The sequence below is a fragment of the Thalassobacillus sp. B23F22_16 genome (genome assembly GCF_043496955.1).
Lineage (GTDB): Bacteria > Bacillota > Bacilli > Bacillales > Halobacillaceae > Thalassobacillus > Thalassobacillus devorans_A.
Genome location: NZ_JBIEKD010000002.1, coordinates 1 through 57,671, shown reverse-complemented (window position 1 = coordinate 57,671; position 57,671 = coordinate 1). Strand labels below are relative to the sequence as shown.

General features: G+C 45.0%; 53 protein-coding genes and 1 other annotated feature (1 of these 54 running past the window's edge). Of the genes, 2 read left to right on the top strand and 51 right to left on the bottom strand.

The window, feature by feature from the left end; all coding sequences use genetic code 11:
- The 7 genes from fmt to ACGTNI_RS02815 form a co-directional block, all read right to left on the bottom strand.
- On the bottom strand, window positions 1–322 hold the 5' end (the start) of the coding sequence (gene fmt / locus ACGTNI_RS02845; RefSeq protein WP_394459937.1) for a methionyl-tRNA formyltransferase. 626 nt of this gene lie to the left of the window's left edge; the window shows 322 of its 948 coding nt (coding positions 1–322); it begins with the start codon at window positions 320–322; the stop codon falls past the left edge of the window.
- Between the two features lie 18 nt (window positions 323–340).
- Window positions 341–2,758, bottom strand: a complete 2,418-nt coding sequence (priA, locus tag ACGTNI_RS02840) for a primosomal protein N' (protein WP_394459935.1) — start codon at window positions 2,756–2,758, stop codon at window positions 341–343.
- Complete coding sequence (coaBC, locus tag ACGTNI_RS02835) at window positions 2,751–3,947, bottom strand: bifunctional phosphopantothenoylcysteine decarboxylase/phosphopantothenate--cysteine ligase CoaBC (protein ID WP_394459933.1); 1,197 nt, start codon at window positions 3,945–3,947, stop codon at window positions 2,751–2,753. The genes priA and coaBC overlap by 8 nt, the downstream gene beginning before the upstream one ends.
- 148 nt (window positions 3,948–4,095) lie before the next feature.
- Window positions 4,096–4,317, bottom strand: a complete 222-nt coding sequence (rpoZ, locus tag ACGTNI_RS02830; protein ID WP_085508149.1) for a DNA-directed RNA polymerase subunit omega — start codon at window positions 4,315–4,317, stop codon at window positions 4,096–4,098.
- Window positions 4,314–4,934, bottom strand: a complete 621-nt coding sequence (gmk, locus tag ACGTNI_RS02825) for a guanylate kinase (protein ID WP_394459931.1) — start codon at window positions 4,932–4,934, stop codon at window positions 4,314–4,316. The genes rpoZ and gmk overlap by 4 nt, the downstream gene beginning before the upstream one ends.
- 11 nt (window positions 4,935–4,945) lie before the next feature.
- Window positions 4,946–5,209 (bottom strand): extracellular matrix/biofilm regulator RemA, encoded by a 264-nt coding sequence (gene remA / locus ACGTNI_RS02820; RefSeq protein ID WP_028782721.1) that lies wholly within the window; start codon window positions 5,207–5,209, stop codon window positions 4,946–4,948.
- A gap of 173 nt (window positions 5,210–5,382) precedes the next feature.
- Window positions 5,383–6,318 (bottom strand): YicC/YloC family endoribonuclease, encoded by a 936-nt coding sequence (locus ACGTNI_RS02815; protein WP_394459928.1) that lies wholly within the window; start codon window positions 6,316–6,318, stop codon window positions 5,383–5,385.
- Window positions 6,319–6,411: 93 nt separating this feature from the next.
- On the opposite strand from ACGTNI_RS02815, the gene ACGTNI_RS02810 reads away from it, so the two are divergent.
- Window positions 6,412–8,133 (top strand): Rqc2 family fibronectin-binding protein, encoded by a 1,722-nt coding sequence (locus tag ACGTNI_RS02810; protein WP_394459926.1) that lies wholly within the window; start codon window positions 6,412–6,414, stop codon window positions 8,131–8,133.
- Window positions 8,134–8,177: 44 nt separating this feature from the next.
- Here the strand turns inward: ACGTNI_RS02810 and ACGTNI_RS02805 are convergent, their stop codons facing one another.
- The 43 genes from ACGTNI_RS02805 to ACGTNI_RS02595 all read right to left on the bottom strand — a co-directional run bounded on the left by ACGTNI_RS02805 (window position 8,178) and on the right by ACGTNI_RS02595 (window position 55,793).
- Entirely contained in the window at window positions 8,178–8,447 is a 270-nt protein-coding gene (locus ACGTNI_RS02805) for a hypothetical protein (RefSeq protein WP_085508144.1), read from the bottom strand.
- Between the two features lie 207 nt (window positions 8,448–8,654).
- Complete coding sequence (gene pyrE, locus ACGTNI_RS02800) at window positions 8,655–9,278, bottom strand: orotate phosphoribosyltransferase (protein WP_394459923.1); 624 nt, start codon at window positions 9,276–9,278, stop codon at window positions 8,655–8,657.
- Window positions 9,271–9,984 carry an orotidine-5'-phosphate decarboxylase gene (pyrF, locus tag ACGTNI_RS02795; RefSeq protein WP_394459921.1) on the bottom strand — a complete coding sequence of 238 codons (714 nt, stop codon included), beginning with the start codon at window positions 9,982–9,984 and terminating at the stop codon, window positions 9,271–9,273. Before pyrF ends, pyrE begins: the two co-directional genes overlap by 8 nt.
- A complete protein-coding gene (locus ACGTNI_RS02790) occupies window positions 9,981–10,892 on the bottom strand; it encodes a dihydroorotate dehydrogenase (RefSeq protein WP_394459919.1) in 912 nt (303 codons plus the stop codon). The genes pyrF and ACGTNI_RS02790 overlap by 4 nt, the downstream gene beginning before the upstream one ends.
- Entirely contained in the window at window positions 10,889–11,656 is a 768-nt protein-coding gene (locus ACGTNI_RS02785; RefSeq protein WP_394459917.1) for a dihydroorotate dehydrogenase electron transfer subunit, read from the bottom strand. Before ACGTNI_RS02785 ends, ACGTNI_RS02790 begins: the two co-directional genes overlap by 4 nt.
- Window positions 11,653–14,853, bottom strand: a complete 3,201-nt coding sequence (gene carB, locus ACGTNI_RS02780) for a carbamoyl-phosphate synthase large subunit (protein ID WP_394459915.1) — start codon at window positions 14,851–14,853, stop codon at window positions 11,653–11,655. The genes ACGTNI_RS02785 and carB overlap by 4 nt, the downstream gene beginning before the upstream one ends.
- Window positions 14,832–15,947: a carbamoyl phosphate synthase small subunit gene (locus ACGTNI_RS02775; RefSeq protein ID WP_394459913.1), complete on the bottom strand. Its 1,116-nt coding sequence runs from the start codon at window positions 15,945–15,947 to the stop codon at window positions 14,832–14,834. Before ACGTNI_RS02775 ends, carB begins: the two co-directional genes overlap by 22 nt.
- Window positions 15,948–15,950: 3 nt before the next feature.
- On the bottom strand, window positions 15,951–17,222 hold the full coding sequence (pyrC, locus tag ACGTNI_RS02770; RefSeq protein WP_394459911.1) for a dihydroorotase: 1,272 nt from the start codon (window positions 17,220–17,222) through the stop codon (window positions 15,951–15,953).
- Window positions 17,222–18,100, bottom strand: coding sequence for an aspartate carbamoyltransferase catalytic subunit (locus ACGTNI_RS02765; protein ID WP_394459909.1), 879 nt, complete (start codon window positions 18,098–18,100; stop codon window positions 17,222–17,224). The genes pyrC and ACGTNI_RS02765 overlap by 1 nt, the downstream gene beginning before the upstream one ends.
- Before the next feature lie 167 nt (window positions 18,101–18,267).
- Window positions 18,268–19,659 (bottom strand): solute carrier family 23 protein, encoded by a 1,392-nt coding sequence (locus ACGTNI_RS02760; RefSeq protein ID WP_394459907.1) that lies wholly within the window; start codon window positions 19,657–19,659, stop codon window positions 18,268–18,270.
- Window positions 19,660–19,822: 163 nt separating this feature from the next.
- Window positions 19,823–20,368 (bottom strand): bifunctional pyr operon transcriptional regulator/uracil phosphoribosyltransferase PyrR, encoded by a 546-nt coding sequence (gene pyrR, locus ACGTNI_RS02755; protein ID WP_394459905.1) that lies wholly within the window; start codon window positions 20,366–20,368, stop codon window positions 19,823–19,825.
- A gap of 172 nt (window positions 20,369–20,540) precedes the next feature.
- A complete protein-coding gene (locus ACGTNI_RS02750) occupies window positions 20,541–21,449 on the bottom strand; it encodes an RluA family pseudouridine synthase (RefSeq protein ID WP_394459903.1) in 909 nt (302 codons plus the stop codon).
- A complete protein-coding gene (gene lspA, locus ACGTNI_RS02745; protein ID WP_394459901.1) occupies window positions 21,446–21,919 on the bottom strand; it encodes a signal peptidase II in 474 nt (157 codons plus the stop codon). Before lspA ends, ACGTNI_RS02750 begins: the two co-directional genes overlap by 4 nt.
- 156 nt (window positions 21,920–22,075) lie before the next feature.
- Complete coding sequence (ileS, locus tag ACGTNI_RS02740) at window positions 22,076–24,832, bottom strand: isoleucine--tRNA ligase (protein WP_394459899.1); 2,757 nt, start codon at window positions 24,830–24,832, stop codon at window positions 22,076–22,078.
- Window positions 24,833–24,953: 121 nt separating this feature from the next.
- Window positions 24,954–25,183, bottom strand: a binding site (T-box leader).
- Between the two features lie 72 nt (window positions 25,184–25,255).
- Complete coding sequence (locus ACGTNI_RS02735) at window positions 25,256–25,765, bottom strand: DivIVA domain-containing protein (protein WP_394459897.1); 510 nt, start codon at window positions 25,763–25,765, stop codon at window positions 25,256–25,258.
- Window positions 25,766–25,853: 88 nt separating this feature from the next.
- A complete protein-coding gene (locus tag ACGTNI_RS02730; protein WP_394459895.1) occupies window positions 25,854–26,627 on the bottom strand; it encodes a YlmH family RNA-binding protein in 774 nt (257 codons plus the stop codon).
- A 723-nt stretch (window positions 26,628–27,350) separates the two neighbouring features.
- Window positions 27,351–27,614, bottom strand: a complete 264-nt coding sequence (locus tag ACGTNI_RS02725) for a YggT family protein (RefSeq protein WP_062445759.1) — start codon at window positions 27,612–27,614, stop codon at window positions 27,351–27,353.
- A 4-nt stretch (window positions 27,615–27,618) separates the two neighbouring features.
- Window positions 27,619–28,065, bottom strand: coding sequence for a cell division protein SepF (locus ACGTNI_RS02720; protein ID WP_085508106.1), 447 nt, complete (start codon window positions 28,063–28,065; stop codon window positions 27,619–27,621).
- A 26-nt stretch (window positions 28,066–28,091) separates the two neighbouring features.
- Window positions 28,092–28,760 (bottom strand): YggS family pyridoxal phosphate-dependent enzyme, encoded by a 669-nt coding sequence (locus ACGTNI_RS02715; protein WP_394459892.1) that lies wholly within the window; start codon window positions 28,758–28,760, stop codon window positions 28,092–28,094.
- Between the two features lies 1 nt (window position 28,761).
- Window positions 28,762–29,586, bottom strand: a complete 825-nt coding sequence (gene pgeF, locus ACGTNI_RS02710) for a peptidoglycan editing factor PgeF (RefSeq protein WP_394459890.1) — start codon at window positions 29,584–29,586, stop codon at window positions 28,762–28,764.
- Window positions 29,587–29,649: 63 nt separating this feature from the next.
- A complete protein-coding gene (locus tag ACGTNI_RS02705) occupies window positions 29,650–29,916 on the bottom strand; it encodes a YlmC/YmxH family sporulation protein (protein ID WP_062445755.1) in 267 nt (88 codons plus the stop codon).
- 308 nt (window positions 29,917–30,224) lie between these two features.
- Window positions 30,225–31,004, bottom strand: coding sequence for an RNA polymerase sporulation sigma factor SigG (gene sigG, locus ACGTNI_RS02700; RefSeq protein ID WP_062445754.1), 780 nt, complete (start codon window positions 31,002–31,004; stop codon window positions 30,225–30,227).
- A 118-nt stretch (window positions 31,005–31,122) separates the two neighbouring features.
- A complete protein-coding gene (gene sigE / locus ACGTNI_RS02695; RefSeq protein ID WP_085508100.1) occupies window positions 31,123–31,842 on the bottom strand; it encodes an RNA polymerase sporulation sigma factor SigE in 720 nt (239 codons plus the stop codon).
- A gap of 16 nt (window positions 31,843–31,858) precedes the next feature.
- Entirely contained in the window at window positions 31,859–32,770 is a 912-nt protein-coding gene (gene spoIIGA / locus ACGTNI_RS02690) for a sigma-E processing peptidase SpoIIGA (protein ID WP_394459887.1), read from the bottom strand.
- 789 nt (window positions 32,771–33,559) lie between these two features.
- On the bottom strand, window positions 33,560–34,729 hold the full coding sequence (ftsZ, locus tag ACGTNI_RS02685; protein ID WP_085508095.1) for a cell division protein FtsZ: 1,170 nt from the start codon (window positions 34,727–34,729) through the stop codon (window positions 33,560–33,562).
- Between the two features lie 74 nt (window positions 34,730–34,803).
- Complete coding sequence (ftsA, locus tag ACGTNI_RS02680) at window positions 34,804–36,108, bottom strand: cell division protein FtsA (protein ID WP_085508093.1); 1,305 nt, start codon at window positions 36,106–36,108, stop codon at window positions 34,804–34,806.
- A gap of 183 nt (window positions 36,109–36,291) precedes the next feature.
- Complete coding sequence (locus tag ACGTNI_RS02675; protein WP_394459885.1) at window positions 36,292–36,660, bottom strand: small basic family protein; 369 nt, start codon at window positions 36,658–36,660, stop codon at window positions 36,292–36,294.
- Window positions 36,660–37,385, bottom strand: coding sequence for a DUF881 domain-containing protein (locus ACGTNI_RS02670; RefSeq protein ID WP_394459883.1), 726 nt, complete (start codon window positions 37,383–37,385; stop codon window positions 36,660–36,662). Before ACGTNI_RS02670 ends, ACGTNI_RS02675 begins: the two co-directional genes overlap by 1 nt.
- Window positions 37,386–37,390: 5 nt before the next feature.
- A complete protein-coding gene (locus tag ACGTNI_RS02665) occupies window positions 37,391–38,092 on the bottom strand; it encodes a DUF881 domain-containing protein (RefSeq protein WP_085508087.1) in 702 nt (233 codons plus the stop codon).
- The gene (locus tag ACGTNI_RS02660) at window positions 38,076–38,903 is read right to left on the bottom strand and encodes a cell division protein FtsQ/DivIB (protein ID WP_085508085.1); all 828 of its coding nucleotides are present in this window, start codon (window positions 38,901–38,903) and stop codon (window positions 38,076–38,078) included. Before ACGTNI_RS02660 ends, ACGTNI_RS02665 begins: the two co-directional genes overlap by 17 nt.
- A 1,108-nt stretch (window positions 38,904–40,011) precedes the next feature.
- Window positions 40,012–41,094, bottom strand: a complete 1,083-nt coding sequence (gene spoVE, locus ACGTNI_RS02655; protein ID WP_085509219.1) for a stage V sporulation protein E — start codon at window positions 41,092–41,094, stop codon at window positions 40,012–40,014.
- Between the two features lie 93 nt (window positions 41,095–41,187).
- Window positions 41,188–42,537: a UDP-N-acetylmuramoyl-L-alanine--D-glutamate ligase gene (gene murD, locus ACGTNI_RS02650; protein WP_394459880.1), complete on the bottom strand. Its 1,350-nt coding sequence runs from the start codon at window positions 42,535–42,537 to the stop codon at window positions 41,188–41,190.
- Window positions 42,534–43,520 (bottom strand): phospho-N-acetylmuramoyl-pentapeptide-transferase, encoded by a 987-nt coding sequence (gene mraY / locus ACGTNI_RS02645; RefSeq protein WP_085508078.1) that lies wholly within the window; start codon window positions 43,518–43,520, stop codon window positions 42,534–42,536. Before mraY ends, murD begins: the two co-directional genes overlap by 4 nt.
- 35 nt (window positions 43,521–43,555) lie before the next feature.
- Window positions 43,556–44,917, bottom strand: a complete 1,362-nt coding sequence (locus tag ACGTNI_RS02640) for a UDP-N-acetylmuramoyl-tripeptide--D-alanyl-D-alanine ligase (RefSeq protein WP_394459878.1) — start codon at window positions 44,915–44,917, stop codon at window positions 43,556–43,558.
- Window positions 44,917–46,389 carry a UDP-N-acetylmuramoyl-L-alanyl-D-glutamate--2,6-diaminopimelate ligase gene (locus ACGTNI_RS02635; RefSeq protein WP_394459876.1) on the bottom strand — a complete coding sequence of 491 codons (1,473 nt, stop codon included), beginning with the start codon at window positions 46,387–46,389 and terminating at the stop codon, window positions 44,917–44,919. The genes ACGTNI_RS02640 and ACGTNI_RS02635 overlap by 1 nt, the downstream gene beginning before the upstream one ends.
- A 204-nt stretch (window positions 46,390–46,593) precedes the next feature.
- Window positions 46,594–48,516 (bottom strand): stage V sporulation protein D, encoded by a 1,923-nt coding sequence (locus ACGTNI_RS02630; protein ID WP_394459874.1) that lies wholly within the window; start codon window positions 48,514–48,516, stop codon window positions 46,594–46,596.
- 78 nt (window positions 48,517–48,594) lie between these two features.
- On the bottom strand, window positions 48,595–50,802 hold the full coding sequence (locus ACGTNI_RS02625) for a penicillin-binding protein (protein ID WP_394459872.1): 2,208 nt from the start codon (window positions 50,800–50,802) through the stop codon (window positions 48,595–48,597).
- A 23-nt stretch (window positions 50,803–50,825) separates the two neighbouring features.
- The gene (ftsL, locus tag ACGTNI_RS02620; protein WP_085508065.1) at window positions 50,826–51,188 is read right to left on the bottom strand and encodes a cell division protein FtsL; all 363 of its coding nucleotides are present in this window, start codon (window positions 51,186–51,188) and stop codon (window positions 50,826–50,828) included.
- On the bottom strand, window positions 51,188–52,165 hold the full coding sequence (gene rsmH / locus ACGTNI_RS02615; protein WP_394459869.1) for a 16S rRNA (cytosine(1402)-N(4))-methyltransferase RsmH: 978 nt from the start codon (window positions 52,163–52,165) through the stop codon (window positions 51,188–51,190). The genes ftsL and rsmH overlap by 1 nt, the downstream gene beginning before the upstream one ends.
- 26 nt (window positions 52,166–52,191) lie before the next feature.
- Window positions 52,192–52,623, bottom strand: a complete 432-nt coding sequence (mraZ, locus tag ACGTNI_RS02610) for a division/cell wall cluster transcriptional repressor MraZ (protein ID WP_062447906.1) — start codon at window positions 52,621–52,623, stop codon at window positions 52,192–52,194.
- Window positions 52,624–52,821: 198 nt separating this feature from the next.
- Complete coding sequence (bshC, locus tag ACGTNI_RS02605; RefSeq protein WP_394459867.1) at window positions 52,822–54,447, bottom strand: bacillithiol biosynthesis cysteine-adding enzyme BshC; 1,626 nt, start codon at window positions 54,445–54,447, stop codon at window positions 52,822–52,824.
- Between the two features lie 82 nt (window positions 54,448–54,529).
- The gene (locus ACGTNI_RS02600) at window positions 54,530–54,913 is read right to left on the bottom strand and encodes a DUF3397 domain-containing protein (protein WP_176224026.1); all 384 of its coding nucleotides are present in this window, start codon (window positions 54,911–54,913) and stop codon (window positions 54,530–54,532) included.
- Window positions 54,906–55,793, bottom strand: a complete 888-nt coding sequence (locus tag ACGTNI_RS02595; protein WP_394459865.1) for a 2-dehydropantoate 2-reductase — start codon at window positions 55,791–55,793, stop codon at window positions 54,906–54,908. The genes ACGTNI_RS02600 and ACGTNI_RS02595 overlap by 8 nt, the downstream gene beginning before the upstream one ends.
- A 164-nt stretch (window positions 55,794–55,957) precedes the next feature.
- Here ACGTNI_RS02595 and ACGTNI_RS02590 point away from each other — a divergent pair, with 164 nt between their 5' ends.
- A complete protein-coding gene (locus ACGTNI_RS02590; RefSeq protein WP_394459863.1) occupies window positions 55,958–56,452 on the top strand; it encodes an N-acetyltransferase in 495 nt (164 codons plus the stop codon).
- A 135-nt stretch (window positions 56,453–56,587) separates the two neighbouring features.
- Here ACGTNI_RS02590 and ACGTNI_RS02585 read toward each other — a convergent pair whose 3' ends face one another.
- Window positions 56,588–57,058 carry an RsfA family transcriptional regulator gene (locus ACGTNI_RS02585; RefSeq protein WP_394459861.1) on the bottom strand — a complete coding sequence of 157 codons (471 nt, stop codon included), beginning with the start codon at window positions 57,056–57,058 and terminating at the stop codon, window positions 56,588–56,590.
- Window positions 57,059–57,671: the final 613 nt, after the last annotated feature.

Here is a 57,671-nt window from a genome sequence, read left to right as displayed (position 1 = left end):
AGGCATGCACATTGATACATCCATGCTTCGGTGCTTCAAGCAAATCTTTCGGCAATATTTGACCGAAAGCTGCGGTTACAATGAGATCCGGCTCATACGCCAGCACCTTCTCGTACTCCTTTTTTATTTTTTCCGGCTGAAATACAGGGATGCCGTGCTTCTCGGCTGCTGTTTTGACTGGAGGGGGTGTCATTACCCGCTTTCTCCCTTTTGGCCGATCCGGCTGTGTAACTGCCAGTACAACCTCATAACCGTCTGTGATTAATTGTTCTAAAACGGGAACAGCGAAGTCTGGTGTTCCCATGAATGCGATTTTTGTCATGATTGGCGGCTCCCTTCTTTACATGAGCTGGTATGGTTGAAAATCAATCGAAATCTGCAGCTCATTCTTTCTTATATCTTCATCGTAATAATGTAGCACTTTTTTTAATAATTTCCGCTGCTCTGGTTCTTGCTTGTATTTTATCATGCATTGGTAACGATATCTATCTTTGATACGGGCGAGCGCAGAAGGAGTCGGACCAAGGATGGTGGAACTGTCTGATAATTTCCCTTTCAGGAACTTGCATATTTTCTGAGTGACCTCCTGTGCCTTCAATTGATTAGGATGAGACACGGTAATCAGGGTCAAATAATAAAAAGGCGGATATTGAAATGCCTTCCGCAGCTTCATTTCATGATTGAAAAATTGATCATAGTCATACTGGCTCGCCAGTTCAATGCTATAGTGTTCTGGGGTGTACGTCTGTACCACTACCTCCCCTGGTTTCAAATGCCGTCCTGCACGGCCGCTGACCTGGGTCAACAGTTGAAATGTTTTTTCAGCTGAACGAAAATCCGGGAGGTTCAGCAGCGAATCTGCGGTCAATACCCCGACCAGTGTCACATTTTGAAAATCAAGTCCCTTCGCAATCATTTGCGTTCCTAACAGGATATCCGCTTCTCCTCGCCCAAACTGGGAGAGCAGTTTTTCGTGGGCGCCTTTTCTTCTGGTGGTATCGACATCCATCCGAACGACTTTCGCCTCAGGGAGCAGCTGCTGGAGGTTTTCTTCCACCTTTTGTGTCCCTGTGCCAAAATAGCGGATCGATTCACTTTCACATTCTGGACAGCGGCTAGGCAAAGGTTCTTCAAAGCCACAATAGTGGCATTTTAAACGCTCCTGCTTCCGATGATAGGTGAGAGCAATGTCGCAATGAGGGCACTCGCTGACATAACCGCAATCCCGGCACATGACGAAGGTCGAATAGCCGCGCCGGTTTAAAAACAGGACAACCTGCTCCTTACGATGTAACCGTTCCTGGATTTTTTCCATCAACGCCCGTGAAAACATGGACCTGTTACCGGCATGGAGCTCTTCTCTCATATCGACCAGTTCCACTTCCGGCATGGAAGCATCATTCATTCGTTTGGAAAGCGTCAACAGACGATAATTCCCTTTCTTCGCGCGTGCGAAGGTTTCGAGTGTAGGCGTGGCACTCCCAAGCACGACCGGGCAGTTATGCCGCTCCCCACGATAGATAGCCACATCCCGGGCATGGTAACGCGGGTGGTCCTCCTGCTTGTAACTGGTCTCGTGTTCTTCATCGATGATAATGATGCCCAGGTTCGTAAACGGGGCGAAAATAGCCGAACGGGCGCCAACGACCACTTGCACTTCTTTCCGCTGGATCTTCCGCCACTCATCATATTTCTCTCCTGCAGACAACGCACTATGCATGACCGCTACACGTGAACCGAAACGCCCCTTGAAGCGCTCGACCATTTGCGGAGTCAAAGCGATTTCCGGAACAAGCATAATCGCTTCTTCTCCCTTATCGATCACTTCCTGGATCGACTGGAGATAAATCTCGGTTTTTCCGCTGCCAGTCACCCCGTGAAGCAGCATGACTTCATGGCTATTCGTCTCGATATCCTTAAGTACAGGCGTTATCGCAACTTGTTGCTCCTCTGTCAGTGGAAAGGGGTCTGTTCGTTCAAATTCTCTGTTCTTATAAGGGTCCCGGTAGACTTCCTGTTTGAATTCCGCGAGTAACCCTTTTTCTAACAATGGTTTCAAGGAAGCCCTTGTGGTTTTCAGCTCAGCCAACAAATGTTTCTGGGAGACCGGTTCAGGATTTTCGATGAAGTAATGGATGACTTCTTTTTGTTTCACTGCCTGTTTCGGGAGGTCAACGGCAGCTTCTTCAAGTCCAAAGGAGCTTTTTCCCGGCTGTATCATCCGGGTCGTCTTTTTCGTTTCCTTGCTTTTCACTTCATAATGCACATCGATCAATCCATCATGAATCACCTTCTGCAATTGATGGTAGCTGATGCCAGCCTGTTCAAACTCTTCAAAATCGATGACATCACGGCCGGCGAAGAGCTGCTCTAACGCCTGAGGCAGTTCCTCTTCGTCCAGGCGCCATAGTTCTTTTTTGTATTTAGCTTTCAGCACCTGGGGCAGCATCACTTGAAACGATGAAATGTAAAAGCTCAGCGTCTTATCGGTCAGCCACTTACCAAGATTAAGCAGTTCACTGGTAAGAATCGGGGTCAAATCAAGAACGTCCGAGACCAGCTTTAATTTGTCAAATTCACTTTCATCCGTCAATGCAACGACATACCCCATCACTTTACGGGGACCGAACGGAATGATGACTCGCACTCCAGGCTGGACGATCCCCTGATACTTGTCCGGAATACGATAATCGAAGGGACGATTCGTCTGGGATGAGGGTACATCGACAACAACCCGGGCAATGTTCTGGCTACTCATGAGTGATATCCAACTTTATCTGATTGAAAATATGTTGAGCCAATTGTTGCTTACTCATCATCGGGAGCTCCGTTTCCTCAAAATTACGGTTTATATATACTGCGGCATTAGTATCATAACCAAACCCCGCCCCTTCAACTGCGACGTTGTTCACGACGATGGCATCCAGATTTTTCTTTTCCAGCTTCTCTTTGCCATAGTCTAAAGGATTGGTTGTTTCCGCGGCAAACCCTAATAGGAATTGATGCTCTTTTTCATCACCGAGGGTTTTTAGAATATCTTTGGTGCGTTCCATTTCTACTACATAATTGCCAGGCTGCTTTTTCATCTTTTGTTCGTAAGTGACTGCCGGCCGGTAATCTGCCACTGCGGCCGATTTGATGACAATATCCTGGGCACCAAAACGATCGTAGACAGCCTGATACATCTCTTCCGCAGTAGTGACATCTACCCGCTTGACCCCTGGGGGTGTATCAAGCTGGACTGGACCTGCAACCAGTGTTACGGCAGCTCCCAGCCTCGCCGCTTCCTCTGCCAGGGCAAAGCCCATTTTTCCGGTGGATGGGTTGGTGAAATACCGGACGGGGTCGATTTTTTCTTGTGTTGGGCCTGCTGTTACCAGCACGCGCTTCCCTTCCAGCCAGCCTGGACGATCGATATTCTCCAACACAGATACAATCGTTTCCGGCTCTTCCAGCCGCCCTTTGCCAACATAGCCACAGGCAAGATAGCCTTCACCAGGTTCAATGAATTTATAACCCCACTGTTCCAGTGTCTTCATATTTTTGATGACAGCGGGGTGGGCATACATATGTACATTCATTGCCGGGGCTACATAAACCGGAGCTTCTGTAGCCAGCAGGGTTGTGGAGAGCATATCATCTGCAATCCCATTGGCCAGCTTTCCAATGATATTTGCGGTCGCAGGTGCAATTAAAAACAAATCCGCCCAATCCGCTAAATCAATGTGGGCAATATACCGGGGATCTTTTTCATCAAACGTATCGGTATAGACCGGATTTCGTGACAACGCCTGGAAGGTGAGGGGGGTGACAAATTCCATCGCGCTCTCTGTCATGATTACTTTTACCTCAGCCCCCGCCTGTACGAGTTTACTTGTCAATGCACTTGCTTTATAAACGGCAATACCCCCGGAAACACCGAGCACAATCCGCTTTCCCTTCAGCATAACCATCTTCTCCCTTTAGCTCTTAATCGTTTAGTCCTTATCTATAGGGAAAGCCGCGCTAAGTACAGCATTGAGCGCGGCTTTCTTTCATACTAAAAGTTTTCAGCTTTCCACTGAATTGTTTTCATGAACGTTTAAGTTTTTGAGATTAGAATTGACGTTCCTGAATTTCATCCGCGAATGAATAGGTAAGTTTCCCTTCACGAATTTCTTCCAGGGCTACTCCAACGAACTTATCAGACTGAGGTTTTTGAATCATCGGTTCGCCCTCCTGTTGAAGTTCGCGTGCTCTGCGAGCGGATAGTGTTACTAACGTATACTTGGACTTGATTTGCTTTTGCAATGAATCAATAGATGGTTCGAGCATCATGATTTACCAGCCTCCAGTGCTTTTTTATATTGTTTGGCGACACGTTCCCGTTTGCAATGTTCACTCATGACGATGGATTGTACTTTTTTGACCGCATGATCAACCTCATCGTTAACGACGACATAATCATAGGCATCCATCATTTCAATTTCTGTTCTCGCCTGATGCAGACGGTTTTTGACCTTCTCTTCCGTTTCCGTACCACGGCTTACAATCCTGTCTTTTAAATCTTCCAGGCTCGGTGGAATCAGGAAAATGAATACGCCTTGCGGAAAGTTCTCTTTCACCTGAAGAGCTCCCTGGACCTCAATTTCCAAGAATACGTCTTTCCCTTGCTCCAGTGTCTCTTCCACATAATCCCGCGGTGTTCCATAATAATTGCCTACATATTCAGCATGCTCGAGCAATTTACCCTCTGCTATCAATCTTTCAAATTCTTCACGGCTTTTGAAAAAATAATCGACACCGTCAGTTTCCCCTTCCCGGGCGCCCCGAGTGGTCATAGATATCGAGTACCTCAGATCTGTCGATTGTTCGAAAAGAGATTTCCTGACGGTTCCTTTCCCGACACCGGATGGACCTGAGAGTATAAATAAAATGCCTTTCTCTTCAATCACTTTGTGTCCTCCTAGTTTTCATCAGATATATCGTCATGACTGATCACCCGTTGCCCTACTGTTTCTGGTTGAACAGCGGAGAGGACGACGTGGTCACTATCCGTAATGATGACCGCTCGTGTACGGCGGCCATATGTAGCATCTACTAATTTATTATTGTCTCTTGCAACGGTAATAATACGTTTAATCGGAGCAGACTCCGGTGATACGATTGAAATCACCCTATTTGCAGAGACGACATTACCGAATCCTATGTTGATCAATTTCAGACTCAAAACTGTTCCTCCTTCATGACACGTTCTCTTTGCATTACTTATATTATAAGGAAAAAATGCAAGCAGTGTAAATTGTATGATTCCTGTCGGTATTTTTCAAGCTGGTGAAGGAGGTGACTCCCAATCCGCTTGTGAAAAATCACTTCGTCAAAGCTGAGGACAGCTCTCCATCCTCATTCTACATTTTGGACTTGTTCTTTGATTTTTTCAATTTCACTCTTTAATAATACCACCCATTCGCTGATTTTGGCATCATTTGATTTAGAACCGATGGTATTTACTTCCCGATGCATTTCCTGCACGATGAAGTCCAGACGACGGCCAATGGCATCCGTCTTTTCCATTGTAGCGCTAAATTGTTCGATATGGGAACGAAGCCGCGTTAATTCTTCTGTAATATCCCCTTTTTCAGCGAGCAGAGCGACATCCTGCAAAATCCGGGATTCCTCCGCCTTCAATTCTTCCTGAACATATTGTTCAATCCGTGCTTTAATCCTTTCCCGGTAGGACTCGATGACTATTTCCCGTCTATCGGACAGTTTGTCAATGACCTGGTGAATCCGGGATAAACGATCAAGCATATCCTGTTTTAAAGCAGCACCTTCCTGTTCCCTCATTTGCACTACTTTTTCGACTGCAGACCCGAGTGTCGTCAACAGGGTACTTTCCAGCCGGCTTTCATCCTGCTCTTCTTCCTGCACGGTAAAGACATCTTCCAGCTTTGTTACAAGATCGACTGTCAATTCGCCGGACAACCCATATCGCGCCTGCATTTCCTCCAGACGTTCCATATATTGATCCACCAGGCTCCAATCCACCTTCAGTTTTTGGCAGCCCAGTCCTTCACCTTCAACCGTGACGAAAATATCTATTTTTCCACGCTGAATCGACTGTTGTACTACTTTTTTCATTTTATCTTCTAAGAATAAAAATGACCGTGGCATTTTCGTCGATATATCCAGAAATCGATGGTTCACTGCCCTGACTTCCAGACTTATCCGCGTTTCTTCCAGATCGACTGTTTCTCTTCCATATCCTGTCATACTTGTTACCATTACCATCACACCCGTCAACTCATTATCTTTCCATGCTGTTCTCCATTTTATCAAAAAGACTTCCTCCATGGCTACGAAAAACACGCAGGATGATAGAGAACCCCCCCATAAACATGCTATACTAGCAACATTGAGAGGTGAACGCACATGTCATTTGATGGAGTTGTAACTCGAGCCGCAACCAATGAATTGAATGAAACGTTAGCAACAGGAAGAATCATGAAAATCTATCAGCCAACAGAAACAGAATTGGTTTTTACGGTGAGATCCTATCGCAAAAACCATTCGTTATTATTATCTGTGCATCCAAGCTATGCCAGATTTCACCTGACCGATGATAATTACTACAACCCGAAGGAACCCCCGATGTTCTGCATGTTATTGCGCAAGCATCTGGTCGGTGGTTTCATTGAAGAAATTGAGCAGGTCGAGATGGAGCGGATTGTCCGTTTCCGTATCAAAAGCAGGAATGAACTGGGAGATGAAACGACCAAAATACTGATCATCGAAGTGATGGGAAAACACAGCAACATCATCCTCGTTGATGAAGAAAAAGGCCATATCCTGGACAGTATCAAGCATCTTCCGCCGTCCCAAAACCGCCACCGGACGGTCATGCCCGGCCAGCCCTATAAATTTCCGCCGGAACAAGGGAAAATCAACCCGCTTAAAATCGACGGTGACTCATTCGTCCGGAAACTTGATTTCAATGCAGGAAAAATGGACAGGCAGATATTGAATATTTTGATGGGGTGCTCCCCATTGATTACCAGGGAACTCGCCCACCAGGCAAGGCTGGGGTCAGTGGATAGGTACAAGGAAGCTTTCCTATCATTTAAACAGCAATTGGCAAACCATGATTATACGCCAAGCATTTACTATGGAAACAAGGAGCAATTCTATGTGCTCCCTCTTTCAACGCTGGAAGGAGAACGCGAAACTTTCGACCGGGTAAGTGATATGCTGGACGCCTTCTATTCAGGTAAAGCAGAACGGGACCGTGTCAAACAGCAGGCCGGTGATTTATACCGCTTCCTGAAAAATGAACGGGATAAAAATATCCGAAAGATCAAAAAGCACCAGCAGACATTGAAAAAAGCGGAGAAGGCGGATGATTATCAAAAAGAAGGGGAACTGTTGACAGCTCACTTACACCTTGTAAAACAGGGTGATAAAAAAGTAGATGTCGTCGACTACTATGACCCGGAACAGCCGACGATTTCCATCGAGCTGAACCCGAATAAAACACCAAGTGAAAATGCCCAAAGCTTATTCCAAACCTACCAAAAGATGAAAAAATCAAAACAAGTGGTCCAGGAAGAAATTAATAAAGCGGAAACAGAAATCAGTTATCTGGATCAGTTGATTGAACAGGTAGAGAAAGCCAGGGAACAGGATATCGATGAAATCAGAGAAGAACTGCGCGAGGAAGGCTATCTGAAGAAGAAACCTCAGACGCAAAAACACAAAAACAAACCAAAGACACCGGAACCGGAAACATTCCATTCCAGTGACGGCACCACAATTTACGTGGGACGTAACAATAAGCAAAATGAATATTTGACCAACCGGCTGGCGAACAAAAATGATGTCTGGCTTCATACGAAAGACATCCCAGGCTCCCATGTTGTCATACGGTCGAATGATCCATCGGAAGATACATTGTTGGAGGCAGCACAGCTTGCCGCTAATTTCAGTAAGTCTTCCCAGTCATCTTCCGTACCGGTCGACTACACGCTGATCAAGCATGTCAAAAAACCTTCAGGCGCTAAACCAGGGTATGTCATCTATGATAACCAGCAGACATTGTTCGTCACTCCAGATCCGACGTTTATTAAGAAACTAAAAAAGGATGGCTCCTCCCAATAGGGAGAACCATCCTTTTTTTGCTTGTAGCAAGTCTGTAAAGCTTATTATTTTGTTAAGAAGTAGATGAATACGAGGATGGTTGCTCCATAGGAAAAAACCGCCTGGAGCCAGTATCTATTTTTTTCTCTCCGGAGCAGCCATTTGTTCCACAGAAAAAAAACTCCCACTCCTGCCACCAGCGTCAAAACCGGTGGCCAGGACCACATGCTTTCCATAAAAGAATAAGTAAACCATACATAAAGATAGCCAAAACATGTAATCAATCCAAGAATGGCATTTGTAAGTATGAACATGGAATGTTTACGTGATTTCATTATGCACCACCATTGTCGCTCTGATGTCTATATACACTATATGGTACATAACTCAAGCCCTCAGCACAACTCAACTGTCTCTATCACCAGTAAATATTTGTTGGTTTAATTAAAGGGCCGAAAAGTCGAAGACTTTGATTTCGAGATGTTTACCTGCCGTTACTAACGTAACGGAAACAGGGAGTTTTACTGTAAGAGGGCTTGGTATTAAAAGGCGGATGGTTCGCGCTGCCATTGTTCTAATTTCGCTTCGGCTTCTTCATCCAGCTGACCGTCTTCCCTCATATAAGCAATCAGTTCCTGGAAATCAGTGAGGGTCTGGTAAGTAAAACCTGCTTTTTCAAAAGCCTCTGCGGCTTTCGGAAGGCCGTAGCTGAAAATTGCCAGCACTTGAACAACTTCTGCTCCCGCTTCTTGCATTGCTTTAGCAGCTTCAATGGATGACTTTCCTGTGGAAATTAGATCTTCAATGACCACAACCCGATCCCCTGGATTAATCTTTCCTTCAATCTGGTTTCCTTTCCCATGCTTTTTTGCAGACGATCGGACATACACCATAGGTAAATCCATCGCTTCTGCAATAAAAGCTGCATGAGGAATGCCAGCTGTCGCACAGCCGGCAATGACATCAACAGTTGCATCCATTTCTTTGATGCGCGCGACAAACTTATCTCTGATTTCCCGTCTGATTTCAGGATAGGACATCGTCAGACGGTTATCACAATAGATTGGCGACTTCAGTCCAGATGTCCACGTAAATGGCTGATCTGGACGAATCTGGACCGCTCCTATTTCCAAGAGACTTTTACTAATATTTTGGTTATCAGTCATGTTTCCACTCCTCGACTATTTGCTGATAGCTTTTTCCGGGATGTTCAGCGGCCGTGATTGCCCTTCCGACAACGATAGCGTCTGTACCTTCCTGCTTTGCTTCTTTTGGCGTGGCAGCCCGCTTCTGATCGTTGCGATCACTTCCCTCCGGTCGGATGCCTGGCGTTACCGTTAAAAAGTTGTCCCCGCATACTTCTTTGATGGCTTTTACTTCATGGACAGAACATACGACACCATCGGCTCCTCCTTCTTTTGCCAGCTGTGCAAGGTGAATGACAGATTCCTTAACGGTTCCCTGCTGTCGCAGTTCTTCTGTAAACATCGTTTGGTCGGTAGAAGTAAGCTGTGTCACCGCCAGTAATACCGGACGCGCCTTGCCTTGACACCCGGCTTCCAGCCCTTCTCTTGCAGCGGCGATCATTTCTATTCCTCCCTGGGCATGGACATTGACGACTTCTACGTCGAGACGGGCAAGGTTACGCATCGCCTTTTTTACGGTGGTAGGGATGTCATGCAGTTTCAAATCCAGAAAAATAGGATGCTGGCGTTCTTTCAGGCTGGATATAATAGCCGGTCCTGATTGATAAAAAAGTTCCATCCCTACTTTGACAGGAAGCGAAGCCAGGTGGTGATAATCAAGAAAGTCGATTGCCTGTCTGTCTGATTCCATGTCCAGTGCTATATATAAAGGGTCAACGGTTTTCAACGGTGAGCTCCTCCTATCATTTCATCCACCTGATCAAACCCATAACGTTCCATCGCTTCTGGGAGCTGGTCAATCAGTTCTTTACAGATGAATGGATTTTTGAAATTGGCGCTGCCAACAGCAACCGCACTTGCGCCAGCTAACAGAAATTCGATAATATCATCCACAGTCTCAATTCCACCCATGCCAATAATGGGGATGTCAACCTCCTGGTATACCTGATAAATCATCCGGATGGCTATCGGCTTGATGGCTGGGCCGGATAAACCGCCTGTCTGATTGGCAATAATCGGCTTTCTGCGCCGAAGGTCCAGTCGCATACCTGTTAACGTATTGATCATGGATAATCCATCAGCTCCCGCCTTTTCCACTGCTTTTGCCATCCCTACGATGTCTGTGACATTCGGTGACAGCTTGACATACACCGGCACTTCACTTGCTTGTTTCACCTGTCCGGTAACTTCAGCAGCAAGCGCTGCATCGGTACCGAACTGCACCCCGCCCTCTTTGACATTCGGACAGGAAATATTCAATTCAAGCGCTTTGATGGTATCATCACGAGATATTTTTTCTGCTACTTCGACATACTCTTCCACGGTGCTCCCAGCTACGTTGGCAATCACAGGGGCATCAAATTCGCTTAAATACGGGAGTTCATCCGAAATGATACGGTCGACGCCTGGATTTTGCAGGCCGATGGCATTCAGCATACCGGCAGATGTTTCTGCAACCCGAGGAGTAGGATTACCGTATCGTGTCTCACCTGTTGCGGCTTTAATGATGACAGCCCCAAGCTCGGATAGGTCATAAAACTCACTGAACTCTTTTCCGAAGCCAAAGCATCCGGAGGCTGGCATGATTGGATTTTTCAAATCTAGTCCTGGCAGTGATAATCTTAGCTTCGTCATAGAATCACCTCACCTGTATGGAAGACAGGGCCATCATAACAGATTTTCCGGTAACCTTTGGGATCGCCTTCCGGAGCTTGCACGACGCAGGCAAAGCATGCTCCGACACCGCAGCCTAATCGTTCTTCGATGGAAAGATACCCTTCATAGCCGTCCAGTTTTTCAGATACAGCTTTTAACATAACTGCCGGCCCGCAAGAGAAATAAGTATCGAAGCGCCCTTCCAAGGCAGGCAGTATCTCTGTTACAAAACCTTTATTTCCGTAAGACCCGTCATTGGTAGTCACGAATACTTCCCCCAACTCACGGAATTCTTCCTCAAAAAAGACCGAGGCTTCGTGCTGAAAACCTAGCACGGTCGTAACCTCGATCCCTTTTTCCTTTAACTGTTTCGCCAGATAATACAAGGGAGGAACCCCAATTCCGCCACCGACAAGCAGAGCCCGTTCTGCAGTGATGCTGGCAATTGGAAAACCATTACCACCAGGACCGAGTACATCGAGGTGATCGCCGCTCTGCATTTTCGACAGAGCAGCGGTCCCCTTTCCAAGAATCTTATAAAGAATCGTCAACGTTCCCTTGGCTGGATTGGCATCAGCTATTGATATCGGGCGTCTGAGTGAGTCGCTTTGATCGATCAGTATGTGGACAAACTGGCCTGGCTGCTTGATTTCAGCTGGCAGATCCCCTTGTAATATCATTCGATACGTATCTTCCGCAAGGCGTTCATGTGAGGTTATTTCCATCTCTTCCCGGATCATCATGATAACGTCACCTCACGATTTCCAATCGATCTTGCTGTAAAGGACATGGAATCAATGACATCTACGATCGCTTTCGCTGTGTCCAGACTGGTCAGGCAGGCAATGCCATGTTCCACTGCTGTGCGGCGGATCCGGAAGCCGTCGCTGCGTGACTGCTGTCCTTTTGTGAACGTATTGACGACAAATTGGACATTGCCTGACTGGATGATATCGATGATATTCATATCCGTAGCTCCTACTTTACTGACTGTCTGTACCGGTATACCAGCAGATTGAATGGCATCGGCTGTACCGATGGTTGCATAAAGTCTGAAGCCGAGTTCGTGGAACGTACGGGCGATTTCCAATGCTTCTTTCTTATCCTTATCAGCAACGGTCAGCAGCACAGAACCTTCGACAGGTATCTTGAGGCCGGCCGCTGTCATTCCTTTGTATAAAGCTTTTTCGAGCGTACTGTCATATCCGATGACTTCACCGGTTGATTTCATTTCCGGTCCAAGTGTTGTATCGACACTGCGCAGCTTTTCGAAAGAGAAGACAGGCACTTTCACGTATACACCATCCGGGCAGCCTGCTACACCAGTTTCATACCCCAGGTCTGTCAAGTTTTGCCCGAGGATAGCTTTTGTTGCCAGGTTGGCCATGGTAATACCGGTAATCTTACTTAAAAATGGCACAGTCCTGCTCGCCCTTGGATTCACTTCGAGTACATAAGCTGTACCGTTATGGACGACAAATTGGATGTTGATTAACCCTTGCATATTCAACTCCCTGGCAATTTTGATCGTCGCATCGACACATTGCTGCTTTAATTCCTCGCTGAGTCGCTGGGATGGATAAACTGCCATCGAATCCCCAGAATGGACGCCCGCACGCTCGATGTGTTCCATGATGCCAGGAATGACGACTGTATCTCCATCGCTGATCGCGTCCACTTCGATTTCCATTCCGGTTAAATATTTATCGATCAATATCGGGTGATCACTGTAATCTCTTACGGTCTCCTCCATATAAGAAAGCAATTCTGTTTCTCCATAGACAATTTCCATCGCACGCCCTCCGAGTACATAAGAAGGACGGACCACAACAGGATAACCGATTTGTCGCGCTGTAACGAGCGCTTCATCGACACTGGTGACACTTTCTCCGCCAGGCTTTGCTATTTCGAGTCGATTGAGCAGCTGTTCGAAAAGATCCCTGTCTTCTGTTTCATTGATGGCTTCCATGGTGGTGCCAAGGATTTTAACCCCTCTCCGGCTGAGTCCGTCGACCAGGTTGATTGCCGTCTGTCCTCCGAACTGTACAATGACCCCTTCCGGTTTTTCCAGTTCGATGACATGCATCACATCTTCTAATGATAAAGGTTCAAAGTACAATTTATCGGAAACACTGAAATCCGTTGACACCGTTTCCGGGTTATTATTCATAATGATGGCTTCAAAGCCCATTTCCTTCAAGGCGAGTACCGAGTGTACAGTCGCATAGTCAAACTCCACACCCTGACCGATCCGGATCGGTCCGGAACCGATGACGAGCACCTTCTTGCGACTGGTAACAACAGACTCGTTTTCTTCTTCATAGCTGCTGTAATAATATGGGGTCTCTGATGCGAACTCTCCGGCGCACGTATCAACCATTTTATATACAGGAGTGATCTGATTTGTAAGTCGGTAATGATAGACTTCATCTACCTCATTCCCTGTCAGCCGGGCTATTTGCTGATCGGAAAACCCTAACTGTTTCGCTTTCCTGATCGGTTCGAAGGAAAGCTTTTCTGCCGCGATTACCTTTTCCAAATCAATCAGCTTTTTCAACTTATGAAGGAAAAAGAAATCAATGCCGGTCAGCTCATGCAGTTCCTCCAGTGTCCGATTTCGGCGCAATACTTCTGCAAGTACGAATATCCGTTCATCATCTGCTTTAATGAGCCGCTGATCAAGCACTTCGTCAGGAAGATCAGTCAGATAACCGAGATACAGCTCTTCGGTTTTCCCTTCCAGCGAGCGGACACCCTTCATCAGTGATTCTTCAAAATTCCGGCCGATGGACATGATTTCACCAGTTGCTTTCATCTGTGTACCAAGTATCCGGTTACCTTTTGCAAATTTATCGAAAGGCCAGCGTGGAATTTTGGTCACAACGTAGTCAAGTGCCGGCTCGAAACAAGCATATGTGGTACCGGTGACCGGGTTCTTGATTTCATCAAGGGTAAGTCCCACCGCAATTTTAGCAGCAAGTTTTGCGATCGGGTAACCAGTCGCTTTGGAAGCTAGTGCCGATGAACGGCTGACACGCGGATTCACTTCAATCACATAATATTGGAAGCTTTCAGGGTCAAGCGCTAACTGAACGTTACAGCCGCCCTCTATTCCAAGCGCCCGGATAATTTTCAAAGAAGCGTTCCTTAAGAGTTGATATTCCCGGTCACTTAACGTCTGTGAAGGTGCGACAACAATGGAATCCCCTGTATGAATACCTACCGGATCGAAGTTCTCCATGTTACAGACTACGATGGCATGGTCGCTTTTATCCCGCATCACTTCGTATTCCACTTCTTTGAAACCGGCGATATTCTTTTCAATCAGGCATTGATTCACCGGGGAAAGGGACAGGCCGTTGCGGGTAATTTCCCGCAGCTCTTTTTCATTGTCGCACATTCCTCCTCCGGTTCCGCCCATCGTATATGCAGGACGAACGATGACAGGGTAGCCGATTTCCGCAGCAAAGTCTGTTGCAGTCTCGACACTGCTGACGATTGTACTATCCGGCACCGGCTCGTTGAGTTCATGCATTAAATTACGGAAGATCTCCCGGTCCTCCGCCTTTTCAATCGCCTCCATTTTCGTACCGAGCAGTTCGACACCATAATCTTCCAGAATCGTAGTCTTGCTCAGTTCCATTGCCAGATTCAGCCCGGTTTGTCCTCCAAGGGTAGGCAGAATGGCGTCCGGCTGCTCTTTCCGGATGATTTTGGTCATGAACTCCACGGTTAGCGGCTCCATATAGACTTCATCCGCGAACGTATAATCGGTCATAATCGTTGCTGGATTCGAGTTAGCAAGAATGACTTCGTAGCCTTCTTCTTTCAATGCCTGGCAGGCTTGAGTTCCTGAGTAATCGAATTCGGCTGCCTGGCCGATGATGATCGGTCCTGAACCAATAACTAGAATTTTTTTCAAATCTGTACGTTTAGGCATACGGCTTCCTCCTTCTGCTGCTTCTTACTGGTGCGAATATTGGTTAGAAATTCATCGAACAGGCTCTCGGTGTCTTCCGGGCCTGGAGAACTTTCCGGATGGTATTGAACAGAAAATACCGGATGAACGCGGTGGGCGAGTCCTTCTACCGAGTCGTCATTCAAGGATGTTTGGGTCAGTTCCAGTTCAGTCGTTTCCAAAGAAGTCTGGTTTACGGCATAGCCATGGTTCTGTGAAGTGATATATGTTTTACCGTTCCTCAAATCTTTGACAGGCTGATTAGACCCACGGTGACCAAACTTCATTTTCGACGTGTCCGCCCCGCTTGCTAAAGCGATCAGCTGATGCCCGAGGCAAATCCCGAATATCGGCACGTGACCAATGAGCTGTTTGATCGTCTCAATTGCTTCTGGCACATTTTTCGGATCTCCCGGACCATTGGTCAACATGATCCCATCAGGTTTCAAGCGGTTGATTTCCTCGGCACTGGTATCGTAAGGAACAACGGTTACATGGCAATCCCGTTTCGTCAATTCCCTCAATATCCCGTGTTTCATTCCGAAATCCATCAGTACGATCCGGCATCCCCTTCCAGGTACGACATATGGTTTGATCGTTGACACCTGGCTGACCTGGTCTGTTGGCAAGGCTGTATGATCAAGCAATTCCAATACTTCCGAAACAGACCGCTCCATGGATGTGATCATCGCTTTCATGGTTCCGTGCTTACGAATGATTTTCGTAAGCTTGCGGGTATCAATGCCCGAGATACCTGGAATTTGCTTTGCTTTTAAAAATTCATCCAGCGTCTCTTCACTTCTGAAATTGGATGGTGTGTCGCAGTGCTCCTTCACTACCACCCCTAAAATGGCCGGGTCGACTGATTCGAAATCATCCCGGTTGATGCCATAATTCCCGATTAACGGGTAGGTGAAGGTGACGATTTGCCCGCAGTAAGAGGGGTCAGAAATGATTTCCTGATAACCGGTCATTCCTGTATTGAAAACAATTTCTCCGATAGAATCCTCTTCACTTCCAAATCCTTCGCCAACAAAATAACTGCCATCTTCCAATACCAATTGTTTGATTGTCATCGATCACTCATCCTCCCAAACGATTTCACCTTGTGATATGGTAACTGCCGGCCAGCCATGTACTTCCCAATTATGGAACGGTGTGTTTTTCCCTTTTGAGAAGAAGCTGTGCCGGTCGATTGTTTTTTGTTTCTCCAAATCTATCAATGTTAAGTCTGCGATACTTCCCTCTTCCAGCTTCCCATAGGGAAGTCCAAAAATCTCAGCTGGAATTTCTGTCATCCTGTCAAGTAAAGCTTCGAGGCTGATTTTCCCTGTCTGAACCAGGTTGGTGTACAGCAATGGAAAAGCAGTTTCCAGACCGACAATTCCGAATGGCGCATTCATAAGCCCTTCTCCCTTTTCTTCCTCGGTATGAGGCGCATGATCTGTCGCTATGCAGTCAATGGTTCCATCCAGCAGTCCGTCCAACAAAGCTTCCTGATCCTCTTTACTGCGTAACGGTGGATTCATTTTGAACATCGCATCGTCCTGGGTGATGCCCTCTTCGTTCAGCAGCAGGTGATGCGGAGTGACTTCCGCGGTTACTTGGATGCCGGCGCGCTTGGCGTCACGAATAACACGTACCGACTCTTTTGTGCTGACATGGCAGACATGGTAATGACATCCGGCCGCTTCTGCCAAAAGAACATCCCTTGCTATATGGACCGATTCAGATACAGACGCTATACCCGGCACACCAAGCTTCTCACTTGTCTTCCCTTTGTGAATGACTCCCCCTTCTAATAAACTGTTGTCTTCACAGTGGGCGACAATACTTACGCCATTGTCAGCCGCTGATTTCATTGCCTCCAGCATTTTCCCAGCTTCCTGAACTCCGACGCCATCATCAGTGAAGGCAAAAGCGCCGGCATCTCTCAGTACAGCCATATCAACGATTTCTTTTCCCAGCTGCCTCGTTGTGATCGCCGCATAAGGAAGCACTCGTACCAGGGCGTCCTGCTCAATCCTATGCCTTAATGCTTCCATCGTATCCAGTGAGTCCGGGACCGGCCTTGTATTCGGCATAGCACAGACGGTCGTGTACCCTCCTCTTGCTGCAGCCTTTGTCCCTGTTGCAATCGTTTCTTTCGCTTCTCCTCCTGGCTCCCGGAGATGTATATGTACATCAACAAGACCTGGAACTGCAATTTTTCCCTGTCCATCAATCGTACGATCAGCTTCTATTTCTGGATGAGCACCGATTTTCTTAACGATATTTCCTTCAACAAAAATATCTTCTGTTACCCATGCCCCATCTCTTCTTACATTTACATTTTTGATTGATAGATTCATTACAGTTCCTCCTTTAATAGTTCTGATATAATTGCCATTCGCATCGTTACCCCGTTAGCCACCTGTTTGAAAATCCGTGACTTGGGGGAATCGACGACATCACTGTCAATTTCCACACCGCGGTTAAATGGCCCAGGATGCATAATGATTGAATTTTTATTCATTCTACTCTCTCGCTCTTTCGTGAGTCCATAGCTTTGCAGATAGTTCTGCTCCTCTGATGATTGGTCATGCCTTTCATGCTGAATCCGGAGTAGCATGACGACATCTGCAAGTTCAACCGCTTCCTCGATAGATACATAGGTTTCTGCTATTCCTTCATCCTGCCATTCCGGTTTAGAAACAAAGTAGACTTCCGCTCCTAACTTTCTTAGTGCTTCGCTGTTTGACCGGGCGACACGGCTGTGCTTAATGTCCCCGATTATCGCTACTTTCAAGCCTTCAAAAGTACCGAACTCCTGATGAATCGTATATAAATCAAGCAAACATTGCGTCGGGTGCTGGCCCGTTCCGTCACCCGCATTGATAATCGGTACCTCCACCTTATTCGCTATCTCTCTTAATATACCATTTTGAGAGTGGCGGACAATGCATAAACTTGCAGAAATAGTGTATAATGTTTTAACAGTATCATATAAAGACTCCCCTTTTGTCAAACTGGAATCTTCTGAAGATATATCCAGCACATCCAGCCCAAGCCGCCGTTCCGCGACAACAAAGCTATTTTTCGTTCTTGTGCTTGGTTCTAAAAAAATATTTGCAGCAAATATTTTTTTCGTAAATTCCGGAACATCCCCTCGTTCGATAGCTTCCGCTTTCCTGATTAAATGGTGGATGTCTTCGGATGATAAGTCTTCCATGGATAATAAATGTTTCACGTCATCAGCCTCCTCTGCCAGTTTGCGTATCAGCGCAGGGTTAAAAAAAGCGCCTCCGGGGTGCGGAGGCGCTCAATTATCATCATCATTCTGAGGCATGACGAATCAATCAAACCCTACACCCTTTAAAATCTCACGGGATTTTATTAAAAAGTGCGATGGTTCTGTTATGCTGCATTATCATCATTTGATTTTTTATTGCCTGTAACTGTTTCTTTGAACATTTTCCCGTTCCCATGGGCTTTTTCTTTGCCAGGAAGGATCAGGTTCAATACAACTCCAATCAGTGCGGACAGAGCCATTCCTGCGATTTGTACATTGTCAGTGACCTGGATGAAAGCTCCTCCGATTCCGATAACCAGGATGACGGAAGAAATGATCAGGTTTCGTTTTTCTCCCAGGTCGATCTGGTTGTCAATCAGCATGCGAAGCCCGCTGGATGCGATGATACCGAAAAGCAGGATGGAAACACCGCCCATGACCGCTGATGGAATCGATCCAATTACTGCTGTACTCATTCCGATGAAGCCGAACAGGACAGCAAAGACAGCTGCTCCTCCGATAACGAAGACACTGAAAACTCGTGTGATAGCCAGGACACCGATGTTTTCTCCATAAGTCGTGTTTGGCGGTCCGCCAAGGAAGGAAGCGATCACGGTCGCAGTTCCGTCCCCAAGAATAGAGCGGTTCAAGCCAGGTTCTTTCAAAAAGTTACGGCCGACAACTTTGGATAGTACCATTTGGTCTCCGATGTGCTCAGCAATGGTCACAAGCGCAATCGGAACCATGATGAAGATGATTTCGATACTGATGACATCCACCGGAGAGTAATCGACGAATGGGACGATGAAATCCGGCTTCTGAAAAATAGCGCCCAATACCCCGGTAAAGGAATCAGCGGACGTTATAGCTGCCCACTCCGCTTTGATTTCTGCCGTGTCAACAATCCCTTGGAAAAGAGCGAACGAATATCCACCGACGATACCGACAAGGATCGGAAGCAGGCTGAAAAACCCTTTGAAGAAGATGGATGCGATGATGGTAATCGCCAGAGTAACCAGGGCTACACTGAAGTGAGTCGAGCTGTAGACCTGATCATCGATTCCTGGGACGTACATGGACATATCGATGGCCGTTGTTGCCAGCCCAAGACCAATGACGATGATGACCGGGCCGACAACAACCGGTGGCAGCAGGTTCATCAGCCAGTCTGTACCGAACATGGTGATCAGGAGTGCCACAAGGCCGTAAACAAGTCCTGCAAGAAAACTTCCTACCATTGCTCCTGGTACTCCGCTTGCTGAACTGGCTGCAATCACAGGTGCAATGAAGGCAAAACTTGATCCAAGATAGGCTGGAACCCTTCCTTTTGTTATTACCAGGTAGGCAAGTGTCCCTGTTCCGCTGGAAACGAGCGCGACGGAAGGTGACAAGCCTGTCAGGAATGGAACAAGGATGGTTGCTCCGAACATGGCGAATAAGTGCTGTAAGCTTAAGGTAATCCATTTATGAAGTGCCGGGACATCTCTGACGTCTAATGCAGCTTGGTTTGATTTCATAATCATTTCCTCCTTTATTATTTAGAGCCATTTTTTAAAGGTATAAAAAAACCTCTTTGCTTAAAAAACCGCAAAGAGGTGGACGTATCCTGGTATGCTTCGATACGTTCTGAGTTTGCGACCTTTTAAGCCTCTCTGGACTTACTTAAAGGTGCTGTTTTATTCAATTCTTTTCAAAAATGACTACCGCGTCTTCTTCATCTGTTTCCGCTACGGTAACCGTTACGATTTCATCGAGGGAAGTCGGAACATTTTTCCCGACATAGTCTGCCCGGATCGGGAGCTCGCGGTGACCGCGGTCGACAAGGACGGCCAGCTGTATTTGTGATGGTCTTCCATGATCCATCAATGCGTCCATAGCGGCACGCACCGTCCGGCCTGTATACAATACATCATCAACAAGTACGACTTTTTTTCCGTCGATATTCGTTTCGATGTTCGTTTCTTTCAGTTCTGGTTCTTGTTGTCCTGATTTGGTGGTGAGATCATCCCTGTAAAGTGTGATATCCAATTCACCATTTGGGAGGATGACTCCTTCAATATCGTTGATTCTTTTCTGGAGGCGGCTTGCCAAGGGAACTCCCCTTGTTTTGATCCCAACGAGGATGACGTCATCGACACCCTTATTTTTTTCTATGATTTCATGAGAAATCCGGGTAAGTGCACGCCGGATAGCTGCTTCATCTAATACTGTAGTTTTCGGTTTCATTGCTCCACCTCCGATTGTTCAGGCGTATTAAAAAAACCTTTTCCTGCATGAGGGCAGAAAAAGGGTGTAAGTAACATAATCATATGCTCCGTTTCCTTTTCAGCCTCACAGGACTGACTTTAAAGGTCATATTCAATTCTTTAATTGATTATCACAAACGTTCGACGGTTTGTCAACTACGTTTTTTAATTAATTCGAGCATTTGGGTGAAATCACTCGGTGGTTCGACATGGAAATCCATCCGCTCGTTCGTAACAGGATGGTTGAAGGCCAATGTTCTCGCATGAAGCGCCTGTCCATCAATTGGCAGGGATTTGCGAGGGCCGTATTTAGGATCCCCGGCCAGTGGATGATTGATATATTTCATATGCACACGGATTTGATGGGTGCGGCCTGTTTCCAGTACACATTCCACATGGGTGAAATCCTTGAATACCTGCAGTACTTGAAAATGCGTGACGGCTGGCTTGCCTTCTTCAACTACTGCCATCGACTGGCGGTCTTTCGGATCCCGGCCAATCGGTGCTTCAATCGTACCATATTCATGGGAGATTTCACCATGAACAATTGCTTCATATTTCCTGTCGGTTGTTTTATTGGCCAATTGTTCAGCAAGCGATTGGTGGGCGTTATCGTTTTTAGCGACCATCAATAACCCGCTCGTATCTTTATCAATCCGGTGGACAATTCCAGGCCTTGTTACCCCGTTGATTCCTGAGAGATCATCACAATGGTGCAGTAATGCATTCACCAGTGTTCCATTAGGATGTCCGGAAGAAGGATGGACGACCATTCCCCGTCGTTTGTTGACTACGATGACATCTTTATCTTCATAGACGATATTTAACGGGGTATCTTCTGCTTCAATTTTTAATGGTTCTGGCTCAGGCACTTCCCAGGTTATTTCATCCTGTTCCTGTACCTTGTAGTTACTTTTCACCGGATCACCATTGACGACCAGATGCCCCTCTTTAATCCAGCTTTGAACCTGTGTCCTGGAAACCGAGGGTTCGATTTCTATCATTAATTTATCGATGCGTTTACCATTATCCTGATTGGTTACTTGATATTGATTACTCACAATTGGGTACTCTCCTTCTTTTTACGTTCATCCAAGATAGAAGCGATGATGACAAGAATGACTCCGACTACCAGCGATGAATCTGCAATATTGAAGATCGGATAATCATACGTAAAAATGATAAAATCAAAAAAGTCGACGACTTCTTTTCTGATCAGCCGGTCAATAAAGTTTCCAATTGCCCCCGCTAATAGCAAGGAGAGGGCAATCCCTGCCAATCTATATTTTTTACCATATTGGTGCATATAGTAGATAATGACTCCGACGACAATCAATGTCACGATATAAAAGAAAATCATCTGACCTTGCAAAATCCCCCATGCCGCCCCGCGATTGCGGTGGGAGGTCAAATAAAAAAAGTTTTCGATGATCGTAATGCTTTCTCCAAGGTACATATTCTTGACAACCATCCATTTTGACCATTGATCAAGCACGATCACAAAGCTAGCTATTATGTAATACCAGACCATAGGCTTCCTCCAAAATAATTATTCGATTCTACAATTGTACCACAAGTAGTTGTTAAGTGATATCTGGAAAAAAAATTTGTTTACATAATAATGATATAGTTACTTCCATGCAATTTTAAAGCCGTGTGCAGGTGCACACGGCTTTCTTACTACCTTTTAATTTTCGTAATGTTCTTTAACAACTGTGGCACAGCGGACGCACAATTCTGGATGATCGTCATCTTCTCCAACATCATCAGATGCTACCCAGCAGCGTTCACACTTATCGCCTTCATGCTTCTCGACATATACATCGACATGATCATATGCTTTGGCTTCTGGATGGGACAATGCCACCTCAGCATCGGATACAATCAATAACTGATGGAGGTGTTCGATATTCTTCAGAACACTTTGCGTTTGTTCCTCCTTAGGAACAATTGTCACGCGTGCCTCCAGTGATTTACCGATGACCTTTTCATTTCTTGCATCCTCTAAAGCTTTCAAAACATCATCACGAATATCCAGGAAGTGATCCCATTTAGCTTTAAGCTCTTCACTTTCAATAACAGCTACTTCCTCCGGCATATCCGTCAACTGGACACTTTCCTCGCTGACACCAGGGAGGTATTCCCATACCTCATCTGCTGTGTGAGGGATGATCGGCGCAAGAAGCTTCACGAGTGCAGTCAATGTTTCATAATAGACCGTCTGGATGCTTCTTCTGCGTGGATGGTCAGGCGCTTCGATATACAGGATATCTTTTGCAAAATCAAGGTAGAAGGAGCTTAAGTCGATCGTACAGAAATTATGGACCTGGTGGTAGATGACATTGAATTCATAGTTATCATAAGCTTCACGGACATTCTTGACCAGGTTGTTGAGACGCATTTTCATATAACGGTCGACTTCTTCCAGCTGATCATCCGGCACCGTATTAGCCGCCGGATTGAAATCATGCAGGTTTCCGAGCAGGAAGCGGAATGTGTTACGGATTTTACGGTAAACTTCTGATACCTGCTTGAGAATGTCATCAGACACCCGGACATCAGCCTGGTAGTCGGAGCTTGCCACCCACAAACGGATGATTTCCGCTCCCAGTTGTTTCGTAACTTTGTCAGGCAGAATGACGTTCCCAATCGATTTACTCATCTTACGACCATGGCCATCCAAAGCAAAACCATGACTCAAAATCCCTTTGAATGGTGCCTTTCCAGTCACAGCAACGGAAGTGGACAAGGACGAGTTAAACCAGCCGCGATATTGGTCGGATCCTTCCAGATAAAGGTCTGCTGGACGCTGCAGCTCTGGACGCTGATGCAATACCGCCTGATGAGAAGAACCAGAATCGAACCAGACATCCATGATGTCTTCTTCTTTGGTGAATTCTCCGTTCGGGCTATGTTCAGAAGTAAAGCCTTCCGGAAGCAAGTCTTTCGCTTCCCGTTCGAACCAGACATTCGAGCCGTGTTCCCGGAACAGTCCAGCAACGTGATCGATTGTTTCATCGGTGATGATCGGGGTGCCATCTTCTCCGTAGAATACAGGAATCGGAACGCCCCATGTACGCTGACGGGAAATACACCAGTCTTCACGGTCTCTCACCATGTTATATAGACGGGTTTCGCCCCAACGTGGTACCCATTTCACATTCTTGATTTCTTCCAGCAAGGTTTCACGGAAATCCTTGATCGACGCGAACCATTGGTCAGTTGCTCGGAAAATCGTCGGTTTTTTCGTTCTCCAGTCGTGCGGATAGGAGTGTGTAATGAATTCGAGTTTTTCTAATGCACCGACTTCTGTCAGTTTCTCGGTAATCGGTTTGTTGGCTTTGTCATAGAACATTCCTTCAAAACCTGGAGCTTCCTCTGTAAATACCCCTTTGTTGTCAACCGGACAGAGCACTTCAAGACCGTATTGCTTTCCGACCCAGAAGTCATCTTCCCCGTGGCCAGGTGCTGTATGGACACATCCGGTACCTCCATCTGTCGTAACATGATCACCCAGAATGACCAAAGATTCACGGTCATAGAATGGGTGCTGAGTCGTGACATGTTCTGCCTCTTTCCCTTTGAACGTTTGTACGACTTCATAATCTTCCCATTCCAATTTCTGCGTCACATCTTCCAGCAAGTCTTCCGCAATGACAAACTTGTTTTCACCAGTTTTTACAACGACATAGTTATAAGCCGGGTTCAAAGCAATCGCAAGGTTAGATGGGATCGTCCATGGCGTCGTCGTCCAGATAATGAATTTTTCATCCCCGTCAAACAACTCTTTACCATCTTTGACCTGGAAAGATACATAGATAGAAGGAGAACGCTTATCCTGGTACTCAATTTCTGCTTCCGCAAGTGCTGATTCTGAGGAAGGAGACCAATAGACAGGCTTCAACCCTTTGTAGATATACCCTTTTTTAGCCATTTCTCCAAAGACTTTGATCTGCTCCGCTTCATAGTCTTTATTTAATGTGACATAAGGATTATCCCAGTCACCGCGTACACCCATGCGCTTAAATTCTTTACGCTGATTGTCCAGTTGTCCCATCGCATAGTCCGCACACTTTTGGCGGAATTCGGCGACGGACATCTTTTTACGGTCGACCTTCTTCTTTTTTGTAAGTGCTGTTTCAATCGGCAGTCCATGTGTATCCCAGCCAGGGACATATGGTGCATGATAACCTGCCATTGATTTATAACGGACAATAAAATCTTTCAGGGATTTATTCAATGCATGCCCCATGTGCAAATCACCATTCGCATATGGAGGGCCATCATGAAGGACAAATAACGGGCGTCCCTCGGTTCGTTGCTGCACCTTTTCATATATGTTCATTTCTTCCCAGCGCTCTTGCATCTTCGGTTCACGGTTCGGAAGGTTTCCACGCATTGGGAAATCGGTCTTTGGCATCCGTAATGTGTCTTTATAATTCACTTCCATTTCCTCCTTACTCTTTCTGTGTGTGTATACTAGGAAAACCTTGCTTATCACCCTGCCTTAATGGCGTAAGCCTCAGTCTTTCTATTTAAAAATATAAAAAAGATCCTCACATCCCAAAAGGGACGAGAGGATCTCGCGGTACCACCCTTGTAGAACCGGCTTTTACACATGCCGATTCCGCTCTGTTGATCCGTATCGTGGATAAGGCGTCCATCTCTACTCATTGCTTTTCGAATGGAAAACTCGAGGGTGATTTTCCTTCAAGGCGCTGCTCCAGGCTTTCACCATCCCTGGATCGCTTAAGCTGCAAGCGGGCTTGAGTACTTTCCCTGTCATCGTTTATCGTTAAATATTCAGTTACTGCAGGAAATATTTCATGTTAATGAATTATATGTAATATTACTGCATACGTCAAGATTATTTTTCTACCATCTCTTTTTTCCCATCGACTTTTTCGTCAATTTCTGTTTCAAACACATGATCCCAGTCATCTGTATCAATCATATCCAGCTGGGCTTCAACGAGCATACGCAGACGTGTACGGAACACTTTGGCCTGTTTTTTAAGTTCTTCGACTTCGATGGCAATCCGGTGGGACTTTTGCAAGGCTTCATTGATGATCCGGTCAGCATTCTTCTCTGCTTCCTTCACAATCAGCTTCGATTCCTTACTGGCATTGTTTTTCACTTCTTCTGCTGTTTCCTGCGCTACCAGAATGGATTTATTCAGGGTTGTTTCGATATTTGTGAAATGTCCCAGGCGTTCATTCAACTGCTCCACTTTCTCTTCAAGGGATTTTTTATCACGAATGACCAATTCGTAGTCTTTGATGACCTGTTCGAGGAACTCATTGACTTCGTCTTCATCATAACCCCTAAAACCGCGTGTGAATTCTTTATTATGGATATCCAATGGTGTTAATGGCACACCAGCCACCTCCTCAAAGTATCGGACATTTTTTCGAGTTATATTCCCATTTCGACAAAACTTTTCAGATTCCTGCTTGTCCGGTTGTTTATTTTAGCCGGGAGATGACGACTTTGTATTTATCTTTTTTGGTTGTGCCTAAGACGTCTTGCAGTTTGCTGCGCCCTTTGCCACGTATCGAAATCATGTCCCCTGCTTCCAGTTTGAATGATGGGTCTTCAACGATACGAAAATTTACTTTTACCTGACCTTTATCTATGAATAATGCAGCTTTTTGGCGGGACATCCGGTAGATTTCTTTAACGACCGTATCGAGACGCAATGAGGAGACTGTCGTGTCCACCTGCTCCCATTCTTCATCGCTGGAGAGCATACGGTCAAAAGGTACTTCCTGAAACTGCACGGATGCTTTCTTGACCCCCTCCAGATTCATTCTTACATAATCAGCTATTTCACTTGCGACGATGATTTGAACAACCCCGTCTTTCACCACTAGGTCCCCCAGCTTTTTCCGCTTGATTCCTAAACTCATAAACGCACCAAGTACATCCGGATGGGAAAGCGTAACGAATTTTTCTGGATAGGATGCTTCAAGCAATGTTAGTTCAAAGTGCTCCGGTTCGATCTCTTCATAATAAGGGGCAAGAATAGCACGCTTACGTTCCGCTTCTTCATTTCCACCATAGAGCTTCCAGGTGTAGTCCGGGTGATTACCAAGCAGGCTCTCGAAAATGAACTGCTCCCTTGGGTCAAAAAAATCCGTCAACTTACTTTGGAAACTGCGGCCGACTTCTTCTTGCAAGGATAGTACTTGATCGATAAAAGGCTGCTCTTCTTTACGAAAATGCTGATAAATCTCCATTTCTATCTCTCCACTCCAAAATTATAAAACCAGACTCCATGATTAAACTAATAGCTGTTAACAGTGTTATTGGTTTACCATAGTGACCTATTCACCAAAAGGCCCGAAAAGTCGAAGACTTGATTTCAAGATATCTACGGTTCTTTACCATAATAGTGTCAGGGGCGGCTGGGAAACTACTCGCTTTCCTGCGGGGGAACCGGCAAGCCTCCTCGGTCGTTACACTCCCTGTGGGGTCTTGCCTAGTCCCTTCTCCCGCGGGAGTCTCGCAGTTTCCCAACCGCCCCATCCGAAAGATAAGAGAAACGAACCCCTGCAATAAATGAAGATGTATTCCACAAATCATATGGACCGATGATACAGATTATAAGCACGTTTTTATAAATAGCTCTCTCTATGCTTGTAGGGCGACATACCAATGTTTCCGTTTCTCTTATAAATTCAAGGAGGTCAGGGAAATTGCGAGACTCCGATGGGAGGATAGTACATGGTGAGATCCCGCAGGGCTTTAGCCCTAGGAAGCTCACCGTACGCCCATGGAAAGCGAGTGATTTTCCGGACCTCCGAAAGCTCAACATCAGCACGGAAACAGTTTCTCTTGAAACTGAGTCTTCAGTTAATGGGAGCTTTAATTTATCTGGGAAGTCCAGTATATACTGTTAACCACTATGTAAATAGCAAAAGAAAAGCCGCCGGTGGCAGCTTTGTTGGTCGTTATAAGTATTACATAAGCATGATATAGAGTTCCCGCAGTCCCATATTCGCAAAGTTAAGTACCAGGATGGCAACGATCGGCGAAATGTCAATCATACCAAGCGGCGGGATAATACGACGGAACGGCTCTAAAAACGGCTCACATATTTTCGCCAGGAACTGACCGAATTTCGATTCTCTCGCTCCAGGAAACCAGGACATAAAAATATAAATGATTAATGCCCAGCTGTAAATTTGTATTGCGTTAGTCAATAAAACGAATAGTTGCTGCATTTCCTTACCACCTTCTGTCTAAATCATCTTCCTGTGCCAATATTTCCGAAATTGACCCGGAAATTTCCACATTATCAGGGGTACAAAGGAACGTTTGCATTCCCAGCTTCTGAATGTCCCCTCCAATAGCATATACGGTCCCGCTTAAAAAATCCACAATCCGTTTCGCCTGATGATGGTCAACCCGTTGTAAATTGATGACTACCGCACGACGGTTCACGAGGTGATCGGCAATATCCTGAGCCTCATTGTAGTTGCGCGGCTCGCACAGCATCATTCGGGAAGAGGACTGGGCACTCTTTAAACTGACGACATTTTTTGCTTTTTGTTCCGGGTAGTTCTGTGGTTGACTTACTTGCTGACTTTTGTTCGATTCTTCCACTTCTTCTTCCATATATTCATATTCATCGTCTAAGGTAAAAAATGATTTGAATTTATTCTTCATACTCATCTCTCCATCACCTCAATCATTTAATATCAGCCTACCAGGCTGGATCCAAGCCGGATGCAGGTGGCACCTTCTTCAATCGCCAGCTTGTAATCATTACTCATCCCCATCGATAGCTCCTTACAAGGTGCGTGCGGATAGTGCTTGTCCCTGATCCGGTCGCGCATAGCCCGAAGCTTACGGAAGGTACCTCTGAGCATTTCTTCATCATCTACATGCGGGGCCATGGTCATCAACCCGACTACGTTGACATTCGGGTAGTCTTTCAGCCACTCGATGAATTCTTCTACCTCATCCAGGGCCAGTCCATGTTTAGATTCTTCGCCGCTTACATTCACTTGCACATAACAGGAAACCGGACTTTCGGCACGTTTGTTGATTTCCTTCGCCAATGATTTCCGGTCTAACGAATGAATGTAATCAACCTCGCCAATGATTTCTTTTACTTTCCGGGACTGCAACGAACCAATGAAATGCCACGTGGCATCATCCCCTATGGCTTGATACTTTTCCAAAAAACCTTTCATCCTGTTTTCACCAAGGTCCATGATTCCGGCTGCCAAAGCTTCTCTGGCTCTTTCAACAGTTACATATTTGGTTACAGCAACGACGGTAATTTCTTTTAGATCTCTGCCACAACTATTGCAAGCTTCTGCGATGTTGGTTTGAATTTCCTGCCATTTTGATTCCACACTCATGCTACACGTCTCCTTTTCCATCAGTAAAGCCTATGAATCCAAGCATTCGGCCTGTTTTCCCGTGATCACGGCGATGGGAAAAAAATACGTCTTCTTGTTCGTATGTACAATGCTCGGTTATTCGGATGTTCTGTTTCTTGATGCCGGCTCCAACTAGCACCAGTCGATTCAATTCTCTCAAATCTAACAGGAATTTTCCATCATTAAGCGGTTCTGTGACTAAATTTATATACTGTTCTTCAATGTTGTCGATTACTCTTTGATCCACTTCGTAATGTTTCTTACTGATAGAAGGACCGATGGTCACTTGAATATCTTCTCTCGATGCTCCTTCATTGATGAGAGCTGCCACCATCGAAGAAGCCATTCCGTTTACTGTCCCTTTCCAGCCAGCATGGGCGATTCCAACCCACCCGGCAGCAGGGGCATGGAAATATAACGGCACACAATCAGCAAAAAAGGCTGCCAATAATAAACCAGAGATATTAGTTATCAGGCCATCACAGCCTTTAACAGAAGTCCCTTGTTCCCATGCTCCTTTTCCGCCATCTGTTCGCTTGACAACAGCGACTTCTGTACCATGGACTTGTTCACCAATCACCCAGTTGTTTAACGGTATAGCCATGGAAGAAGCAAGAAGCCCGCGATTGGCGATGACGTCTTCTTCCTTATCGTTAACATGCAGTCCATGATTGAAGCTGGCATACGGCGGCGCGCTAACGCCGCCTTTCCTGCTCGTAAAACCAGCCTGCAACTTAGGGTGAGCCTGCATCCAGTCTTCTATTACGAATACCCTATCCTCTTTATGCGAAAACGGTTCTGTCATATTACCACCTCAGTTGCCCTATATTTTACCACATTACCAGTCACATTTCTTGTTATAATTCCATTATTCTATCTCATTTGTCGATTGAGGTGGAAGTGCAAAAGGTTTTTTTACCAGAATCACATCTGTGCCAATGTTAATAATCTGATCCCAGGGAATCACCGCCTCTTCATCTTTCCCGAATAACCCCATCATTTTCCCTTTTAGCGTAATTATGATTGCAATAACTTTGCCAGTGTTCACATCTATATCTAAATCAGCGATTTGACCGAGCCTTTCTCCCGTTTCGAGAGCGATGATATCCTTCAATTGTAATTCTGAAATCATCATATCCTATCACCTTCCTTGTTACATACTATGTAAGAAACGCTGATTACATGGATAGTTTTTTATACTTTAGGAAGTTTAATTTTGATTCAGTATAAAGGTATGAGAAAATACCAAGACTTTCGCCATAAGTAGTTGGCGACAAACTAAGTAAAGGTACTGCTGATTTTTATCTGGTGGTCTTTTGTCGGCACACGCATCAGTTGTTTCCCTTACACAAAGCAGTTTGATTACACGAAAAAAGTTCAGTTTTGGAGTACACCAAAACTGAACTAAAAGATGTTGGAACTTATTTTCTTTTTAACCTGGCATTATTCGAACATCGTCGTGTTCATTTCTTTGATAGCTGCTTTTTCAAGACGAGAAACCTGAGCTTGGGAGATACCGATTTCTTCTGCTACTTCCATCTGGGTTTTTCCCTGGAAGAAGCGCTTTGTCAAAATCATTTTTTCCCGCTCATTCAACCGTTTCATGCCTTCTCTTAGCGAGAGTTCATCCAGCCAGACCGAATCTTTATGCTTTTCATCCTTCAACTGATCCATCACAAAAATCGGATCTCCGCCATCATTATAGATTGGTTCAAATAACGAAACCGGGTCCTGGATGGCATCCATAGCAAACACAACATCTTCGTGTGGAACTCCCATTTCCTTAGCTATTTCCGCCGGCGCCGGATCCTTTGACCGTTCACTGATAAGTTTTTCCCGCATCTGTAACGCTTTATACGCAGTATCACGGAGCGAGCGAGAAACACGAATCGGGTTGTTGTCCCGTAAATACCTTCGTATTTCTCCAATAATCATCGGAACAGCGTAAGTAGAGAATTTCACGTTATGACTTAAATCAAAGTTATCAATCGATTTCATTAGACCAATACACCCAACCTGGAACAAATCATCGACATATTCACCGCGGTTATTGAAGCGTTGGATGACACTCAGCACAAGACGCAGGTTGCCATTGACTAGCTCCTCCCTGGCAGATTGGTCTCCGCTTTGCATTCGTTTAAATAATACACGCATTTCATCGTTTTTAAGTACTGGAAGCTTAGATGTATCTACACCACATATTTCAACTTTATGTCTAGTCACGGTATTAAACCCTCCCAGGAAGCTATTCAAAATTCAGTATCTCCCCGGGCTGGGAATAATATGCATTAGCTAAACTCGCTTATATAAGAATATACGTTCGAAAAAGTCCTTGAAAGTGCTATACCATCTTGTTGAATTCACGTTTCAATCTTTTAATAATTTTTTTCTCAAGCCTGGAAATATAGGATTGTGAAATACCAAGCATATCTGCTACATCTTTCTGTGTCTTCTCTTCCTTATCGACTAACCCGAAGCGCAGTTCCATGATCTGTTTTTCACGGTCGTTCAACTGTTCCAGCGCTTTCTTTAATAGCCGTTTGTCAACCTTGTCTTCAAGGTCTTTCGTAATGATGTCTTCCTCCGTTCCAAGAATATCGGACAACAGTAGTTCGTTTCCATCCCAATCTACATTCAATGGTTCATCAAAAGAAACCTCAGATTTCAACTTATTACTCTTTCTTAAATGCATCAAAATTTCATTTTCGATACATCGGGAGGCATAAGTGGCAAGTTTGATTTTCTTTTCGGGATTGAACGTATTCACTGCTTTGATGAGGCCAATCGTACCAATACTAATCAAATCCTCAATGTTTAACCCTGTATTTTCAAACTTCCGGGCAATATAAACGACCAGACGAAGGTTCCGCTCAATCAGCATTGCTCTGGCAGCTTTATCCCCTTTCGGCAGCCGTTTCAGAAGCTCTGCCTCTTCTTCCCTGGATAATGGAGGAGGAAGCGCTTCGCTTCCTCCTATGTAGTATATTTCATTGGTCTTCAATCCTAATTTTAATAAAATACGATAATACCAGAGGCGTAATTTCAACTTCCATTTGCTCATAACATTACTCCTTCCTTTAAGCTACTTTTCCTTTTTGCATCATCTCCGGATGAAGAAGTACATGATAGCTGTCATCATCGGTCATTTTTCCGAATTGCATCCCGAGCAGCGGAGCATGCATGCATATGTTTTTCCCTTCACTGACTAATTCGATTTTGCTTAATTGGATAGCAAGCATCAATTTCCTTTCTCCTCCAGCACCTTGATAAGGGACAAAGTGAACACTATCCTGCAGGGATTCAGGAATTCGATTAATGTCAAAAGTTTCTTCCACTTCTTTAAGTGCCGTCCATTCTTCTTCCGAGACAAAAGCTTGAAATACTTCCTCATCACCAAGAAAGACAAGTTTTTTCGTCAATGGATCAACCAACTGATTTCCGCTGTCAACTAAACCCGTTGATACTGTTTTTTTACCGTTCCATTCCAACACCACTTCATAAATTTCTTCATATTTCAATTTCAGGACAGCAATCCGTTCCAGTCTTTGCTTTGTAAACCACCATGCTGCCGGAAAGCCAATGATGACAAACAACCAGCTAATTGGATCCCCGTATCCTGTCGAAAACGTCACAATACCTGAAGTCGCCATCTGCACATTCATATTCAAAAAGAAATGACTGGCAAACATCGTCCCCCCAATCGCAAATGTCACAAAGTAAAATGTAGTCAGATTACGCATATAAAGGCGCAATGATTTATATGGAAAGGCCGCCAGAACAATGAGTATCGAATAGGTGAATTTTCCCAGGGGAGAGACCAGCCAGGAATTTGGGAAAAAAATAGTTAACGGTACAATAAAGGAGGCTATTAATGCAGCGAACATCATTCGTTTCATAGAAGCATAGGACTTTGTGACTGCCTGTGTAATAATCAGAATCATTCCATCAACTAAAAAATTAAGGAGCCATACGGCATCAAGATAGATCATCACCTCTTTCTCCTTTTCTATTGAATGGTGATTTCAAGTATAAGACATGCTGTTCCTAAAAGTCTGTCACTTTCTGAAAGGACGGGAAGACTTTTTTTAGCCGAATTTGTCGCTCATTAATGCCTACTAGTCGAGATTGGCAGCTTATGCTGTGTCGAATTTATAAGCTGGGTTTTTCTCACATTTTTTCTATTAAAAATAGACGCTGTTAAGCATGTTATTGATTTTCGTAAAACATTTATTCTACAAAAAGGCCGAAAAGTCGAAGACTTGATTTCGAGATGTTTATTGGAGTTTAGGGGCTTCGGGAAACGATTCGCTTTCCGTGGGCGTGTGCTGAGTCTCCTCAGGCTTCGCCTTGCGGGGCCTCAGCGATCCCGCATATCCCACAGGGGTTTAGCCCGAGGAAGCTTGCCAGGTCCCCCGCAGGAAAGAAATGAATGCGTAATCGCCTTGGGAGACACGACACGCATAAGCAGAACAGCAAAAGGGAAGTGATCTTTCTTCCCGTTGATGGGCTGCTTATGACGCGAGTGTCTAGGCGATGAAGCTGGAAAGCGAGTCGTTTCCCTGCCCATCCCTTTTCCCTTACGGTAACGGACCCAACTATCTTGAAACTGAGTCTTCCATTAAAGGGAGCTTTAATGGAAAAAATTATTATCAACGCAAAAAAGCTTGTAGAAAAACAGGTGTTTCTCTACAAGCTGAAAAACCCACGAAGAAAGGAATCTTCGTGGGTTTACTGATATTAAAGAGGGATTGTGAAAGTCGTCCTCTTCATTTTATTAGTTATCTTCTACGGTTTCTGTTACGAAGGAAGGTAGGAATATCCAGTGTGTCTTCTTCCTGGCCACCTTGTCCACCTCGTTGCTGGGATGGCATTTCCTGGTGACGAGGTTCTTCCCTTCTTCTTTCCAGACGGTCCGGCTGTTGTGGCTGCTGGTTTACACCGCCGCCCATTTGTCCCATATTTGGACGCTGCTTGGACTGGCTTTGGCTCAACTGAGCTTCATCAAAACCTGTCGCAATTACGGTAACTACGATCTCATCTTTTAGATTTTCATTAATGACGGAACCGAAGATGACGTTTACTTCCTGGTCAGCAGCAGAAGTTACAATATCTGCAGCTTCCTGTACTTCATAAAGGCTCAGGTTTGATCCGCCAGTGATATTCATCAGGACACCATGGGCGCCATCGATGGATGTTTCCAATAGTGGAGATGATATCGCTTTTTTAGCGGCTTCAACCGCACGGCTTTCACCAGTTGCAATTCCAATTCCCATCAAAGCAGACCCTTTATCCATCATGATGGTTTTAACGTCTGCAAAGTCAACATTGATCAGACCTGGGACTGCAATCAAGTCAGAGATACCTTGTACACCTTGACGAAGCACGTTATCCGCTTCACGGAAGGCTTCAAGCATCGGGGTGTTCTTGTCGACGATTTCCAATAGACGGTCATTCGGAATGACAATGAGCGTATCAACGGCGCTTTTCAGCCCGTCAATACCGCCTGTCGCCTGTACAGAACGCTTACGCCCTTCAAAAGTGAATGGACGTGTAACAACACCGACGGTCAACGCGCCAAGTTCTTTTGCCACTTGAGCGATGACAGGCGCTGCGCCAGTACCGGTACCGCCGCCCATACCAGCCGTGACAAATACCATGTCAGCACCTTGCAACGCTTCTTCCAGCTGCTCTTTGCTTTCTTCAGCAGCCTTTTTACCTACTTCCGGGTTGGCACCTGCCCCGAGACCACGGGTCAGCTTGCCGCCAATTTGCATTTTCACTTCTGCTTTGGACAGGTTCAATGCCTGCGCATCCGTGTTGACTGCAATAAATTCTACACCTTGTACTCCGTGTTCGATCATACGGTTGACAGCGTTACTTCCGCCGCCACCAACCCCAATAACTTTTATCGTTGCTAATTGGTCCATGCTTGTATCAAAATCTAACATTTTTCGTTCCTCCCAGTTCAAAGATTACGAGACTTATTTTAGCTTCCATTCGTCAGTTATGAAGGAAACGTTGTTTAGTCGAAAAAGTATTTCAGTAGATTGGATAATCCTGATTCCTTTTTCTCTTTTTCTTCTTTTACAGGTTTCTCCTGCTGCTCTTGCTGCTTTGGCGTACTTCTTTTCTGTTTCTTCGGTCTAGGCTGTTGAGCATCCACCACCTGGACGGATGGAAAAATCTCTTTTCCTTGTATTTTCGCATTACGATAAGCGAATTGCAAGATTCCGACACCACTGGTAAATTGCGGTTCGCGAACCCCGATATAATCCGGAATAGCGAGACGGACATTCGCATGGAAGATATCCTGGGCAAGTTCCATGACACCAGGCATGCTCATCGAGCCTCCTGTCAGTACAAAACCTCCAGGCAAATCTTTTACGCCCATTCTGTGAATCTCTTGAGCGGCAAACACATAAATCTCTTCTAGTCTAGCTTCAATCATATCAGAAATCTGCAATTGATTGAATGTTTGTTTTCGATTACTTCCTATAATCGTCACTTCAAATTGTTCCTCTTCACGGGCATCATCGAAAAATGCATGGCCATGTTCCACTTTAATTTCCTCAGCTTCTTCTGTGGATGTCCGAAGACCGATAGAGAGATCTTTCGTAATGTTGTCTCCGCCCAAAGCCGTCATGCTTGTACCTTTCAGGTGGCCATCCTCAAATACAGAAACAGTGGTACTGCCTCCACCAATATCGATTAAAGCGACCCCAAGATTTTTTTCATCATCTGATAACGCTACTGTACCTGCAGCCAAAGGCTGAAGGCAGATATCCAACACTTGCAGTTCAGCTCTTTCCACACACTTCAACAAGTTATGTAGCACTGTTTTCGAACAAGTGATGATCGTACCTTCCATTTCCAGACGGACGCCAATCATACCGCGTGGGTCTGTAATTTCGTCCTGGCCGTCCACGATGAACTGTTTCGGAATGACGTCGATGATTTCTCTTTCCGGTGGTATCGAAATCACTTGTGCTGCATCAATGACACGTTTTATATCTTCATCGCCGATCTCCCGGTCATCACTGGAAACAGCGACCACACCATGACATGGCTGGAGCTGGATATGGTTACCGTTGACACCGACGACGACGCGATCTATTTTCATATCGACCATTCTCTCCGCCTGTTCGACAGCTGAGCGGATGGACTGGACAGTTTGATCGATATCTACAATGGCTCCTTTTTTCATTCCTTTTGATTTAGCGGTACCTACGCCGATGATATTCAGGGAATCATTCAGGATTTCCCCGATAATCACTTTAATCCGCGTGGTCCCAATATCTAAGCTTACTAATATTTCATTCTGATTCAAAAGCGATGCACCTCCTGCACTAAAGGCATATGAATAGTTCAAATATTATCGAATATAAGAAGAAAATACAATCAATTTCCCGTTTCGTAAATAGATTGATATACTATATGGTTCTTTCCACTTAGAAATATGGAAATAGAATCAAGTCATGTTCTGTTTCCACAGATAGATGTGATATTCCTCTTATTTTTCCGGATTTTTTTTCAGTTTTCTAGAATTGATCGTTTGATTGATGAGATGTCTTCGGATGATCGCTATATTTTGGAATAAGCGTACACCAAATGCAAAGACTGCCGCAAGATACAAGTCAATACCCAGCTGCACTCCCAGGAATGCTAACAAGGCAGCAAGGGATACATTGGTAAAGAAACCAGTCAAAAACACGATATCATCGAATTTCTTTTCTAATTGTGCCCTTATCCCCCCTAATAGCGTATCAAAAGCGGCAAGAACCGCTATGGTCAAGTAATCGGTATAAGCGTCCGGTACCCGCAGATCCGTTAACAGACCCAGGATAACTCCGATGATTAAAAAGACAAATGGCAGCCACATTAATCCTCACCTGTTTCTTTACTGCTATCCAGCTCGAGCACGTCTATCTGCAGGTTATCTTCATAACCCGGGAGCTCTATATGCTGTTCTGCCTCCACTTCCATGGCAATCTGATCAAGGGCGAACATATCCCTGGAGCGACTCGCATTGACGTAATCCATCATCTTTTTGGGATTACTGGTAATGGCCTTTATCGTAATCGGCAAAGGAGGCATTGGGCGGTTATTGATATACGTCTCTCCATTTACATTACGGACAGGCGATATACTGATGAATCGCTCCTCCCCTACCCCGATCCCTGCAGCTCCAAAAGTATTCAGTTCATTGATCAAATGCGTCAACAGAGAGGGACTTACAGTAGGATAAGCTGGGGCCCCTTCTTCCCACTCCTGGAAAATAGGAGCAAGTGTTATAATGACTCCACTGCCTTCCAACTCTGCTAAACCAGCCTCCTGCTCTAATTGATGAATAGAGGACTTTAAAGTTTCCAGTTTTTCAGCGTCCGATACTTCTCCATACTCTTCAAGCGTCCGGTCAGCCTGAGCGATTTGCTCCAGTAATTCCTGCTGTAGTTTCTGCTGCTCCTGCAATGCCTGTCTGACCTCCCACTGATCACGTGTATCGCGGAGCTCAGGTTCGGAAGAGGCTGTTTGAAACTGGATTGCCAGCATGAAGCCAACCAGGGCAAAAATTAATGACATGAGCCATTTCGTACGTTTACTCAAGAAAATCACCCTTCACTCGAAAGCCTGGCATCCATTTGGATTTCCGCTGACTTTTCCAGCTCTACTTCAATGTTATCAGTAACAAGCTGATCAACTACTCCATTTTTTAAAGATAGACTGGAAAACAATACTTCAGGATCACCAATCGCTGTAATCACGAACGGTGCGGGGTGCTGAACGCCATCTATTGTGATGACCGGGCCTGTACAGGCGAAATAGCTGTTGCTGACGTATCGCTGACCATTAATCGCGATTGCCTTAGCACCGGCACTCTTTAATTCGTTGACTACTTGATGGATGTGAGGTTCATGGACGATATAACTATTGGCATGCTCTTCACTTGGAATATATGCTGCATCCTTTAGCGTCACCCTCAATCCAGGTCCCTTTACAGGCAATTGTCCAGTAAGCATCTGAAGTCTTTTCTTCCGTTCGACAAAATCTGCAATTTGCTGCTCGTTCGCAGCCAGATCATCTTCATAAGTCTGAACTGCTTCTGTTTTCGTTTGCAATTCTTCCCTTAGTTCTTTGTTCCTGGATTCTAAATCCAACAGTTGCTTTCGATAGTAGTATTCCTTCTCCCAGGTACGATCAGCAAGTTTTACCATTTGGGAGCTCTCGTCGGCTTGTGTATAGCTGTAAGAGACTAGAAAGCCGGTCCCTAATAGGACGAAAGCGAGAATAACATGCTTACCCCTGAGCTTCATCTTCATTCTCTCCCTGTTGATCTTCCCCGCTACTTTCTACTTCAGAGGAACCTTCCTGCTCTGTGTCGGAATAAGATTCAAAGTAAGCGCCGACATCGATATGAATAATCCCTTTATCTTCAGGACTTAATTGTGTAACGATCGATGGATATGCTCTCATTTTCTTTGAAAAATTCCTGATCGTCCCTTGTACCTCATACCCATCATTCATATAAAGCTTAATTTGAAATGGATTGTCATCTGTAGGTGTCCAATGAATTTCAGAAATCAAATTAGCGACACTCGATGGAAGCTCTCGCAATTCCTTGGACATTTCCTCCAGGTAGGTTGCTTTATCAAAGTCAAGCAAAAGCGGTGCGTCACCGTTTGTTACACGCAATTCATAAGAGTCCAGCCGTTTGCCGTTTTCCAGTATCGGATAATAGCTTCCATCCACTCTAACGTAGCCTACGCGGTCATATTCGTCCACCTGGATGGTAATCGTGTTCGGAAAATCTCTGGAAACACTGACTTTTGCAACTTCCGGATGTCCTTTCACACCGGATTCTACCTGTTGCTTGTCCACTTTCCAGAAATTATCTTTCCCGGTTACATGACTCATTTCTTTGATTTCCTTATCGGAGACATGGACATTTCCTTCTACGGCCACTTGTTTTACATGGCTAAGGGGGGACTGTAAATACACAACGATCGCAATCAACAAGAACAAAATCGTCAAATAAAAGATCAAGCGCCTGTTCGCTTTCTTCTTCCTGGCATGTTTCAGCTTCGGAATACGATCTTCAATGGAAACAATATTTTTTTTCTCCATAATGATGATTTCCCCTTAACATCGTTCAATATCAGGGAAGATGGGATACTATGTAGGAAAAGTCATTCCTGCTAGCTCGTTATATCTCTATCATACAACAGTTTCCATCCATCTTCCGTTATTTTTAACTTTTGGAAATAATTGTTGCAAACTGCTTTTCCATTCTAAAAACGGGGCATTCCAAAGCATTGAAGCCTAGGCTGTAAAGTTGTTATCCCTAGCCGTCAAGGCTATCACCTTTAAGACCCGTTTGCATGTTCCCTCTAAGAAAAGCGATTAAACATATATCCACCCCTTCATTTTATCATGTTAGCCCGCGTTTTGTGACTCCCTGTGGCAAAAACTTCAGATTTTTTAATGATACTTTTATTTTCAGCTTTTAATACAGAAAAAAGCCGCAGCTATGACCATTCACATAGTACGGCTTTGGAAAAATATCTCTGACTGTTCTTCTAAGAATTTTTCATAAATTTTCTATGGATATATTCCCTTGTTGTGGATGTATATTCCACTAAAGGGCTGAATTGTGGAAGACTCAGTTTCGAGATAAGGGTGGATTCGTCATCACAAAAGACTTCTGGGCTGGCTGGGAAACCACTCGCTTTCCTGCGGGGGACCTGGCGAGCTTCCTCGGGCTATCGCCCTGTGGGATCTCGCCTAGACCCTTCTCCCGCGGGAGTCTCGCAGTTTCCCAACCAACCCATCCGAAGGATGAGAGAAACGAATCCCTGTTATTGAGGAAGAAGTCTTCTCCGCTCGCTGGTGACAAGCATGCTGTTATAAGTAGTTTTCCCTTTGGTTGAACGACTGCATATCGATATTTCCGTATTCTTACAAACGCAAGGAGGTTCGGGAAATTGCGAGACTCCAGTGGGATGAACATGACAGGTGAGACCCCGGAAGACGGAGTCTGAGGAGGCTCAACGCATGCCCACGGAAAGCGAGTGATTTCCCGGACCTCCCTACCGTTACTACCGTAACGGAAACAAATATATCTTGAAACTGAGTCTTCAGGTATTGGGAGCTTTAATTGTATAAATATGATTTGGAATTGACATTCCATTAGGTTAATCAAACCATTTTCAAATGAACACTATAAAGAGGGTCCTTAAAGTTTTGAATAGCGGCTGACGCTTAGCAGAATGCCGACAGAGCATAACGTCAACGTTAAGGAAGAACCGCCGTAGCTTAAAAACGGTAGCGTAATCCCGGTAACAGGAATAAGTCCGGTTACTACACTGATATTGATCATTACTTGTATGGATATCATTCCTACGATGCCAAGTGCAAGAAGCGTACCATACAGGTCTGGTGCATATAAAGCAACACGGATACCCCGCCAAAGTACCAGCAGGAACAAGGCCAGGACGAATGCTCCGCCGAGAAAACCTAATTCTTCTGCCAGAATGGCGAATATAAAATCGGTCTGAGGTTCAGGCAGGTAGAAGAATTTTTGCAAGCTTTGCCCAAGACCAAGCCCCATCAGCCCGCCGGGACCGATAGCATAGAGCGATTGGATAATTTGAAACCCGCTTCCCAAAGGATCTTCCCACGGATTCAGAAAGGCGGTTATCCGCTTGATCCGGTATGGTGCAGAAGCGATTAATGCGACAAATCCAGCCAGACCGAGCAATCCTAACCCAACAAAATGAGCCCACCTCGCTCCAGAAACAAAAATCATCAGCATACACGTTCCCACTAACACGACGCCCGTCCCTAAGTCTGGCTGCAGCATAATTAATCCAAACGCGACAAGTACCAGACTTAATGCTGGCAGAAAGCCCTGTTGGAAGGAAGTGATATACTTTTGCCGCTCAGAAAGGAACTTGGCCAGGAAAATGATTAAGCCAAGTTTCATGAACTCAGACGGCTGGATGCTGAAAGCTCCGACGCCAATCCAGCTTTGTGCCCCTCCCCTTACCATCCCTACCCCAGGGATCAAGACAGCAATCAGGAAGATAAAACAGATAATCAGAAGCTTTTTGGCATGGGTCCTCCAAAACAGATAAGGCACCCTCGCTATAAAAAACATGGCCAACACACCAGCTCCGGCAAATAAAATCTGCCGCTTCGCAAAGAAGAATGAATCATTGAATTTATAGGTCGCCCAAATGCTGGACGAACTGTATACCATAATAACTCCGATAGTAAGTAAAGATAAGATACCAACCATCAACAAAATATCAGGCATGGCTCTCGGCTGGCTTTTTTTACTCAAGAAAAAACCCCTCCTCCAACTAAATTGGAAAATGGGGCTTTCATTTCTTTAACTGTGAACAAGCCCCTATTTCAGCTTATGCACAGCTTGGACATACATATGCCCTCTTTCTTCAAAAGTAGTATACTGATCCCAGCTGGCACATGCCGGTGACAGGAGTATGACATCTTTTTCCCCGGAAAGGTCAAATGCCACTTGCGCTGCTTGTCCTACATTATCAACTTTTTTAATTTCAGCAATACCGGCCTGCTGTGCTGCCTGTGTCATTTTATCCGCTGTCTCACCGAAGACCACCATAGCTTTCACATGGTCTAAAAATGGCACCAATTCATCAAAGCTGTTGCCCCGATCAAGACCACCGGCAAGTAAAATCACCGGCTGCTTAAATGCACCCAATGCTTTGGATGTAGCGAGAATATTAGTTGCCTTAGAATCATTATAAAACAGACGGCCCTTGATATTGCCGACAAATTCAAGCCGGTGAGGAACACCTTTAAAACTTGTCAGCACTTCTTGGATGCCTTCATCGGTAGCACCATTCAATTTCGCCGCTGCTACTGCCGCTAATATATTTTCCATATTATGCTCTCCAACGAGGACGATATCTTCCCGCTTCATAATGGAGCTGCCGTTATAATAGATATATTGTTCGTCTGCATATGCTCCCTCTTCCAATTCCTGCTTTGCAGAAAAAGGTACGAGAACAGATGCTGCATCATCGAGAAACTTAGCGATTACAGGATCATCGGCATTATATACGAGGTAGTCATCCGCCGTTTGATTTTTGAAGAGACGGGCCTTGGCTTGCTGGTAATTTTCCAATGTTTTATGGTAATCCAGATGTGCTTCATAAATGTTCAATAACACAGCAACGGTAGGACGAAATTTTTCAATTCCCATCAGCTGGAAGGAAGACAATTCGATTACCATCGACTGATCATCCGTTGTCTCCCTTGCTACTTCACAGGAAACTTCCCCGATATTACCGGCAATTCTTGGCTCTCTACCGCTCGCTTTCAACATTTCATGGGTAAGTGTAGTAGTGGTAGTTTTACCGTTTGAGCCGGTAATACCTACAATGGGACCATGATGAAGATGTGCGGCAAGCTCAACTTCGGTAATGACCGGCAGGTTTCGCTTTTCCGCTTCCGCCACCAGACTATTGTCATACGGGATGCCTGGATTTTTTACCATGACATCGATACCATCCAAAGCAGAAACCGGATGACCTCCAAGAACCACCTCAGCTCCTGCTTTTTCCAGCTCCTGCACCACCGGGTCCTCCTGGCTTGCTTTATAGTCATTGACACGGACGTTTACACCGCTGTCCAGTAATAACTTTGCTGCTGCTGTTCCACTTTTGGCAAGTCCTAAAATCAATGCATGCTGATAAGGAAAATCTTGTAATCGTTTCAACCTAACCACACCTCAATATAAATTCCTAAAATGGCAAACACCAGACCGACAAGCCAGAAAGAAGTCACCACACGCCATTCTGACCAGCCCTGCAATTCATAATGGTGATGGAGCGGGCTCATCCGGAATACTCGTTTGCCTCTCGTTTTGAATGATATTACCTGAATAATGACCGATAATGTCTCAATGACGAATACTCCTCCAATAACAACCAGGAGGATTTCCAGTTTGGTCAGGATAGCAACGATTGCGATCGCTCCACCTAATGCCAATGATCCAGTGTCGCCCATGAATACTTTAGCCGGGTGGGCATTGAATACTAAAAACCCGAGCAGTGATCCTACAACCGCTAAAGAAAAAATAGTAATCTCAAATTGCGGATTTCCTGTCCATGCCAGGATAGCAAAAGCACCGAATGCCAGTGCAGCTGTGCCGGCTAACAGGCCATCTAACCCATCCGTCAAGTTGACGGCGTTAGAAGCTCCTACCAGCATCACAAGAATTAAAACAGGATAAAGCAGACCAAGGTCTACTTGGATATCTGTAGCTGGTACAGCTATGTAGGTCGGGAAATTATGCTGACGTAAAATTAAATAAACAACGACAGCGATGACAAACTGTGCGAGCAATTTTTGCTTGGAAGTCAACCCAAGATTCCGCTTCATGACTACCTTAATAAAATCATCAAGAAATCCAATCAATCCATACCCAATCAATACGAATAAAAGTAAAAAGACTTCAAAACTCATTGGTTCCGGATTGAATTTAGCTGCCATGATCAAGGTCGTTATGCTGACAGAAAACAGTACCATCAGCCCGCCCATCGTCGGCGTCCCTGATTTTTTCTGGTGGCTTTCTGGTCCTTCTTCCCTAATACTCTGTCCGAACTTCAGTCTTCGAAGAAATGGGATGAATACAGGTGAAATCAGGACGGTGATTAAAAATGCGATGGCTATTGTAATTAATAGTACAAAATCGTTCATCTAATATTCCTCCTTTGTTCCTGGTTACCGTCCGTTTACTTCTCTACTAAAGGATCGATGATTGTTTCCAGTTTTACCCCCCTGGAAGCTTTAACTAATACCACCGTATCCTTATCGAGATCTTTTTCTACTACTTGCTGTAAAGATGTTTTATCTGTGAAATGTTCGGATTTGATATTCAATTTCTTTTCCGCTACGGCTTTACTGATTTCATCGGCGTCTTCACCAAATGTATAGACAGCCGCAATATCTTCATCTATCACATCTGCGACACTGCGATGCATTGCTTTTGCATGGTTGCCGAGTTCATAAACATCACCGAGCACCAGAATTTTATTTTTCTTTTCATTCATGCCTTTGATGACTTCAATGACAGCTTTCATGGATGTAGGAGAAGCATTGTAGGCATCATTAATAATCAAGGACCCATGTTTTCCCTCCAGCCGCTCAAACCGCATGCCTGTAACCTGAATCTGGTCAAGTCCCTGCTGGATCAGCTCGCTGGAAAGCCCCATTAGACGGGCCAGCGTAATGACATAGCTCGCATTTTTAACATTATGCTTACCTGCAAGCGGTAATTCATAATGAACCCCGTCAATGACAAAACTGCTTTTCAGATCGTTTAATTTCAGGTCTTTGATCTGGGTTCTGTTATGTTCGTCTATACCACAACCCCAGTTATTCGGATCCTTTAATTCTTCAGCCAGTAACGGTTCATCCCCATCAAATATCAATGCCCCGTCACCTTTGAGACCGGCCTTGATTTCCAGCTTTGCTTTAGCAATCCCCTCACGGCTTCCTAAATATTCAATATGCGATTCCCCGATATTCGTAATCAGGGCGTAATCCGGCTTGGCAAGTCGACTCAACACCTCAATTTCCCCAGCCTGGCTCATACCCATTTCCAGAACAGCTACTTCCGTATCCTCCGGCATCGCGAATATGGTTAAAGGGAGTCCTATATGGTTATTGAAATTCCCGTCTGTCTTATGCGTCCGAAATTTCGTGCTGAGGACCGCTGCTGTCAAATCTTTGGTCGTGGTTTTTCCATTTGAACCGGTGATGCCAATCACTTGGGGGCTCACTTTGTTTAAATAGAAGCCTGCCATTTTCTGCATCGCTTCCGTGGTCTCATTTACAAAAAATAACGGGAAATCCGTCGGTACAAACCGAGGCACTTCCCTGTCTTTTTGCCATAAGGCAGCTACCGCTCCATTTTCGATCGCCTGTTTTAAAAACTCATGCGCATCAAAATTTTCACCGACAATCGGCACAAAAACACTTTGTTTCATTTCTTTTCTTGAATCTGTCATTACCTGACGTAAAGGAATGCTATCCATTGCTGCTCCCTTATATTCAGGGAACAGTTCACATAATTCTTTTACAGCAAACAACATCACTTACTCTCCTTTAGCTGCTTTAAAAGTTGTCGCGCTATTTCTCTGTCATCAAACTCATATCTTTTTCCGTTAATGTCCTGGTAGGTTTCATGACCCTTCCCGGCAATCAATACCATGTCTCCTGGCTGTGCTGTTTCTAAAGCATATTCTATGGCTTCCCGGCGGTCGACTATTCTGTCATACCCACCTGACAAGTGATCGGTCATATCATCAAGAATCTGTTCCGGCGATTCTGTACGCGGGTTATCTGATGTGAAAATCGCATGGTCACCGAACTCCATCGCTACATCTGCCATCAGCGGGCGCTTTGTCCGGTCCCGATCACCACCACAACCGACCACTACCCTTACTTTGCCTTTACAAAACTCCCGCATTGTCTGCAACACATTATGAAGGGAATCAGGCGTATGAGCATAATCAATGACCACGCCGAATGGCTGATTCTCCTCTACGGGTTCAAAACGTCCACGGACACCCTTGGAGGCCTCCAGTGCCTTTTTAATCACGGCAAGTTTCACCCCGGAGGCAATCGCTGCCCCGGCAGCAGCCAGCATATTATATACATTGAATTTACCCATCAGGCTGCTGTTGATAAGGGTATCTCCTTCAGGGGTACTCAATGTAAATGTCGTCCCTTTTTCATGCAGGTGAAGGTCTTTCGCCATGATCGCAGCCTCCTTTTGAATGCCGTAACTAAGAACCGGCTGAGCAGTACTGCGTTTCATGACATCGGCCGCATCATCATCTTCATTGATGACGGCAAACTTCGGGTGTTGAGGATGGTATGTATTCCCCAGTTGGGCAAATAACAGTGACTTAGCATGAAGATATTCATCCATGGTGCTATGATAGTCCAGATGATCCTGACTCAAGTTCGTAAAAACGGCCACATCAAAGTCGCAGCCATGCACCCTTCCTTTATCTAATGCATGGGAAGAAACCTCCATAATGGTGGTATCCACGTTTTGCTCTTTCATGGTATGAAAACTTTTTTGCAAAAACAATGAGTCAGGTGTCGTGTTTTTCACAGGATACACCGACTCATTGATTTTCATTTGGATCGTACCGATCAAGCCGGTCTTATGCTGATTCATCTGGAAAACTTCCTCAAGCAGATAGCTGATCGACGTTTTCCCATTTGTCCCGGTTATACCGATCAGCTGCATTCCGGTCGTCGGATACTTGTAAAAAGTGTTGGCAATACTGCCCATTGCCCTGTTGGAGTCCGGGACAACCACATACGGTACAGATACATCAAGAGGGCGCTCACAAACGAGCGCTGCCGCTCCTTTTTTGATCGCCTGGTCCACAAAGTCATGCCCGTCAAAATGTTCACCAGGCAGACAGATAAACAAGTCCCCTTCTTTCACTTGACGGGAATCCATTTCCACTCCGGTTATTTCAATTTCTGTTATCGGTTGATTTGTTTGGAAATAAGGTATATGTCTCAATAATTCTGGTAGTTTCAATATTATCATCCTAACTGTAAACACATTCTCATTTATTATAGCAAAAGTTTTTCAATCTCACGATGACAGAAGAAAATTTACTCAGAAAAACTTGAATGAGCGATTTGTTCTTTATTTTGATGAAGGCACATAGGAGAATCAAGCTGCCTCTAAACGGCATCTTTAATTAAAGGGAGCCATAACAGAAGTCAATCTATAAAAACCTCATTCTCCTAAGTAAATTCTGATGGATGATCCCGTTTCTAACTTCACGCCTGGAGCAGGTGCCTGCTGGATAACTTTGTTGCCTTCTCCACTGACGTCTATATTGAGATCGATCAGGTAATTGGTGAGTTCTTCCCTGTCCATACCAACCAGATCAGGCATTTCGACCATCGGCTGATCCGGCCACTTGTACTCTTTCTCCAGACCGCCGTCTCTTTGTTCGACTCCTAACGCCCTCAAACTGTCCTCCATAATATTCCCTACAATCGGAGCAGCTACTACTCCACCGAACTGAATGGTATTCTTCGGATTGTCGACAGCGAGATATACAACCAACTCCGGATCATCCGCCGGAGCGAAACCTATGAAGGATACAATATAATTATTCTTCATATAGGTCCCATCCTTGCCGACTTTCTGAGCGGTACCTGTCTTTCCACCAACGCGGTAACCTTCCACATACGCTCCCCTGCCTGACCCACTGGCTACTACACTTTCCAAAGCTTTGCTGACTTCCTCCGAAGTTTCTTCAGAAATAATCTGTTCTTTCAGCTTTGGCTCATTTTTTTCTACCAATTCACCTGACACAGGGTCACGCCATCCTTCCTGGATATAAGGTTCATAGAGATAACCTCCGTTGACAGCTGCCGCTACCGCCATTACCTGCTGGATTGGTGTAACCGATACCCCTTGCCCGAAAGCGGTGGTCGCAAGTTCAACCGGCCCTACATTTTCCGGCTTGAACAATATCCCTTTCCCTTCTCCCTGCAAGTCTATTCCTGTTTTTTTACCAAATCCAAAATTATCGATGTACTGGAATAATTTTTCTTTTCCCAGCTTTTGCCCTAAATTAACGAATCCTGGGTTACATGAATTTTGAACGACCTCCAAATAGGTTTGATCCCCATGTCCACCACTTTTCCAGCACCTTATTTTAGCACCATCGACATTGATTGATCCAGAATCGTGGTAATGGTCTTCGTGCAGATCCACCAAACCTTCTTCCAGCGCTGCAGCTAATGTGATTATTTTGAAAGTGGAACCTGGCTCATAAGTGCTCCATACTGGCAGGTTACGGTTGTATACAGAAGCATCAACTTTCTGGTACTTTTCCGGATGGAAATTGGGTCTGCTCGACATACCAAGTACTCTCCCGGTCTTCGGGTCAACCGCAATGGCTATCGCTCCATCCGGCTCATATTTAGAAACTGCAATATCGAGTTCCCGCTCCATGATTGTCTGTACACGTTGATCAATGGTAAGTTGTAAATCCATACCATCCTGGGGAGCTTTATAAACATCGGCTTTATCAGGCATCCGTTTTCCTTTGGCATCCGAGTAAAAGGAAAGATAGCCCGGATCCCCGCTCAATTTTTCATCATAGAAAGCCTCGAGGCCCATCAGCCCCTGGTTATCGATTCCGGTAAAACCGAGCACGTGGGAAAGAAAAGCACCGTTAGGATAGTGACGTTTAGAGTCCTGTGCTACATAGATCCCTTCCATCCTCAACCCCTGGATTGCTTTTGCCTGTTCCTCGGATATCTTCCTGCCTTCTGGATGAATTCTCTCGATCGAAATGTTTTTGGTTACATGCTGATAAGCTTTCTCCACAGGCATGTCCAAAATACGAGCCAGTTCCTGTGCCGCTCGTTTTGGTTCCTTAATTTGTCTCGGTACGACCATCACCGTAGGTGCTGATACGTTGCCCACTAAAACTTCTCCTTCGGTATCCAGTATCTTCCCTCGTTCTGGCTCAAAGGTAATGTCCCTGCTCCATGATTCTTCTGCATCGGCCACAAGAAAATCACCAAGCACAAATTGTACATATCCCAGCCTGATCATAATGATCAAGAAAATGACCGCTGCCAAAATAAAAACAGTGATCAACCGTTTTCTGACTGTTACGAGTGATACGCGCTTCATCAACCTGGCCCCTTTCGCGCATAGACTTAGCTTGTATCACTATATGACAGTCAAAAAACGATTAGAACACTGCTCAAATCAGGAGGAAGAGTCCGTTTCTTCATCTGGATTCTTATCCTCTTCCTCTGTCTCTTCTTCATTTTCTAGTCCTGGCGGCTGAAATTCTACTACGAGATACCCGCCATTTTGAATCTTTGCACCTTCAGGAACACTTTGTTTATAGGCAAAACCGCTGCCCATTGTTTCAACTTTCAACCCGAACATATCAGCAAAATGGAAGACATCTCTTGCTGACCATCCAGTAATATCCGGCATCGTCGGTTCATCGGCAATAAGGAAAATACGCTGATTCGGAAGTACAGGAGCCCCTGGTTCCGGATAAATTTGTTCCACCTTATCATTTTCATTCCCGATTACTGTCACCCGATTGAATGTATCACCAAGTTTCTCTTTTGCCTTCTTAACCTTATCATCAATAACATCAGGCAGTTCGATTGGGTCCACCGTTTCTGTCGTTTCCTGATCCGGACGAATATCCAAATAATGGAGACTGTTCTCTGTCACTGTCTTTACGATATGAGAAACAGGCTCAGGTCCATATTCTGTCACTTCCAATTCTGGCTGCTGTACAGCTACATAAATCAGTAATTCCGGATCATCCTGAGGAGCCATCCCGAGGAAGGAAAACATGTAGTTGTTCTTACCTGTCATATATTTCCCTGTTTCTGAATCCGGGATTTGTGCCGTACCCGTCTTCCCTGCCAATGTATAATCATTAAGCTGATAGACGCTTGCTGTACCATCGTCTTCAGAAACGACAGTTCCAAGCAGATCGCGCATTTTTTCGGCCGTCTCAGGCGAGATAGGATCACCAATCTTTTCAGGCTCATTCTCACTGACAACCTCTTTCGTTTCACCATCTAACACCTGCGATAATACGTATGGACGCATCATATTGCCATCGTTCGCTACTGCGCTCGCTGCGGTCAATAGCTGGATTGGAGTTGTTGTCGTACCTTGTCCATAGGCGGTGGTCAATTTTTCAACCGGCCATTTATAAAGTATTTTTCCGGTTTCTTCTCCAGGCAAGTCGATGCCGGTTTTGTTTTCAAATCCAAAATCATGCAAGTAATCAAGGAATTTATCGGATCCGACTTTTTCGGATAGCTTGGCTGCCGCTACGTTTGAGGAAACACGCATACCTTTATCGTAAGTAATGTCTCCCCACCCTTCACGGCGATGGTCTCGAATCGGCCGGCTTCCTTCATCAAACTGGTAGCTGCCGGAAGAAAATTTTTCATTCCCATTGTACACTCCTTCTTCCATCGCTGCCGCCCACGTGAAGATCTTCATCGTCGAACCTGGCTCAAAAGAGTAAGAAACGATATCGTTATACCAATTCTCCACCTCACCGATCTGATTCGGGTTGTAGCTCGGACGATTACCAAGCGCCAGAATCTGCCCGGTATCCGGATCCATGACGGCTGCCATAATCCGTTTCGGGTTGTATTGCTCTTCTACTTGCGACATAGCATCTTCTAAAAAGGTCTGAATCTTCTGGTCGATAGTTAGGACGACATCATCGCCGTCTTCCGGCTGCTGAATCACTTCTTTTGGATCCAGGAGTTTCACTCCGTATTTATCCCGCTGATAAGATATCCGGCCGGGTTTTCCATCTAAGTATTTCTGCATTTGCTTCTCTACGCCTGTGATCCCTTTGTTTTCCCCATCTTCCGTACGGGAAAAACCGATGACATGCGAAGCGAATGTTCCATTTGGGTAGTACCTTTTCGATTCTTCGATAAAATTAATACCTGGGATGTTCTTTTCCTTGATATCCTTCATTGTCTGTTGGGATAGATCCCTTCCCGCTGCTCCGAATTCCACCTGGAACCGACCGTCTTCCATGCCTGATTCAATCTTTGACTCTATTTCACCAGCTTCCATATCTAATAAAGGAGCCAGCATATCCGCCGTTTCTTCCGGGTCGGTGACATGCTTTGGCTCCTCAAGGTTAGTGGAATAGCTTTCATCGACGATGGCATAAAGTCTGTAGGTCGGGCGATCATAGGCCAGTGTCATGCCATTCTGATCCAGGATCCGGCCGCGGGTCGCATCAAGCTGATAGGCACTTGTACGCTTCTTATCGGCCCATTCATCTAAATCAATCCCCTGCACTTCTCCGGTTGTCTGAATATAAAGAAATCTACCTAACAGCAGCATGAACAGCAAGGAAAAAAACAGCATCCACACTTTAGCCATCCGGTGGGTATTCTTGCTTTTCATCAGATGATCACCACAATCTTTTGTTAATTTCCGATGGTTGACGCCTGTTTAACCTGGGCATTTTGAATATTCAATCCGTTCTCCTTCGCGATCTTAAGGATACGATCCGGATTGCTTAATTCTTTCACTTCATACTGAAGACTTTCATTTTCTGCCTTTTGTACTTTGACCTGTTGCTCTAATTTCTGTACATCTCTATTCAGAGCGTCAGTCGTAGATGAAAATTGTACCATAAAAACAGAGGCAGTGAGTACTATTCCACTTACTGCGGTATAAAGAAATTTTTCTCCTCTGGAAATCCAGCGTTTTTTCTGGACTTTGACTTTCACCTGTTTTTGCTGTTGTTCTTCAGGCTGTTGCACATGTTTTATTTGCTCTGCGTTCATTATTTGTTCCACCTTTCATCGCTTTTGAATTCTTCTGTCCATTCTTTTACTTTCTCTACAATTCGCAGCTTAGCGGACCTTGATCTGCGATTGTCATCTAATTCGTCCTCTTCCGGTACGATTGGCTTTCTCGTAATGAGCTTGAATGGCGGTTTCTTTTCTTCTGGAATGATCGGGATGTTCTTTGGCACCGGTGGATTACTGCTCCACTTTTTGAATGCCTGTTTACAAATCCTGTCTTCCAGTGAATGGAACGTAATCACAGCGATCCGTCCGTTAACAGAAACGGAACGAGCAGCCTGATCAAGCGCGTTGCTGAATACGCCAAGCTCATCATTGACGGCAATTCGAATTGCCTGAAAAACGCGTTTCGCAGGATGACCGCCTTTTCTGCGGGCGGGCGCCGGGATCGCATCTTTAATGATATCGACTAGTTCAAACGTCGTTTCAATCGGCTGTTCTTCCCGCTTTGTTTCTATCTTTCTGGCAATTTGCTTTGAAAATTTTTCTTCACCATATTGGAAAAAAATCCTCACCAGCTTCTCATATGGCCATTCATTGATGACCTGATAAGCTGAAAATGAATCCTGCTGATTCATCCGCATGTCAAGCGGCGCATCATTTTGATAACTGAACCCACGCTCTTTCACATCCAGCTGGGGGCTCGACACCCCTAAATCAAACAAAATTCCATCCACTTGTTTGATACCAAGCTTCTCTAACTGAGACTCCAATTCTTTAAAATTCGCATGTACAAATGTAATTTTGTCGTGATGAGGCTTCAGCCTCTCTGTTGCTGCCTCGAGTGCCATTTCATCCTGGTCGAAAGCAATCAATCTTCCACCTGTACTTAGCTGCTCACATATGGCTTCTGAATGACCTCCACCACCTAATGTACAATCAACGTATGTACCTTCTGGCTGGATTTGTAATCCCTCGACAGCTTCCTTTTTCAATACACTATAATGATCAAACATCCAATCACCCGCTTCTTATTTTCGAATTAAATATCGAAGTCCATCATATTTTCAGCAATCTCCGCAAAGGATTCTTCTGATTCCTCAAAATAGTCTTCCCATTTATCCTTCGCCCAGAATTCAATCCGGTTAGAGACACCGATTACGACACATTCCTTCTCCAGTTCTGCGAAATTTCTTAGTGGTTGTGCGATATTTACTCTTCCCTGCTTGTCCACTTCGCATTCTACTGCACCAGAGAAGAAGAAACGTGTGAAGGCGCGGGCGTCTTTTTTAGTAAGTGGGAGTTTCTTAAGTTTTTCTTCAAGGATTCTCCATTCAGTCATTGGGTAAGCAAACAAACATTTATCCAGTCCACGGGTCAATACGAAACTATCCCCCAGGCCCTCACGGAACTTGGCAGGAACAATGATTCTACCCTTCGTATCAATGTTGTGTTGGAATTCGCCCATGAACATAGAGTCTTCCCCACTTTCTGAATAAATCCAGTGTACCACATTCCCCCACTTTCCTCCACATTAACATACACTTTCTCCCCACACTAAAAAAAATCCTGCTCCAATGAGCAGGATTCCTTCTTTATTTTTCGACGCTTAATTGTTGTCCCATCAAGGTTTTTAACGGTTTTTGACACCTTGGTGGAGGATGGTGGGGGATTATAGGTAAATACAGTGGTGAGACTCCTCAAATCTCATATCATGTTCCAGTATTTCTTCAAAGAGTTCCCACCCATACTGGTTTATCCATGGGAGGATACCCCACATCCGTTCCTGAAGCCCTTCTCCTGGGTGCAGCAATAGCTCCAGGTAGTCAAATTTGTTGAGCTCGTTTGCGTGCTTTTCTTCTAGAGCTTTTGTCATCCGCTGTTCCAGAAATTCAATGTCTTTAAAAAGATAAGCTAAATTCTTATCTGCCAGTTGACCGACATCATCACGTATTTCAGCTGCCTTCTCTCTTAATGGCTGATGGAGTCGTTCAATACCATTTTTTACCTGATCCGTAATTTCTTCTAATGGAGGGTAACTTTGTGAGATGAGCCAGGCTGTCTTTTCATGACTGATCCCTTTTTCAATCACATCCTCCGCTCTTAAATGGAAGAGATCCAGATATTTTGCCGCTTTACGGTCGATAAGAGAAAATGAAAGACGCGGGAAAACTGGTGGCATTTTTACTTCCAACGCCTCAAAAGCAGGCTTCAACACCGACCAATAATTGATTTCCCCGGGACCGCCAATGAAAGCGAGTGTAGGAAACATTAACTCCTGCATCAATGGCCGGGTCACTACATTGTTACTAAGGAATTCCGGGTGTTCTTCAGCCATGTCCAGCAACTCTTCTTTCGTCAATACGACCTCGTTTTGCTTGCCGTAGTAATTCCCGTCCTCCCCCTTCATTAACAGTACCCTTTCTCCATCGTGATGGTAGAATAAATGGGCATCTGACAGGTTGCAATCAAGGGAAACCGGATAGCCTTGCTGCATGTTCTGCTGCCAGGCCGCATACACCCCCTGCGTGATCTGTGTCTGGTTATGGATCATCGCTTTAAAGTGCTCCGATTCCAGTTTACGGAAGGAGGGGTGATGGGAGTCGACCAGCACGACTCCTTCTTCACGAAACAGATGGAATATCAGGCGGGCAAAGAAATCCACATAGCTCTTCGATTGGTTTATTAGTTGATAGATTTGATTTTCCAGATCTTTCGTATATACGGATTCTTCCAGGTGGCTAAACAATTGTCCCAGCCATTCTTCAACTGCCGGCTTTTCCATTGGTAGATCCGTCACCGAAGATTTTTTGCCCGGAGTATGCTTCACCTGATATTTTTGCATACGGTTATTTTCAGGAAGATAGACATGATTGATTTCATCAAAATCATGGTCCTCCCCGGCAATCCAAAATACCGGGACCACCGGCGTTCCTTCTTCTTTCTCTGCCTTCCTTGCCAGATTAATAATAGAAATCAATTTATGAACGGAATATAACGGACCAGTCAGCAGACCTGCCTGTTGACCTCCGATGACGACGGTGCTCTCTGCATCAGCAAGCCGGTCGATATTTTCCATTGTGCTGCGCGGGGCATCCCATTTCGCATTTATCTCATGTAAGACACGTAAGAGTTCATCTCGTTGGAAAGATTGTTCCTTCAAATCTTTTTTCCGATCAGCGAATACCGTCGAGTGAAAAGGATGATAGTGGAACTTATCCTGTACGCGCTCGTTTGCCTGGCGATAATCTTTTATCAGAGGGTTGGTTGTTGGTAAATCAATTGGATCAATGCGCATATGTGAAGGTCTCCTTTTCATTCTGAAATATGTATACTTATGTATTGTACAAAAAAGGAGCGCGTAATTCACATATTCTGTTTTATAATGCGAGCAGTTTACCGGCAAGTCCATACAAACTGAGACTGATATACAGGAAACCGAATAATAACGTATTAAAACGCCAAAATCCCTTCCACGCCCGTTTGAACGCTATTTCTTCATGAAGGCGATACTGGATAATAATAGCTCCTGTCAATACCAGCAGCAAAACCAGCAGGATATAACCGAAAAAAGACTGCTCAAACAGTACTTTCGCCAATAAGTCGACAGACAGGATAAATAGAAGTGTAGCCAGGTTGGTCGTCTTATGGATCGCTTTCCATTTATGACGGTATATTTTTCGATAGATGAAATAGAAAATAAACAATATCGGGATAGGCATCGTTAATGCGGCCGCATACATGTAAATCAAGATATCACTCATCTTCCTCCTCCTTTCTCTTTTCAAATTGTTTGGCATTTATGGCTTGGTAGATAAAAGAATGTGCTGGGATTTGTCCAGGGGATTTTTTCAGAAGGTAACCGGTGATCGCGTTTATTTCTGTTATTCTGCCTGCGGATAAATCTTTATACATCGAAGAATAGTTTTTGGCTGTCGACCGGGCAATCCGCTCCACATTCGCCCATTCTTCGTTTTCATCCAGAGCGAGTACATTGCAGGCTTCCCTGCATAGTTGCCTGGCAAGCTTGGTTAGGTATGGGTTGTCCAGCAACTGGCCATTACGTATTTCGAGTAAGGCGGTCAGCGGATTTATAACAGCATTGATAATCAATTTCTTTGCCAGCATTGGATAGTAGTCTTGCTCTAATACAAACGGGAAATCTTCCTGATGCAATCGTTCCACCAAACTTCCGCTATCCATACTTCCCGTGAGAGAAGCCACTCGGATGATCCCTCTTCCGGTGTGACGTACCGTGTGGTCAGATACTTTCAAGGCACCATGTTCAATCACCCCGACCATCACATTAGCTGAAAGCTCTTTTGCTTTTTCTATATGAGCCATCCCGTTTTGCAGAAAAATTACTGTTATGGAGTCATCCATTTCATTAAGGACCGGGATTAAAGAATCCAGATGATGCTGTTTGACGCAAACAAACAAGACAGCATGATTTCTGATGCCTTCTTCGATTTGGCGGACACGGATAATCGTAGCAATACTCGTGCCCTCAAGCTGAATTCCGTTACTTTCAATACTTGCTGCCTGATCCTTTCGGCGTACGTATAAGGTTACCTGATGACTTTCACCCAGATAATGGGCAAGTAGCATACCGGTAGCCCCGCCGCCGATGATACCTATTTCCACATCGCCGCCTCCAATCCCTCTTCTTTTACTAAATATTGTAGCAAACGATTGAAATAAAGAGCACTAATATTTGCCATAAATTGAGCGAACACTCAATTGTTCATTTCATTCTGAAAATTTTTATATTATAATAAGGGTATAGAGAAATGAAAGGGGAAATCATCATGGTGGAAACTTTACAAGTAGAACGTTTATTAGTTAATTATAAGACCCTTGAAGAATTTAAGCGGTTTAAAGAATATGGTAACCAGGAACTTTCCATGCTGGAGGATTTGCAGAGCAATATTGTGGAAAATGACAGCGAATCGCCGTTTTTTGGAATCTATTATGGAAACGCTTTAGTAGCCAGAATGAGCCTTTACCGCGTAGGTGCCAAGTATGACCAATACTTCAACCCGCCGCAGGATTACCATGAGTTATGGAAACTCGAAGTACTGCCGGACTACCGCGGCAAAGGATATGGAAAAGCTTTAGTTGATTTTGCGAAAAGCTATGATTTGCCACTCAAAACGAATCCGCGCATCAATTCTCACGGGTTCTGGGAGAAAATGGGCTTCCAAAAAGCACATTATGAAATGGAACGGGACCTGGGTGAGAATCCATTAATCTGGATGCCTGCAGGTGTAGAGGAAAAAGAAACTGGAGAAAATCCGGAGTAAGTTAAAAAGTTAGCACACTATGTTATATAAAATAAGCCGCGCTATGAGCTCGATAGCGTGGCTTCTATTTTTGATAGGATTGTATGGTATACCATAGCGCATAACCTGAAAAGGAGTCATAAAAAAATAATGCCATTAAACCGGCAAGTTCTTATCTTTTTGCACCCAGTCCATCAGTTTTTCTACTTCTTTCCAGGCTGACTGGTAGCGTGTTACGGCATCTTTTAACGCCTGGTTTTCTTCCCTCAATGTTTTTACCTGCTCCTGCACGTTTGGATCTCCGGCAGAATGCTGTTTTTCTTTCATCTCGGTCAGTAGAGAAATAGCATCATCCAGCGACATATTGAGGGCAGCATTTGGAATTGCTGCTTTTGCATGTTGTTTCCTTTTTCTTTCATTTTTGGCAGTTTCAATAGCCTGCTGGTAATGCTTACGGACATTGGCATTCCAGCGAAAGCCACAGGCTGCAGGGGTTCGGGAGAGTTTATCAGCTACTTCCCGGAAAGCTTCCAGCTGCGTCCTCCCCTGTCGAATGCAGCGGAGCACCGTTTCTGCCAATAGTAAATCTTCATTTTCTTTCCACGCATCCTGGCGATTGACGTCCATTCCATCCCTCCTCTATCGTTTGCTTTATATGTATGCAAGACAGAGGTTTAATAGAATGACTCTGTTAAATCTCAATGTTGATTTTAAAATGAAAGCTCCCAATTGCTGAAGACTCAGTTTCAAGGTAGATGGGTCCGTTACCATGAGAGGAAAGGGATGGGCTGGAAAACGACTCACTTTCCTGCGGGGGACCTGGCAAGCTTCCTCAGGCTAAAGCCCTGTGGGATCTCGCCTAGCCCCTTCTCCCGCGGGAGTCTCCCCGTTTCCCAGCCCATCCAACCAGTTATGTAACAAGCGGACCCTTCTAAATGTGTATTACTAAAACCTTCATCTAGACGCCTTTATAAAGGATGTAAAAGAGTACCAAGTTTTCTTTTTATCATCATGTGTCAGTTTGGATTTCGAGAGCTTCCTATAGCAAGGGGTGTAGGGGAACGACGAGACTCCTGTGGGATACGCGGGTTAGATGAGACCCCACAGAGCGTCAGCTCGAGTTATCATGAACGAAAACTAGCTCCTTACTCGTAAAATCGTAGGTTAATCTGGTTAGAATGGTTACTGCCAAACAAAAACCAAACCAGAGCTACATTACGGAAGGAGCTAGTTATTATGA

Bases quoted from the DNA above. Each gene is read 5' to 3' on its own strand.
- priA (WP_394459935.1), bottom strand. From the start codon at position 2,758: ATGAGTAGCCAGAACATTGCCCGGGTTGTTGTCGATGTACCCTCATCC.
- coaBC (WP_394459933.1), bottom strand. From the start codon at position 3,947: ATGCTGAAGGGAAAGCGGATTGTGCTCGGTGTTTCCGGGGGTATTGCC.
- rpoZ (WP_085508149.1), bottom strand. From the start codon at position 4,317: ATGATGCTCGAACCATCTATTGATTCATTGCAAAAGCAAATCAAGTCC.
- ACGTNI_RS02810 (WP_394459926.1), top strand. From the start codon at position 6,412: ATGTCATTTGATGGAGTTGTAACTCGAGCCGCAACCAATGAATTGAAT.
- ACGTNI_RS02805 (WP_085508144.1), bottom strand. From the start codon at position 8,447: ATGAAATCACGTAAACATTCCATGTTCATACTTACAAATGCCATTCTT.
- pyrE (WP_394459923.1), bottom strand. From the start codon at position 9,278: ATGACTGATAACCAAAATATTAGTAAAAGTCTCTTGGAAATAGGAGCG.
- ACGTNI_RS02790 (WP_394459919.1), bottom strand. From the start codon at position 10,892: ATGACGAAGCTAAGATTATCACTGCCAGGACTAGATTTGAAAAATCCA.
- ACGTNI_RS02785 (WP_394459917.1), bottom strand. From the start codon at position 11,656: ATGATGATCCGGGAAGAGATGGAAATAACCTCACATGAACGCCTTGCG.
- carB (WP_394459915.1), bottom strand. From the start codon at position 14,853: ATGCCTAAACGTACAGATTTGAAAAAAATTCTAGTTATTGGTTCAGGA.
- ACGTNI_RS02775 (WP_394459913.1), bottom strand. From the start codon at position 15,947: ATGACAATCAAACAATTGGTATTGGAAGATGGCAGTTATTTTGTTGGC.
- pyrC (WP_394459911.1), bottom strand. From the start codon at position 17,222: ATGAATCTATCAATCAAAAATGTAAATGTAAGAAGAGATGGGGCATGG.
- ACGTNI_RS02760 (WP_394459907.1), bottom strand. From the start codon at position 19,659: ATGAAATCAAACCAAGCTGCATTAGACGTCAGAGATGTCCCGGCACTT.
- pyrR (WP_394459905.1), bottom strand. From the start codon at position 20,368: ATGAAACCGAAAACTACAGTATTAGATGAAGCAGCTATCCGGCGTGCA.
- lspA (WP_394459901.1), bottom strand. From the start codon at position 21,919: ATGGTCTGGTATTACATAATAGCTAGCTTTGTGATCGTGCTTGATCAA.
- ACGTNI_RS02730 (WP_394459895.1), bottom strand. From the start codon at position 26,627: ATGGAGATTTATCAGCATTTTCGTAAAGAAGAGCAGCCTTTTATCGAT.
- ACGTNI_RS02725 (WP_062445759.1), bottom strand. From the start codon at position 27,614: ATGCAGCAACTATTCGTTTTATTGACTAACGCAATACAAATTTACAGC.
- ACGTNI_RS02720 (WP_085508106.1), bottom strand. From the start codon at position 28,065: ATGAGTATGAAGAATAAATTCAAATCATTTTTTACCTTAGACGATGAA.
- ACGTNI_RS02715 (WP_394459892.1), bottom strand. From the start codon at position 28,760: ATGAGTGTGGAATCAAAATGGCAGGAAATTCAAACCAACATCGCAGAA.
- pgeF (WP_394459890.1), bottom strand. From the start codon at position 29,586: ATGACAGAACCGTTTTCGCATAAAGAGGATAGGGTATTCGTAATAGAA.
- ACGTNI_RS02705 (WP_062445755.1), bottom strand. From the start codon at position 29,916: ATGATGATTTCAGAATTACAATTGAAGGATATCATCGCTCTCGAAACG.
- sigE (WP_085508100.1), bottom strand. From the start codon at position 31,842: ATGAGCAAATGGAAGTTGAAATTACGCCTCTGGTATTATCGTATTTTA.
- spoIIGA (WP_394459887.1), bottom strand. From the start codon at position 32,770: ATGATCTATCTTGATGCCGTATGGCTCCTTAATTTTTTAGTTGATGGA.
- ftsZ (WP_085508095.1), bottom strand. From the start codon at position 34,729: ATGTTAGATTTTGATACAAGCATGGACCAATTAGCAACGATAAAAGTT.
- ACGTNI_RS02675 (WP_394459885.1), bottom strand. From the start codon at position 36,660: ATGTGGCTGCCATTTGTCTTTTTAATCATCGGAGTTATCCTGGGTCTG.
- ACGTNI_RS02665 (WP_085508087.1), bottom strand. From the start codon at position 38,092: ATGAAGCTCAGGGGTAAGCATGTTATTCTCGCTTTCGTCCTATTAGGG.
- ACGTNI_RS02660 (WP_085508085.1), bottom strand. From the start codon at position 38,903: ATGGAGAAAAAAAATATTGTTTCCATTGAAGATCGTATTCCGAAGCTG.
- spoVE (WP_085509219.1), bottom strand. From the start codon at position 41,094: ATGCCTGATATTTTGTTGATGGTTGGTATCTTATCTTTACTTACTATC.
- mraY (WP_085508078.1), bottom strand. From the start codon at position 43,520: ATGAACGATTTTGTACTATTAATTACAATAGCCATCGCATTTTTAATC.
- ACGTNI_RS02640 (WP_394459878.1), bottom strand. From the start codon at position 44,917: ATGTTGTTTGCTGTAAAAGAATTATGTGAACTGTTCCCTGAATATAAG.
- ACGTNI_RS02630 (WP_394459874.1), bottom strand. From the start codon at position 48,516: ATGAAGCGCGTATCACTCGTAACAGTCAGAAAACGGTTGATCACTGTT.
- ACGTNI_RS02625 (WP_394459872.1), bottom strand. From the start codon at position 50,802: ATGAAAAGCAAGAATACCCACCGGATGGCTAAAGTGTGGATGCTGTTT.
- ftsL (WP_085508065.1), bottom strand. From the start codon at position 51,188: ATGAACGCAGAGCAAATAAAACATGTGCAACAGCCTGAAGAACAACAG.
- rsmH (WP_394459869.1), bottom strand. From the start codon at position 52,165: ATGTTTGATCATTATAGTGTATTGAAAAAGGAAGCTGTCGAGGGATTA.
- mraZ (WP_062447906.1), bottom strand. From the start codon at position 52,623: ATGTTCATGGGCGAATTCCAACACAACATTGATACGAAGGGTAGAATC.
- bshC (WP_394459867.1), bottom strand. From the start codon at position 54,447: ATGCGCATTGATCCAATTGATTTACCAACAACCAACCCTCTGATAAAA.
- ACGTNI_RS02600 (WP_176224026.1), bottom strand. From the start codon at position 54,913: ATGAGTGATATCTTGATTTACATGTATGCGGCCGCATTAACGATGCCT.
- ACGTNI_RS02590 (WP_394459863.1), top strand. From the start codon at position 55,958: ATGGTGGAAACTTTACAAGTAGAACGTTTATTAGTTAATTATAAGACC.
- ACGTNI_RS02585 (WP_394459861.1), bottom strand. From the start codon at position 57,058: ATGGACGTCAATCGCCAGGATGCGTGGAAAGAAAATGAAGATTTACTA.